The 57,671-nt window shown below is 50.3% G+C and carries 56 protein-coding genes and 2 pseudogenes (2 of these 58 cut by a window edge); 50 read left to right on the top strand and 8 right to left on the bottom strand.

Annotated elements, in window-relative coordinates:
* From EHV15_RS01870 to EHV15_RS38175, 16 genes are all read left to right on the top strand, one after another.
* A protein-coding gene (locus tag EHV15_RS01870) for a YiiG family protein (RefSeq protein WP_178075719.1) crosses the window boundary here: on the top strand, positions 1-836 show its 3' portion. The gene continues 175 nt to the left of window position 1, outside the view; only the last 836 of its 1,011 coding nucleotides appear in the window; the start codon falls outside the window, past its left edge; it ends in the stop codon at positions 834-836.
* 4 nt (positions 837-840) lie between these two features.
* Positions 841-1,872 (top strand): DUF3829 domain-containing protein, encoded by a 1,032-nt coding sequence (locus EHV15_RS01865; RefSeq protein WP_128629782.1) that lies wholly within the window; start codon positions 841-843, stop codon positions 1,870-1,872.
* Positions 1,873-1,901: 29 nt separating this feature from the next.
* Positions 1,902-2,231 (top strand): hypothetical protein, encoded by a 330-nt coding sequence (locus EHV15_RS01860; RefSeq protein ID WP_036619918.1) that lies wholly within the window; start codon positions 1,902-1,904, stop codon positions 2,229-2,231.
* A 291-nt stretch (positions 2,232-2,522) separates the two neighbouring features.
* Positions 2,523-3,224, top strand: coding sequence for a GntR family transcriptional regulator (locus EHV15_RS01855; RefSeq protein WP_128629781.1), 702 nt, complete (start codon positions 2,523-2,525; stop codon positions 3,222-3,224).
* Positions 3,225-3,308: 84 nt separating this feature from the next.
* A complete protein-coding gene (locus EHV15_RS01850) occupies positions 3,309-4,304 on the top strand; it encodes an ADP-ribosylglycohydrolase family protein (RefSeq protein WP_036619921.1) in 996 nt (331 codons plus the stop codon).
* A 3-nt stretch (positions 4,305-4,307) separates the two neighbouring features.
* The gene (locus EHV15_RS01845) at positions 4,308-5,654 is read left to right on the top strand and encodes a purine-cytosine permease family protein (RefSeq protein WP_128629780.1); all 1,347 of its coding nucleotides are present in this window, start codon (positions 4,308-4,310) and stop codon (positions 5,652-5,654) included.
* Positions 5,641-6,543 carry a PfkB family carbohydrate kinase gene (locus tag EHV15_RS01840; protein ID WP_128629779.1) on the top strand — a complete coding sequence of 301 codons (903 nt, stop codon included), beginning with the start codon at positions 5,641-5,643 and terminating at the stop codon, positions 6,541-6,543. Before EHV15_RS01845 ends, EHV15_RS01840 begins: the two co-directional genes overlap by 14 nt.
* Positions 6,544-6,732: 189 nt before the next feature.
* A complete protein-coding gene (locus EHV15_RS01835; RefSeq protein WP_128629778.1) occupies positions 6,733-7,470 on the top strand; it encodes a tRNA(His) guanylyltransferase Thg1 family protein in 738 nt (245 codons plus the stop codon).
* A gap of 2 nt (positions 7,471-7,472) precedes the next feature.
* Complete coding sequence (locus EHV15_RS01830; protein ID WP_128629777.1) at positions 7,473-7,916, top strand: ATP-binding protein; 444 nt, start codon at positions 7,473-7,475, stop codon at positions 7,914-7,916.
* A gap of 114 nt (positions 7,917-8,030) precedes the next feature.
* Complete coding sequence (locus EHV15_RS01825) at positions 8,031-8,975, top strand: WG repeat-containing protein (protein WP_128629776.1); 945 nt, start codon at positions 8,031-8,033, stop codon at positions 8,973-8,975.
* A 28-nt stretch (positions 8,976-9,003) separates the two neighbouring features.
* Positions 9,004-9,651 (top strand): hypothetical protein, encoded by a 648-nt coding sequence (locus tag EHV15_RS01820; protein WP_128629775.1) that lies wholly within the window; start codon positions 9,004-9,006, stop codon positions 9,649-9,651.
* Positions 9,652-9,754: 103 nt separating this feature from the next.
* Positions 9,755-10,729: a hypothetical protein gene (locus EHV15_RS01815; protein WP_128629774.1), complete on the top strand. Its 975-nt coding sequence runs from the start codon at positions 9,755-9,757 to the stop codon at positions 10,727-10,729.
* Positions 10,730-10,771: 42 nt separating this feature from the next.
* Positions 10,772-11,221 carry a DUF6630 family protein gene (locus tag EHV15_RS01810; RefSeq protein ID WP_128629773.1) on the top strand — a complete coding sequence of 150 codons (450 nt, stop codon included), beginning with the start codon at positions 10,772-10,774 and terminating at the stop codon, positions 11,219-11,221.
* Positions 11,218-11,733 (top strand): SUKH-4 family immunity protein, encoded by a 516-nt coding sequence (locus EHV15_RS01805; protein WP_128629772.1) that lies wholly within the window; start codon positions 11,218-11,220, stop codon positions 11,731-11,733. The genes EHV15_RS01810 and EHV15_RS01805 overlap by 4 nt, the downstream gene beginning before the upstream one ends.
* A 188-nt stretch (positions 11,734-11,921) precedes the next feature.
* Entirely contained in the window at positions 11,922-12,287 is a 366-nt protein-coding gene (locus EHV15_RS01800) for a hypothetical protein (RefSeq protein ID WP_128629771.1), read from the top strand.
* A gap of 179 nt (positions 12,288-12,466) precedes the next feature.
* The gene (locus EHV15_RS38175) at positions 12,467-12,904 is read left to right on the top strand and encodes a suppressor of fused domain protein (RefSeq protein ID WP_128635128.1); all 438 of its coding nucleotides are present in this window, start codon (positions 12,467-12,469) and stop codon (positions 12,902-12,904) included.
* Positions 12,905-12,969: 65 nt separating this feature from the next.
* Here the strand turns inward: EHV15_RS38175 and EHV15_RS01790 are convergent, their stop codons facing one another.
* Together EHV15_RS01790 and EHV15_RS01785 are read right to left on the bottom strand one after the other, a co-directional pair.
* Complete coding sequence (locus EHV15_RS01790; protein WP_128635127.1) at positions 12,970-13,968, bottom strand: UDP-N-acetylmuramate dehydrogenase; 999 nt, start codon at positions 13,966-13,968, stop codon at positions 12,970-12,972.
* A 141-nt stretch (positions 13,969-14,109) separates the two neighbouring features.
* Complete coding sequence (locus EHV15_RS01785) at positions 14,110-15,138, bottom strand: hypothetical protein (RefSeq protein WP_128629770.1); 1,029 nt, start codon at positions 15,136-15,138, stop codon at positions 14,110-14,112.
* Between the two features lie 592 nt (positions 15,139-15,730).
* On the opposite strand from EHV15_RS01785, the gene EHV15_RS01780 reads away from it, so the two are divergent.
* The 10 genes from EHV15_RS01780 (at position 15,731) to EHV15_RS01735 (ending at position 25,382) form a co-directional block, all read left to right on the top strand.
* Positions 15,731-17,827, top strand: a complete 2,097-nt coding sequence (locus tag EHV15_RS01780; protein ID WP_128629769.1) for a BglG family transcription antiterminator — start codon at positions 15,731-15,733, stop codon at positions 17,825-17,827.
* 28 nt (positions 17,828-17,855) lie between these two features.
* Complete coding sequence (locus tag EHV15_RS01775) at positions 17,856-18,287, top strand: PTS sugar transporter subunit IIA (RefSeq protein ID WP_128629768.1); 432 nt, start codon at positions 17,856-17,858, stop codon at positions 18,285-18,287.
* Between the two features lie 46 nt (positions 18,288-18,333).
* Positions 18,334-18,597: a PTS sugar transporter subunit IIB gene (locus EHV15_RS01770; protein ID WP_128629767.1), complete on the top strand. Its 264-nt coding sequence runs from the start codon at positions 18,334-18,336 to the stop codon at positions 18,595-18,597.
* 83 nt (positions 18,598-18,680) lie between these two features.
* Positions 18,681-19,979, top strand: a complete 1,299-nt coding sequence (locus EHV15_RS01765) for a PTS ascorbate transporter subunit IIC (RefSeq protein ID WP_128629766.1) — start codon at positions 18,681-18,683, stop codon at positions 19,977-19,979.
* A 26-nt stretch (positions 19,980-20,005) separates the two neighbouring features.
* Entirely contained in the window at positions 20,006-20,998 is a 993-nt protein-coding gene (locus tag EHV15_RS01760) for a phosphotriesterase family protein (protein ID WP_128629765.1), read from the top strand.
* A gap of 14 nt (positions 20,999-21,012) precedes the next feature.
* Positions 21,013-21,759 carry a creatininase family protein gene (locus EHV15_RS01755; protein ID WP_128629764.1) on the top strand — a complete coding sequence of 249 codons (747 nt, stop codon included), beginning with the start codon at positions 21,013-21,015 and terminating at the stop codon, positions 21,757-21,759.
* A 6-nt stretch (positions 21,760-21,765) separates the two neighbouring features.
* A complete protein-coding gene (locus EHV15_RS01750) occupies positions 21,766-22,500 on the top strand; it encodes an SIS domain-containing protein (protein WP_128629763.1) in 735 nt (244 codons plus the stop codon).
* 233 nt (positions 22,501-22,733) lie between these two features.
* Positions 22,734-23,633: a DUF1848 domain-containing protein gene (locus EHV15_RS01745; protein WP_128629762.1), complete on the top strand. Its 900-nt coding sequence runs from the start codon at positions 22,734-22,736 to the stop codon at positions 23,631-23,633.
* Between the two features lie 573 nt (positions 23,634-24,206).
* A complete protein-coding gene (locus EHV15_RS01740) occupies positions 24,207-24,674 on the top strand; it encodes a DUF6985 domain-containing protein (RefSeq protein ID WP_128629761.1) in 468 nt (155 codons plus the stop codon).
* A 36-nt stretch (positions 24,675-24,710) separates the two neighbouring features.
* Positions 24,711-25,382, top strand: a complete 672-nt coding sequence (locus tag EHV15_RS01735; RefSeq protein WP_128629760.1) for a hypothetical protein — start codon at positions 24,711-24,713, stop codon at positions 25,380-25,382.
* Between the two features lie 112 nt (positions 25,383-25,494).
* On the opposite strand, the gene nfi is transcribed toward EHV15_RS01735, so the two are convergent.
* Entirely contained in the window at positions 25,495-26,169 is a 675-nt protein-coding gene (gene nfi, locus EHV15_RS01730; RefSeq protein ID WP_425464423.1) for a deoxyribonuclease V, read from the bottom strand.
* Between the two features lie 109 nt (positions 26,170-26,278).
* On the opposite strand from nfi, the gene EHV15_RS01725 reads away from it, so the two are divergent.
* The 3 genes from EHV15_RS01725 to EHV15_RS01715 are packed head-to-tail and all read left to right on the top strand — an operon-like array spanning position 26,279 to position 28,312.
* The gene (locus EHV15_RS01725; protein ID WP_128629759.1) at positions 26,279-26,752 is read left to right on the top strand and encodes a hypothetical protein; all 474 of its coding nucleotides are present in this window, start codon (positions 26,279-26,281) and stop codon (positions 26,750-26,752) included.
* Positions 26,753-26,785: 33 nt separating this feature from the next.
* Positions 26,786-27,310 (top strand): SMI1/KNR4 family protein, encoded by a 525-nt coding sequence (locus EHV15_RS01720; protein WP_128629758.1) that lies wholly within the window; start codon positions 26,786-26,788, stop codon positions 27,308-27,310.
* A gap of 42 nt (positions 27,311-27,352) precedes the next feature.
* The gene (locus EHV15_RS01715; protein WP_128629757.1) at positions 27,353-28,312 is read left to right on the top strand and encodes a hypothetical protein; all 960 of its coding nucleotides are present in this window, start codon (positions 27,353-27,355) and stop codon (positions 28,310-28,312) included.
* Positions 28,313-28,604: 292 nt separating this feature from the next.
* On the opposite strand, the gene EHV15_RS01710 is transcribed toward EHV15_RS01715, so the two are convergent.
* Entirely contained in the window at positions 28,605-29,375 is a 771-nt protein-coding gene (locus EHV15_RS01710; protein ID WP_128629756.1) for a response regulator transcription factor, read from the bottom strand.
* Positions 29,372-30,610 carry a sensor histidine kinase gene (locus tag EHV15_RS01705; protein ID WP_128629755.1) on the bottom strand — a complete coding sequence of 413 codons (1,239 nt, stop codon included), beginning with the start codon at positions 30,608-30,610 and terminating at the stop codon, positions 29,372-29,374. The genes EHV15_RS01710 and EHV15_RS01705 overlap by 4 nt, the downstream gene beginning before the upstream one ends.
* 1,020 nt (positions 30,611-31,630) lie before the next feature.
* Between EHV15_RS01705 and pduA the strand changes: the two genes are divergently transcribed.
* The 17 genes and pseudogenes from pduA to EHV15_RS01620 form a co-directional block, all read left to right on the top strand.
* Entirely contained in the window at positions 31,631-31,915 is a 285-nt protein-coding gene (gene pduA, locus EHV15_RS01700; protein ID WP_124333160.1) for a propanediol utilization microcompartment protein PduA, read from the top strand.
* Positions 31,916-31,930: 15 nt separating this feature from the next.
* A complete protein-coding gene (pduB, locus tag EHV15_RS01695; RefSeq protein ID WP_128629754.1) occupies positions 31,931-32,773 on the top strand; it encodes a propanediol utilization microcompartment protein PduB in 843 nt (280 codons plus the stop codon).
* 43 nt (positions 32,774-32,816) lie between these two features.
* Positions 32,817-33,452 carry a BMC domain-containing protein gene (locus EHV15_RS36280; RefSeq protein ID WP_178075714.1) on the top strand — a complete coding sequence of 212 codons (636 nt, stop codon included), beginning with the start codon at positions 32,817-32,819 and terminating at the stop codon, positions 33,450-33,452.
* Entirely contained in the window at positions 33,452-34,108 is a 657-nt protein-coding gene (locus tag EHV15_RS01685) for a phosphate propanoyltransferase (RefSeq protein WP_128629752.1), read from the top strand. The genes EHV15_RS36280 and EHV15_RS01685 overlap by 1 nt, the downstream gene beginning before the upstream one ends.
* A 5-nt stretch (positions 34,109-34,113) precedes the next feature.
* Positions 34,114-34,902, top strand: coding sequence for a hypothetical protein (locus EHV15_RS01680; RefSeq protein ID WP_128629751.1), 789 nt, complete (start codon positions 34,114-34,116; stop codon positions 34,900-34,902).
* A 36-nt stretch (positions 34,903-34,938) separates the two neighbouring features.
* Positions 34,939-36,447 (top strand): acetaldehyde dehydrogenase (acetylating), encoded by a 1,509-nt coding sequence (locus EHV15_RS01675; protein ID WP_128629750.1) that lies wholly within the window; start codon positions 34,939-34,941, stop codon positions 36,445-36,447.
* A 15-nt stretch (positions 36,448-36,462) separates the two neighbouring features.
* Positions 36,463-36,726, top strand: a complete 264-nt coding sequence (locus EHV15_RS01670) for a EutN/CcmL family microcompartment protein (protein ID WP_036619984.1) — start codon at positions 36,463-36,465, stop codon at positions 36,724-36,726.
* A 20-nt stretch (positions 36,727-36,746) separates the two neighbouring features.
* On the top strand, positions 36,747-37,880 hold the full coding sequence (locus EHV15_RS01665) for a 1-propanol dehydrogenase PduQ (RefSeq protein ID WP_128629749.1): 1,134 nt from the start codon (positions 36,747-36,749) through the stop codon (positions 37,878-37,880).
* 76 nt (positions 37,881-37,956) lie between these two features.
* Entirely contained in the window at positions 37,957-40,524 is a 2,568-nt protein-coding gene (locus tag EHV15_RS01660) for a glycyl radical protein (protein ID WP_128629748.1), read from the top strand.
* Between the two features lie 32 nt (positions 40,525-40,556).
* Positions 40,557-41,477, top strand: coding sequence for a glycyl-radical enzyme activating protein (locus EHV15_RS01655; RefSeq protein WP_128629747.1), 921 nt, complete (start codon positions 40,557-40,559; stop codon positions 41,475-41,477).
* A 40-nt stretch (positions 41,478-41,517) separates the two neighbouring features.
* The gene (locus tag EHV15_RS01650) at positions 41,518-42,759 is read left to right on the top strand and encodes an acetate/propionate family kinase (RefSeq protein WP_128629746.1); all 1,242 of its coding nucleotides are present in this window, start codon (positions 41,518-41,520) and stop codon (positions 42,757-42,759) included.
* 97 nt (positions 42,760-42,856) lie between these two features.
* The gene (locus EHV15_RS01645; RefSeq protein WP_128629745.1) at positions 42,857-43,672 is read left to right on the top strand and encodes an undecaprenyl-diphosphate phosphatase; all 816 of its coding nucleotides are present in this window, start codon (positions 42,857-42,859) and stop codon (positions 43,670-43,672) included.
* A gap of 370 nt (positions 43,673-44,042) precedes the next feature.
* Positions 44,043-44,402 (top strand): class Ib ribonucleoside-diphosphate reductase assembly flavoprotein NrdI, encoded by a 360-nt coding sequence (nrdI, locus tag EHV15_RS01640; protein ID WP_128629744.1) that lies wholly within the window; start codon positions 44,043-44,045, stop codon positions 44,400-44,402.
* Complete coding sequence (nrdE, locus tag EHV15_RS01635) at positions 44,389-46,473, top strand: class 1b ribonucleoside-diphosphate reductase subunit alpha (RefSeq protein WP_128629743.1); 2,085 nt, start codon at positions 44,389-44,391, stop codon at positions 46,471-46,473. Before nrdI ends, nrdE begins: the two co-directional genes overlap by 14 nt.
* A 30-nt stretch (positions 46,474-46,503) precedes the next feature.
* A complete protein-coding gene (gene nrdF / locus EHV15_RS01630) occupies positions 46,504-47,463 on the top strand; it encodes a class 1b ribonucleoside-diphosphate reductase subunit beta (RefSeq protein ID WP_128629742.1) in 960 nt (319 codons plus the stop codon).
* A 228-nt stretch (positions 47,464-47,691) separates the two neighbouring features.
* Positions 47,692-49,524 (top strand): S8 family peptidase, encoded by a 1,833-nt coding sequence (locus EHV15_RS01625; RefSeq protein WP_128629741.1) that lies wholly within the window; start codon positions 47,692-47,694, stop codon positions 49,522-49,524.
* Positions 49,525-49,603: 79 nt separating this feature from the next.
* A pseudogene (locus tag EHV15_RS01620) lies at positions 49,604-49,903 on the top strand (DNA/RNA non-specific endonuclease); the annotation flags it as partial.
* On the opposite strand, the gene EHV15_RS01615 reads toward EHV15_RS01620, so the two are convergent.
* The 3 genes and pseudogenes from EHV15_RS01615 to EHV15_RS01605 form a co-directional block, all read right to left on the bottom strand.
* Positions 49,862-50,650, bottom strand: a complete 789-nt coding sequence (locus EHV15_RS01615) for an N-acetyltransferase (protein ID WP_128629740.1) — start codon at positions 50,648-50,650, stop codon at positions 49,862-49,864. The pseudogene EHV15_RS01620 and the gene EHV15_RS01615 sit on opposite strands and share 42 nt — an antisense overlap.
* A 137-nt stretch (positions 50,651-50,787) precedes the next feature.
* Positions 50,788-50,868: pseudogene (locus tag EHV15_RS37120) on the bottom strand (sporulation protein YjcZ); the annotation flags it as partial.
* 256 nt (positions 50,869-51,124) lie between these two features.
* The gene (locus EHV15_RS01605; RefSeq protein ID WP_128629738.1) at positions 51,125-52,294 is read right to left on the bottom strand and encodes an MFS transporter; all 1,170 of its coding nucleotides are present in this window, start codon (positions 52,292-52,294) and stop codon (positions 51,125-51,127) included.
* A gap of 846 nt (positions 52,295-53,140) precedes the next feature.
* Here EHV15_RS01605 and EHV15_RS01600 point away from each other — a divergent pair.
* The 4 genes from EHV15_RS01600 to EHV15_RS01585 all read left to right on the top strand — a co-directional run.
* Entirely contained in the window at positions 53,141-53,581 is a 441-nt protein-coding gene (locus tag EHV15_RS01600; protein WP_128635125.1) for a hypothetical protein, read from the top strand.
* Positions 53,582-53,670: 89 nt separating this feature from the next.
* Positions 53,671-54,819, top strand: coding sequence for a transglutaminase domain-containing protein (locus EHV15_RS01595; protein WP_425464422.1), 1,149 nt, complete (start codon positions 53,671-53,673; stop codon positions 54,817-54,819).
* A gap of 151 nt (positions 54,820-54,970) precedes the next feature.
* Positions 54,971-56,983, top strand: coding sequence for a peptidoglycan D,D-transpeptidase FtsI family protein (locus EHV15_RS01590; RefSeq protein ID WP_425464421.1), 2,013 nt, complete (start codon positions 54,971-54,973; stop codon positions 56,981-56,983).
* 111 nt (positions 56,984-57,094) lie between these two features.
* Positions 57,095-57,671 carry the 5' portion of a peptidoglycan D,D-transpeptidase FtsI family protein gene (locus EHV15_RS01585; protein WP_128629737.1) on the top strand. 1,478 nt of this gene lie beyond the right edge of the window, so the window shows 577 of its 2,055 coding nt (coding positions 1-577); the start codon lies at positions 57,095-57,097; its stop codon lies beyond the right edge, outside the window.

Below are 57,671 nucleotides of genomic sequence, written 5' to 3'. Positions count from 1 at the left end.
ATGACTCTGTTTTCAGTAGTTATGTGAATGAGTTTGGAGCGGAGGAGGAAATTTACATCGATGACAGGTTTGACGGATTCAGCACAACGCCGTTTATTCCGACCGTGCTCGAGCACGCCGGCAAAACATTGGATTTTGCCTCCGCCGAACCGTCTTATGGCGCAACGGATGAGAAAGTAAAAGAGTTAATGCCGATTATCATAGATTTGATGAATACGAACAATGACATTCAAAACTACTACACAGCGAAAACCTATGTCGATGATGATTTTAAACAAGGCCGCGAATTACATACGCGTTTTATTTCATTGTTTGAGAAGTACATAGAGGTGGGGCAGCAATTTAACGAAGAATTTTCGAAGATCACAAATGAGCGCAAGTATGCAGATGCGGAGAAGCTGAAGGATGAAGATATGCTGATACGCTACTACGCGATTAGCATAGTATTGCGGGCACAGGAGATTCAGGAAGCTTTTTACAATAAGGGAGTCGGGGACGAAAACGTTTTGGATTTCGATGTTAAGGAATATGAGGAATTGTATCAATTGCTGACCGAGGATATCGAGCATTATTTTGAGTATTCCAAGGATGCCGATCGGCGGAAGAAAGAGGGATGGTCAAATCTCGAAATATTCCCGACAAGCATAGAAGGGGTAAAAGTAACGGCAACCGATATTCTCAGAATTTTGCAGGAACAGGATCCAGAGATTAACAGTGACACGGAAGGCAAAGTGACGACAGGCGGGTCTAATGCGATTTTGTCGACGTTTGACCGCAAGGTCTCATTCCTCGTGGATGCCTACAATACCACCAGCAGTTTAGCGGGCTTGAATTAATTCGATGAGAAGCGTGAGAGTAAGGTGGGGCGTTGTTGTATCTTTAAGCCTTCTGGTTGTACTGCTCTCGTCCTGCCAGGCGCCGCTGGAGCTGGTGAAGATCATCCGGCCGGAAGGAACAAAGCCGGCTGCCTCCACCCAGGAAGAAAAGCCCGGAACGGAAGCGGCGGCACGGAAATACGCCGGCTATAGCGCCCTGGATATTTATATCCATGGCGAAATAGCCGATGTTCTGGAGCGGTACGGAGAACGGTTCGGACATAAGGAAAAATTCGCTCTGCACAAAGAGACTCATCTGGAGTGGGGCGTAAATCTGGAGCTTAAAGAGACCTATAAACTGGCGGAGTATACGGAATTGGCCGCTAAACAGCCTGCTCTGCCCGATGTCGATGAGGCTGTGAAGAAGCTTGCTCCAAAGCTGGAAGATCTGGTCAAGATGCTTGGCGAAATCGATACCTATTACAGGTTCAAATTTTACGTCGATGACAATTTTGCGAAGGGGAAAACGCTGCATGAACAGCTGCAGGTTCTGCTGAAGGAATGGGAGCCGCTTGCGGAAGACTTCACGGTTAATCTCCATCAGTCGCTAATGAAGCAGCGAGAGCTGGATCTCGCCGATTTCAAGGCAAACGATCAGATGATCCGGTACCATGCGCTTGAATCGATCATGGCAGCGGAAGCGATTGAAGACGAACTGAATAGGCAGGGCGTGGCATCGGAGACATTAGACGGCCTCGATGCCGCATCCTACCGGGTTCTGTACGATCGGCTTACAGAAGAAGTAGCCCAGTATATCGCCTTGGCTGACGATCCGGAGCGGGTAAAGCAGGAAGGGCTGGACACCTATAATTCATATGGAAACATGCTGAAACATAAAATCATGCTGGTGAAAGCCTCCGCCACCGATTTGCTGCAGCGGGCCGAGCAATCGCGGACGTTCGATGAACACAACAAGGACGGCACGCCCAAGGACTACAAGAAGAAACTGCAAGAGGCTATTTTGGAATATGATGTGTTTGTCATTGGACCTGAATAAGGGTTGATTCTAAGAAAGGAAGTTTTTGCATGATTATTTGGAAAGGGCTGGGAATATTAAATATCGTTATCCCAGGGGTTTTGTTTTTTATTGTCAATGGTTTAGTGTCCCTTCTGGGGCTTGACATAATAGATGCCCGGCTGCCGCTGGCTTTTGTGTTCATCGTGTCGGGAGTGATTATCTGGTATATAGGAAAAGCGCTTAACGCCGATGCGGGTAAAGTGCTGGTTGATATGGAAACGGGGCAACGCTACCAAATGGGATTCCGGCATAGTCTGTTTTTTATCCCTATGCATTACTGGGGCCCTATCGGCCTCGTGATAGGATTTATTTTGATTGTCGCAACGATATTTACGTAGGGTTAACTTCGCATAACATGAGTCTTTGAACACCACAATTCGAGCCAGATGCTCGTAGTGTGGTGTTTTTCTTTTAACGGCGAGTAGAGTCATTAGAGCGTAAGCAACTTCTAAACTAGGAGTTCGTGTCCCTCTTTCCCAAACTCCGGCTTCCTTGGTCATTGTTGACAGGTTAAAATAATTAAAAAGAACCGTAAAGCGTTGTAATTTTCTGAGAGTCAATAGTTTGGAATATGTTATAATGGTTAAGAAATATTTATGTAACACTATTAATGCTTAGGGGAAAATGAAATGTTAAACAAGTATAATGATATCCCGTTATATGTTCAGTTAAAAAATAAATTACGTGAAAAAATCTTAAATGGCAGTTTAAAAGAGGGTGAAGTGTTGCCTTCGGAAAATCAGTTAATGAGAGACTTCGGTATTACACGCAGTACCATAAGAAGAGCCGTTGAAGAATTGGTGAAAGAAGGACTTGTGGAAAAAGAACAGGGGAAAGGTGCTTTTGTAAGGCTGCGTCAAACCAAACAGAATCTTTGGAACTTTCAAGGGTTTACCGATCTGTCCTTAAAGAAGAACCAACAACCTGTTACTAGAGTGCTGAAAAAAGAAATTGTTATAGAAAACAATATTACCTATTTTAAACTGGAACGTGTACGTGGAACAAAGTTAAATGACAAAACAAGATGGTTGACCATCGATCAATCCATGCTTCCTCTTGAACTATTTAAAGGTATTGATCAGTTTGATTTTAATAGTACTTCTCTATATCAAACCTTACGTAAGGAATATCAAATATTTCCACATCATGTAGTTTTGGATATCAACCCCATTATGTGCAATGATGAAATGTGCGAGAGATTGGAGCTGGACAGTCCAATTCCTTTGCTTGAGGCCAGAGGAACTGTATATAGCAAGGACGGCATGGAGATTGAAAAAATACACATTATTTATGGACCGCATTTTCAGTTTAAATTAAATCAGTATATATAATACGCTTGACAGATCGTCAGGCGTATTATATTATCGCTTTAACTTGTACGAATAACCGAACAAGTTAAAAGAGGGGGGTATTTTATGAAGGTACTAGGTATGTTATATGGTATGGCAATAGGAGACGCGCTTGGGATGCCTTCTGAGCTGTGGAGCCGTAAAAAAGTGAAATCTCATTTTGGTAATATTACTGAATTTTTAGATGGTCCAAAAGAAAATGACGTTGCTTGTAATTTTACTAAAGGACAATTTACAGACGATACGACACAGGCACTGCTTATTTTAGATGCTTTAATTGAAAATGATTTTATTCCTTCAGACACTTTAATTGCTGAAAAACTCCTGAATTGGGCAATCCGAATCGATGCTTTTGAAAATAATATATTAGGTCCAAGTTCAAAAATGGCTCTCCTGGCAATTAAAGAAGGAAAAGATGTAGAAACATTTACGAGCAAGGCGCTTACAAACGGGGCGGCAATGAGGATTGCTCCCATTGGTGCCTTATTCTCGACAGCTCAATCTAAAGAGTTAGCGCAATACGTATATGAAGTGAGTAAAGTAACTCACTCAACTGATGTATCCATCGGCGGTGCGGCCATGATTGCCTATGCTGTAAGCGCTTCAATAGAAGACAAAAACTGGGAGCAAATTATTAAGGGAGCTCTCAATATCTACGAACTGGCTTCAATGAATGGGGCGGAAACCTTTGCGGCCTCCATTCCGGAGCGCTTGAAGCTTGGCATTGAATTTGCTGATAGATACCAGGATGACGAAGAAACTTTCACACAGAAAATTTATAATGTCATTGGTTGCGGTACAATGACAAGTGAATCAGTTCCGGCTGCACTGGCGATTGCCTATTATGCGAAAGACCCGAATCGATGTGCTTTAATCTGTGCAAACCTTGGCGGAGATACCGATACGATCGGCGCGATGGCGACTGCTATTTGCGGAGCAAAATATGGTTACGATGCGATCCGTAAAGATTGGATTGAAACCATTGATCGTGAAAATAATGTAGACTTGAAAAAATATGCTCATTTGTTAGAATCCCATAAGTCACAATTTAAAGGGGTGTAATTCATGGAGAAAGAGCAGACAATTATTCTTCAAGATGGTGAAAAAACGGGTAAACCGCGGGATTTATTTTTTATGTGGTTTGCAGCGAACATCGGAATATTAGGAATTGTATACGGTGCAATAATTGTAAACTTCCAATTAAGCTTTTTTCAGTCGATTTTAGTTGCCCTTCTCGGGCCGTTGTCTTTTGTGTTGGTCGGGTATGCGAGTTTGTCCGGACGTGACAGTGGGGCGCCAACCTTCGTCATGTCCAGAGCAGCATTCGGCTTTAAAGGTAATTTCATACCGGCTTTAGTAGGATGGTTTGGCCAAGTGGGCTGGTTATCGGTGAATGTCACGACCGGCACTTTGGTGCTCCTGTCGATCTTTAATGAATTCGGGTTAAATACAAGCACACCTTTAAAATTTATAGCCTGGTTAATCTTTGCGGGTTTGGTATTGGCGTCCGTATCGTTTAGCCAGGAAACACTGGTTAAAGCCCAAGCTTTCTTTACTTATATTTTTGGCGGCCTGACCATTATCGTACTGGCTTTCCTCATACCGAATACGGATTGGCACCATCTTTTTGGCTTGAAGTCCGGATCATGGATTTCCAGCTTCTTGCCGGCCTTGATGTTTGTCATTATAGGAACAGGACTTACTTGGACGAAGGCGGCATCTGATTACAGTCGCTATCAAAGCAGAAAGAATTCTTCAAGATCAATCATCTTGAATGTGACCGCAGGAGCGTTCATTCCCCTATTTCTAATTATTGGAACGGGTGTTCTATTAGCGTCCAAGGTAGATGGACTAGCGAGTGCTGAAAATCCTATAGAACTAATTGGAAGCGTTTTACCGGGGTGGATGACCATTATCTATTTAATTGCCGCGCTTGGAGGAATAACTCCTATGTGCTTTATTGGACTGAAATCATCAAGACTCATTCTTGCTTCGTTTAATTTAAAGGTTAAAGACTCCACTGCCATTTCTATTCATGCTGTCCTAATCACAATTATCCCACTTTATGTACTTGTTGTTTCCAACAACTTTATGGGAAATTTCCAAACCTTTTTAAGTTATTTAGGTATTGGTTTAGCCGCATGGATAGCTATATATTTAATTGACTATACTTTCTTAAGAAGACGCGCCGGATACAGCAAATCATTGTTGGAGGATTCTTCGTTCAATCCGTTTAATGCTGGTGGTGTAGTCGGCTGGATTTTAGGTGTCAGTTCGGCTTTGATCCTGAAGAATTTTATTGAATCCAGTTATTACATCCCCATTACTCTATTAATCAGTGGAGGTTACTATTACATCTCCATACGAGCGAAAATTAAACAGACGAGTGAGGTTATATATGAGAAAGATTAATCGTAATAGGGTACTGCTTATTGGAGGCGTTTTCATCGATGTGATCGCGAAAGTTCAGCACGTCCCTGAAACGGGACAGGATATTCCGGGCGAAATGATTGACCGTATCGTGGGGGGATGCGCGTATAATGTGGCCAATGTTTTAAAGCAACTGGATGTCGAATATGATCTAATGGTTCCAATCGGCAGAGGAATTCACGCTGATATTATAAAAAAGGCGTTTAACGAAGAAGGGCATAAACTGTTCATTGAAGATTCCAGCAAGGACAATGGTTGGAGCTTATCGCTTGTAGAAGAAAGCGGGGAACGTACCTTTATTACCTTTAATGGAATCGAGGAATATTGGAAAGACGAATGGTTCAGTCAGATCCATTTTGAGGATTATCGTTATATTTATTTGACGGGTTATTCCCTTGAGGGACAAAAAGCCGATGTAATTCTTAATCGATTATCTAAGAACTCATCCGGCGGCAAAATCATCTTTGATCCGTCTCCGCGCATTTCTGCCATTAAAAAGGAGCACTTGGAAAAACTTTTTGCATTAAGGCCTATTGTGCACAGCAATCTAAGTGAAATTCTGGAGCTCACCGGCGAACCGGATCTTGAACAAGCTGTTCGAAGATTACATCAATCCACCCAGAGTGAGGTTGTTGTTACGTTAGGACCCAAGGGCTCATTTTGTTACAATGGTGAACACATGATTACTCTTGATGGGAAAAAGGTGCCTGTGGTTGACACAATAGGAGCTGGAGATGCCCATACAGGCGCATTTATTGCCTCATTGCTTCATGGTCAGTCTTTAGAAAAAGCATGCGAACAAGGGAATGAAGCAGCCGCACAAGCGGTACAGGTGCAAGGCGGAAAATTTAAGCTAAATCCGTTTTGCTAAATTAGATAGGGACGAAATTGTTGAATCATTAAATCCCAATCTCTCATTTATATAACTGAGAGGTTGGGATTTTTAATAATGGAACTACCCAGCGAAAGTTCTTGAACGGTCAACAGTTTGAGGATGTTTCCATAATTATCTATAATGGGCCTTGGATGCATGATTAAAAAGGAGACAAAAGAACAAATAATGAAAAAAGACGACTTTGGCAACCGAATGAAGGGGTATGAGAACATTTTCAGACAAACGCTTCCTCAGCGGCTCCCGGTGATCCTTCGAATCGATGGCTCCCATTTTCACTCCTTTACGCGGGATATGAAAAAACCGTTCGATGAAGCGTTAATCCAAGCGTTTTGGGAGACCTGCAAGTACTTGGCGCAGAATATGATGGGCTGCAAGTTGATTTATCATCAAAGTGACGAGATATCGATTCTTTTGACCAATTATGACAAGCTAACAACCCAATCCTGGTTTGAAAATAATCTGCAAAAGATGGTTTCGGTTTCGGCCTCAATGGCTACTGCAAAGTTCAATGAGGTCATTAAAGAAGCCTACCCGGATAAACCGCTGGCGACTTTTGATAGCCGGGCCTGGGTGCTTCCTCATGATGAAGTCACTAACTATTTCCTCTGGAGACAGCAAGACGCGACTAAAAACAGTATTTCGATGGTGGCCCAGGCCAACTTTCCTCACGAGGAGCTGCAGGGGTTGGACGGGGGAAAACTTCAGGATAAGCTGTTTCTGGAGAAAGGCATCAATTGGAACGACTTGCCCGTTTGGCAGAAACGTGGGGCATGCATTACAAAGCAGTTCTATAAAAAAGGGGAAGCGATACGCAGCAAATGGGATGTTGACCTCAATACGCCGATTTTTAGTCAGGATAGAGAGTACATAAACCAATACGTGTATTTGTCGAAGGATGAATAATTATGGAATGTGTTATTTTCATCGGAATTCAGGCTTCCGGGAAATCAACATTTTACAAAGAGAAATTCTTTAAAACCCATATGAGGATAAACTTGGACATGTTAAAATCCAGGCATCGGGAAAATGTTTTTCTGGAAGCCTCCCTTCGAACCAGCCTGCCCTTTGTGGTGGATAATACGAATCCTACCTTGGAGGACCGAAAAAAATATATCGAATTAGCCAAAAAACATAAATTTAAAATCGTCGGTTATTATTTTGAACCCAATTATGATTTATCGTATGAGCGAAACGAACAGAGGCAAGGGAAAGAAAAGGTCGCAGAGATAGGGATCAAAAGCACATTAAAAAAATTGCAGCCCCCATCATATAGTGAGGGATTTGACGAGCTGTATCTAGTGAAGTCGCATAGCGATGGGTTTGTGATTGAAAAGATGATAAAGGATTGAAGGTAGGAGTATAGGCGACACCGCCATAGAGGCTTGGGATCATTTGATAAGCGGGCATGGGATGAAGCTGTGGGGGATTTTGTAAAAAGGAAATATGTACACGGAGGAGACCGGATGGAGGAGCAACCATTATTTAGAATCCTTGTAGATGGAAAATACGGCTTCATTAACAATACAGGAGAATTCGTGATTCCTCCTATATATAAGATGGCAAGTGATTTCAGTGAGGGATTTGCTTACGTTTGGAGTTTTCATAATAAAAAGGGTTATATCAATTCGAAAAATGAAATGGTGATAGAACTAACGGGAGATCATGGTTATGAAGGGAATTTTGAGAATGGACTTGCCATTGTAGGTACAAATGGTAGATACGGTTGTATAAACAAAACCGGGCAGTATGTAGTGGAACCGATCTTTGACCGTATCGTTGGCGTTAATCCCAACGGGACATTTTCAGCTTTAATTAATGGAAAAGCGGGACTATATGATTTGCAAAGTAATGCAATTATTGAGCCTGGTTATTATGATTTTATTGATGCCTTTTCGGACGGATTAGCTTTTGTATCTGTAGAAGGAAAAGAGGGATATATTGATAAAACTGGAAATATGGTGATTTCTCCGCAGTTTTCGTCGGTTTCCCCGTTTTCCGAAGGGTTGGCCGGCGCCTCGATCGATGGGGACAAATACGGGTTCATCAATAAGCTCGGGGAATTCGTAATCCCGCCCAAATACTACCAAGTTAAAGATTTTAGTGAAGGACTGGCGGGGTTTCGCTTGAAGACAGGAGGGAAGTGGGGGTACTTGAACAGCTTGGGAGAAAAAGTGATCAGACCGAAATTTCAAACCGTGTGGGCCTTTGTCGACGGAATGGCTCCAGTTGAAAATAAAGATAGGTACGGTTATATCGATAAAAAAGGGCGATATGTTTTGAAAAATGTGTTTAATACAGCACACGAATTGAAAAGTGGACTCGGTTTGGTCACTTATGATGGTGAGTGGGGTTACATTGATCGGCACGGCCAATGGGTTTATAAACCTAGCCATTTTGACCTTTGGTGATAAATTGAAATAGAAAGGTTATGCCTCCATGATAATTACGCTTGATATAAGTAATGAAGAATTCGACGGGATTGTAGCGGATGATGGAGAATTTTCACCGGTGATTTTCCTGAACTTTCCGAGCGATCTAAGAGGGATCTATGAATTCGAACTGATGAACACCGTGATCAATATTTATGACTTTAAGGATCAACTGCAGAGTTTGGGGATTGGCACTGAGGAGGATTCACTTTTTGTTTATGGAAAAATATACGTACGAATCGAAGGCGTCAAGGGCGCAGACTTCAAGTTTGTTGAAGGTGACTTCCACACAGGGCGCAGACGGTATCATAGCTGGCCATATACCATTAATGAAGGTGATGTTGTATGTAAATGTGGGGGGAGGTTATCCTTCCTCGAGGATTGCTACGCATCGATCATGATCGTTACGGAGAGCAGGCCTAAAATCACATTAACATTTAACCTTGAAGAAACGGTTCCCTTTGACTTTATGAAAAGCAGGAGTATCGAGCTGGCTCACACCTTAAAAGCAGGGCATACATATACAAATTCTCCGGGGAAAATGTTTAATCACAGCTTTTTTCGTGAGCATTTCGGATCGGGAAGAAAAGCGATTAGAAGCGAGGCAATGGCCATAGTTGTCAGCAAAAAGTCATGTTTGAATCGGAGGTTATGATGATAAACCCGCAATCCTTAGCAAGTTTCCAACTTTATTCCGCGGTTGAGGACATGGATATAAACAAGGTCGAAGCGGAAATGGGAAGAAGGGGACTAGTCGAATGCTCAACCCGAAAAAACTCAATATAGCGTACAAAAGATACAGTAAAAATTTTGTGAATGGGATTAAGTTTGAAGATGTTCAAAAGCGGTATGAACAGAAGAAAAATAAAGTTATTGAAATAGTTGAATCGAATCATACAGAGAAGGATCATATTTTGCTGATCCGTTTAGACTCCATCGCCTCCTTGTATCTGTCCCAATGGAAAAACGACGTATTGATTACCGGCGGGAAGCGGCCGGAAGGTTTAAAGCATATGCAAATGATCGTTTTCTATCAATGCATGGCCCAGGATCTTTATAAAGTCCGGTATCCTAAGATGATGCTGGAGTATACGTTTAGGGAAGTTATCGTCGCGTTAATTCATTTTACAATGTTTGGGTGGGAGAAAGAAGAAAATATACTCTTTGATTTTATAGTAGACCGCCTGGGCGGGAACATTCTGGACGCCGATGATCCGAACAAACACGTGTGGTTTCTGATGGAGTTGTATTTGCAATATAGAAAAAAGACCATCGCGGGAACCGATCAACACGTACATACCGTTATTAAGCAAAAGTTGAAGGAGGCCGGGCTGCCGCAGGGTTCGATACCGGATGACCTCGAGGTGTATCGGCACGTATTGGATCGATGGCCGACGTCTGATCTAACAGAGATCACCCAATTGATCGGCAGCATGTCATTATTCCATTCGGTGCAGGCTTCTGAAATAGGGAATTTTCATGAGTTTGGCGATTATCGATACGGATTTTATCCCTATGAAATTTTGTTCCTGATTCATGTGCGGAGAATGCAGGGCTTGCCGATTCCCGAGCACTTTGAAGATTTTTTAATGAATAACCCGGAAGCCAAAATGGAGATCAGCAACCCTGAACCGTACCCGGAGTGGGACCCGATGCTGCGTCTGATCGATCATTTCTACCGAAAGAACTATCCTGAGTATATCCCTAACGAACATGGGGAGTTGTTTCGATAATAATAGTAATCATCCTATATAACCCACCAGGAGGACTTCAAAATGTCAGAAGAAGCGATCATTCCACTTATTTTCGAAGAAGATCATGAATTATTAAATAATCCCGGGATACTGGATAAGTACTCGGATTTAGTAGATTACGGATTTGCTACAAAGCGATTCCTCTATCTCGATCATCGAGGTGAAGAGAACCAAGAGATTGTGAACTATATTTTGGATTATGAATTCGCTCATAACCTTGAATTGGCTTCTGAGGAGGAATTCGAGAAACTGGGGGAGTTTGAGTACGAATATGTGCCGGAAAAGATCAAAGAAGTGAACAAGCTTATTTCGCCCAAAGGCTACGGCTTATTCTATTATCCAACCGGCGGCGACTTCTGCGCCCTGTTCATCGCCAAACTGGAGCATAAATCCAAATTGCTGGAAGTTGAAATCGTGGACGATGAATGGACGCCTATCCGGGAAAGATATATTCAGTATTTTGAACTATGAATGTACTTTCAAAGGATTTTTGGGACTGTGAGTTTTTCAAGTACAGAAAAGAAGATCTCGACAGATTTGGCTTTATAGAAGAGACAAAAGCCTTACTGTTAGCCCATGGCTTACCTAAGAATCACTCCATTTTTGATAAGCGTGGCATTCAATTTTTTGATTGCGCTGATTTCGCACAAGTTGTCTTTAACAAGGAGGAATTCATTAGAATAGGTCAAAGTCGCGGGGCTTTCATCTCCATCCAAAAAAGAACGCAAGAAGTATATGCCATACCGGAAAGCGGCCTTAGTAACGGGGGTTTCATAAATTCAAACATAAAGTGGTTTTTGTTGTTCCATCAATTATTTTATGCCGAGCTTGGAAAAGTAGATAACATTGATGATGACAAACAATGTGAACGATTTGGAAATATGCTTCGAAGAGAATTTGAAAAAATGGATCCTTGCGCAATGCTGGATAAAGAGAGCACATGGTCTAGAATCGTCGAAGAGTATGAGAATGGCGTGGTCTGATCGGAAAATTTACCTTTACAATATGTGTGAGTCTTTTAAGGAGAAGAGGACCAAATGAAAGAAATTGTCGTGCACGAAGAAAATTTAAATCGTTTTGTGAATATCCCCTGGTTTGTGAACTGTGGTAAGAGATCGAATATTAAATTGAGTGTGCGATTCAACTTGTTGAGAATTGGCAAGAAGCCGAAGTGTTCGATGAAAAAGAAGAATGGGAGGATGTAATCTCCAGCGGTCGGGAGAACCTGGCCGAATTTGTCTGGAAGTTAGGTTATAGTGTGAGGGACTTCAACTATGTCGTTGCTGCGGTAAGAGATTCAGATCAGTATAAATCGGCTGTTTCAGAAATGTATGAAGTCATCGAAGAGCAGAATATCAAAGAAGAGTTCGGCGATACTTTAGGCTGGCTAATGCTTAATGCGGGCATAGAAGAAGTATTTAAGGATTACAAAGGCTGTCCGAAATTTTTCAGTGAAATGCTGGAGGTTCTTAAATATGGACATTGTCCATGTGGATGGAATGGAAGATGGCCGAAAGGCACGCTATATGTGTATTAATCCGGAAGCAGTGAACAACGTCGAAGGCTACTGGTCCACAAAAATAGAGGAATACGAGGAAATGTGGTAAAAATGATGAACCCTACACAATTGAGTTTAGCTGAAATGGAGAGCATCCATAACCATATTGTGAAACATATCGGTGCTCCCAAGCTTGTGAACCATGAAATGACTTCGGAATTGTACATATCGATATTTTTTTGGTGCCTGCAAATAACGCAAGGAGTTACCACACGTTAATTACTTCAGGGATGAACGCGTTACCAGCAAATACGGCTGACGGGGAGGAAGAGTGGAGATATACCGAGCTGCTTATGTACTTACCGTCAACTTGGGATGTATCCCCGGCAGCATTGGAAGAGCCCCAAAATTATTGGCCGCTTGCCTGGCTGAGGAAACTGGGGAGATTTCCACACGAGAATAAGACATGGTTCGGGTTAGGAGATACAATTCCCAACGGAGAGCCTCCAAAACCTATAGGTGATCAAACGCAGTTATCCAACTTTGTACTTTTACCTTTTTTACACCGCTACGGGTTCAATGATTTTCTGGACAAACTGGATACGGCGCATTTCAGTGATGTATTGAATTTAGAGCGAGAAAACATGTGCGGATAGCAAGATTCCCATACCTATGAACAGCTAGAGAATCTTTTAGGCGGAGGCGGGCGATAGCGACGGGATTATACAATCACCACTTCCGGCTCGGGAACAAAATCGTAGTGTTTATAAATTTCCTCCTGCACCAGTTTTATAAGGTCCACTACATCCTGTGCCTTTGCGCCTCCACGGTTTTGAATGACGTTGCCGTGGGTAGGGGAAATGATCGCTTTGCCGCGCTCCGTTCCTTTGAGGCCCAGACTTTCCACGAGTTTGCCGATCGGCTGCCCGATGGTGTAGTTGTTTTTGAAGACCGAACCACAGGATGGAAAAGAAAAGTGATGTTTTCCCGTCCGATCCGCGATGATTCCTTTTAACGCGGCTGAAGCCGTGGCGGAAGGGTTTGATTTCGTTTCAAATTGCCGGATAAAATAAGCCGAGAAATCCGCCAGGCTTGAAATGCTCAGCGGTTGTGCGGCCAGTTGCTTGCGGCAGGCGGCGATGGCATCAGGAGCGACCGGGCGGGACGTTATTAAATCAGCTCCGACAATCACCCAGGGATGACGCTGAAAAATCGATTTTTTGTAGGCAAACTCGCAGTTTTTCCCCGCAATCGCCTGTATTCCCCGGCCGATCGCCGTCAGGTCGATGTAGTACACCGTATCCAGGACATCGCAAATCTGGCGGTCAAAATACTTGGCATTCATGTAGATTCCGCCTCCCAGCGTGCCGGGCAGCAAAAAAGTAAACTCGAAATCCGGAATCCCCGCATATAGTCCGAGCAGCGCCAGCAGTGACATCGGCGTACCGGCGGAGACATACAGCCGTTCTCCTTTCGTATAGAAATCCACCTGCTCCTGCAAGGAAATAAACAACATTTCTTTGCTTGGGTGGTCCGGGAAGAGCAGATTGGAACCCATACCGAACAAAAACGGCAACAAACCGCTGGCCGAAGCTTGCTCTAAAGCGGTCAGCACCTCTTCGGCCGTCTTTGGAGCGGCCAAACAGCGGGCGTCACCGCCGATATGATAAGTCGAGAAGGAAGCCAAATTTATATTTGAAACGAACAGTTCTGATTTCATTTGCACGTGAAGATTTCTCCTTTGGGTCAACAATAAAAGATCGCATACCATTATATTACGATCTGCCGCAGGATTGAAGCATTTAACGAGAAATCTTCCGCTACCAAAGGTTAGAGCAAGGCCAAGTTTTGTGCTCCTTTCTTATTTTAATTTCCAGGATAAAGCGATTCTCTCAAATTCGGCTTCGTTAAGTTCATCAGACCGATCGGCTTCGATAAAAATAACGGTTTGGTCCAAAAAGATGTAGCAGTATTGTTTGATCACAGATTTCTCTGTTTCTGTCTCGATCCCGGAAACATAGGAGAAGTTGGCGGGGTAACCGTCAATCTCAACATCTTTTGAATCTATGACCTCTAATTCCGAATAATAATTTCGTTGCGAGTTCATTCTGTCCAGGAATTTCTGCCGCTCCTCGGCCAGAACGGTTTGCCGAAGGTTTGTGACCCCCAGTGACGGTTCGCCCGCGGGAAGGGGGAACACGCCCCCCTTGTTGTAAAGTTCCATGACGCCAACTTGTTTCGCCAGCTTCCAGCCCGTCGGCAAATCCAGCGAATAGTAGGTATCCGCCTCGGAAGAGTTGCTCGCCCATTGGAACGAGGTCAACATGTTCATTATTTCACTTTCAATGAGATTAAATTGTTCCTCCGGGGCGGCGGCCTGAATTTGTCCTACTTTTTGCCCCTCGCCTTCCAGGATATAAACCCACTGTATGTACGTAACGCCCTCTTTAACGAGACGGCATTTGAGGAGAAGCGCTTGAGGTTTGGGGGCGGTATTTAATTTCTCTTTGGAAATGAACTCCAATCCTCTGCTTTCCAGCAGGTCCGCGGTGTAAAAGTCGTAAAAATAGTCGATAGCCTCGTTTGCATCAGGTACCGGGATTTCCATAGCCATAAGGCTGGTTTGATGCGTAAGGCTCTCATAACCGGCAAAACCGCTGGCTTGTTGAAAATCGGCTTGCGGGACAAAACGCAAGGATGTTCCGGGAATGGTTACATACCCTTCTTCCGTTCCCGATTCCGTCTCTTCCGCTTTCACAGGTTCGGCAGCTTCTTCTGCAGCGGCCAAGCCGGAGGGGCCGGTGTTGTTGCCGACCACGGCGAGAGAAGAGCCGCAGCCTGCGATGAAGAAGACACACAAAGCAATTAGTGTTATTAGCTTGCAATACATAAAACTCCACCTTTTCAACATTTTAGTATCGGATTAGAGAGATACTTCATCAATATCGGAAAGTAGAGATCAAGTTTTGATAGGATTTGATTCTCTGGGCTTACCACCACAAACGATTCCCTGTGCCGGAAATCTAACGGTTGTAGTAGCGGCTATTTTGCGAAAAAAGACCTTTTCTAAATTCTAACGGTTGTAAGCGCCGTTATTTGCCTGAATCTAAGCAAAAACAGCCTAGTTTAAGTGAAATAAGCGCCATGGCAACCGTTACAATTTGAAATCAACGTTTTTGGAACAAATAGCGGTTGTGGCAACCGTTAGAATATTTGTGTGGTGCAGTGGGCTGATATCCGCATCACGCGGCCGATATTCTAGGCTCAATATCCTACCCATTTGCCTAACTCCCGCTTTTCCTTAGTTTCATCTTATGTTAGCAGCCCGCTCACCGTATAATTTTGCAAACAGCCAGGGGACAATAATTGCGCTGTTTTATCCAAAACGCCTTGCGTATAATGATCTGCAAAGAGAGAGACTTTCGATAGCTACCTCTAAAGAAAGCGGGTGGTGAAGCATACTTGACGAGCGCAGTTCTTCGATGCTTGCCTTGCTTCAGAAGACCAAAGCTTATGTGCCGGTTCAAGAATTGATGGATAAATTCCATGTCTCCAAGCGCACCGTTTATTACGATATGGATAAAATCAATGACTGGCTGCGCGAAAGCGGCTTGGCCCCCGTCGAATACGTTCGCGGGACGGGGTTTCTGCTCCCCGACGCATCGCGGACGCAGCTTCCGGCCAAAGCGCAAACCGTGCAGCCGCAGCAATACTATTTGTCCCGCAGCGAACGCAAAGCATTGCTTTGTTTGCAGCTGATTTACCGGAGCGGACCGATGTTTCTGTACGATATGGAAGAATTGCTGAAGGTCAGCCGGGGCACCGCCCATGCCGAACTGAAGCGGCTAAAGGACGAGCTTGCCGGATACGGACTAACCCTCCAATTCGACCGTAAGCAGGGCTATTTTATCCAAGGTAATGAAAAAGACCTGAGAGCCGCGCTGTCTCATTTTCTGTTTGAGCTGCTTCCGTTTGGCGATTGGAATAACTTCTCTGCTACCATCGACGGTTTGATCCACGCGGACCTGTTCAAAAGGCATTTCCCGGCTTTCCGGGAAGAGCAGATGGCTTCCGTATACGACACGATCGTTTCCGGCGAACAACTGATCGGCATGGAGCTGACGGATGAGACGATCCTGCACCTGACGATCCGGCTCTGGCTTTCCGCCACCCGGCTCACGCAAGGCAATGCGGTCAAGATGGACAAAGAAGAAAAAGCGGCTTTGCAGGAAACGCTTCAATACAAAGCTGCTGCGCAAATTGCCGAAAAGCTTGGGGAGCTTTTCCGCATCGACATTCCCAAAGATGAAATTTGCTACATTACCGTGTACCTGCTCGCCGCCAAGGTGAACCGGGTGGAGGTGGAGTCCGATACGCTGGAGGCCAAGCGGCTGCGCCAGGCGACGGAGGAGATGATCGGCCTTTTCGAAAAAAACGGCTGCGTATACTTCCAGGACCGGGAAGCGCTCCAGAAACAATTGTTTCTTCATGTCAAAGCGGTTTTCTACCGGACCAAATACGGCCTCAGTATCGAGAATCCGCTGACGGGTACGATGATGAAAGAGTACCGGGAAGTGTACGAATTAACCAAAAGATCGATTCAGCCGCTGGAGAAGGTGTTCGAAATACCGCTCAATCAACACGAAATAGCTTACTTGTCGATGCACTTCGGCGGTTGGCTGCGGCGGGAGCAGGTGGAGCCGATTCCGCGGAAAAGGGCGGCGGTCGTTTGCGTCAACGGGGTTTCGGCCTCACGGATGCTGAAAAACCAGCTGGAGCAGCTATTTCCTTCCATCGATCTGGCCGCCGTTCTTTCGCTTCGCGAATACGAGAAGTTCAAAGGCAAGGTTGATTTTCTGTTCTCCACCGTGCCGCTTCCCGGGAGCACTGTTCCGGTGTTTATCTTGAACGCGATTATGAGCGATGCGGAAAAAGCGCATTTGCTGGGGCAAGTTGCCCCTTACCTGGAGAACAGAGCCGGGCAGCAGCCGGGGCTTTCCGCGCAAGCGATCGTCGAACTGGTTGGCAAACACGCAAAAATTACCGATAAGGAAGCATTGCTTGAGGATATACAACGTTATTTGACGGCGGCCAAAGGACCGCCGGCGCCGAAGGAATTCAAGCCGGCGCTGGGCGAGCTGTTGACTCCTTCGCGGATCACGATCCGGGAAGAAGTTTCCCACTGGCGGCTGGCGATCCGGGTGGCGGCGAAGCCTTTGCTCCAGGACGGCTCCATCTCCGACAGGTACGTGCAGGCCATGATCGATAAGGTGAATCAATACGGCCCTTATATCGTCGCCGCGCCCGGTGTGGCCATCGCCCATGCCAGGCCGGAGGACGGAGCCGCCAGAGCTTCCATGGCGTTGCTGACCATCCGCAAAGGGGTGGCGTTCAGCAGCCAGGCCAGGCATCTCGTAAACCTGCTGGTCGTCGTTGTCGGGACGGATGGGGAATCCCATCTGAAGGCGCTTTCGCAGCTGGTAAACCTGCTCGTTGATGAACAAAACAGGCAGGTATTAGGGAATACTGATAAAAAAGCGGAAATCACCCGCATGATTTTACAATATTCCGCGACTTGATGGATAACCTAAGGAGGAGTTTTTGAACATGCATTTTATGGAAAAGAGCCTCATATCGCTTGATATCGAGGCAGAGGATGCGGAGCAGGCGATCCGCGCGGCCGGACAGCTGTTGGTTGACAGCGGCGCCGCAGAAGGCAGCTACGTAGAGGCCATGGTGTCGGCATACAAGAACAGCGGACCGTATATCGTCATCGCGCCGCATATCGCTTTGCCGCATGCCAAGGCGGAAAACGGCGTCCGGGAAGCTTCGGTTTCCTTCGTCCGGCTGCGGCATCCGGTTGCGTTCGGGCATCCCGAGAACGATCCGGTGAAGCTCGTGTTCGCGCTTGGCTCTTCTTCCAGCTCGGACCACATTGCCTTGCTGCGCAGACTGACCACCCTGCTGAATGAGCCGGCTAACGTAGAGGCGCTTAAGGAAGCCCAGACCGCCGAGGAGATTGAATCCATCATCCAATGACCGGCAGTCCGGCAGCGGGAAAAACTATATTACGGGAGGAAACGCTATGAAAATTTTATGTGTTTGCGGATTAGGACAAGGAACGAGTTTGATTTTGCGGATGAACGTGGAGTCCGTTTTAAAAGAGATGGGCGTCCAGGCGGATGTGGAGCATACGGACGTCTCCACCGCTTCCGGCATGTCGGCCGATTACATTGTGACCAGCAATGAGCTGGCGCAAAGCCTGCAAGGACACGCGGCCAAAATCGTGATCGTCAACAATTACTTTGACTTGAAGGAAATTGAACAAAATTTGAAAGAAGCCATGTAAAAATGAGCCTATGCTTCCGAAGCGAGTTTTGTTCGAAGCTTGTAAGGAAGTAACGCTCACAAAACTTTTAGGGGGAAGGCTAAATGAACGTTATTTTCTGGATAGCCACCAATATTTTCGGAACGCCGGCGATTCTTCTCGGCTTCATCGTGCTGGTCGGTCTGCTGCTGCAGAAGAAAACGACCAGCCAGGTGATCAGCGGCACGTTTAAAGCGGTCATCGGCTTTCTGATCATTTCTGCCGGTTCCGGCGTTATCGTAGGCGCGCTGAACGTGTTTGAACCGATGTGGAAGGAAGTTTTCGGTCTGCAATCGGTCAGTCTCGGGCAATTTCTCGGCCAGGAGGCGTTTAACGCCAAGTTCGGCAGCTCCGTCACCATGGCCATGCTGCTCGGTTTTCTGATTAACGTGCTGCTGGCCCGGTTCACCAGATTCAAGTACATTTACCTGACCGGGCACATGATGTTCTGGACCGCCACCATTTTTGCGGGGATCGTCGTCCATACAGCGGGAGGAGCAGTCCCTCAATGGAAGCTCGTGCTTTTCCTGGCAATTATCCTGGGTCTCTACTGGACATTCCAGCCGGCGCTGACGCAGCCCTTTATGCGCAAAATCACCGGCAACGACAATATCGCCCTCGGCCACACCTCGGCTTCGGTCGCTTTGCTGGGCGCCTTGTTCGGCAAATGGCTCGGCAACAAAGAGAACGATTCGGAGAAAATCAAAGTGCCGAAAGGGCTTGAATTTCTGCGCGATTCCAACGTCATTACGGCGCTTAGCATGGGGGTTCTGTTCTTCATCGGCGCGATCATCATCTCCATGAAAGGGACGCCGGGAGCGCAGGAATTGATCGCCAGAGCGGGAGAACAAAACTTCATTATGTACTCCATCATTCAGTCGCTTACGTTTGCCGGCGGGATTGCGATCGTGCTGCTGGGCGTGCGGATGTTTATCGGGGAGCTGGTTCCGGCCTTTAACGGGATCGCGACCAAAATCGTCCCCGGCGCCAAACCGGCGCTCGATTCTCCCGTCACCTATCCGTATGCGCCCAACGCGGTCATTCTCGGCTTTATCGGGGCGTTTGCCGGCGCATTGATTTGGCTCATTGTGCTTGGCAATACGGTGGCCTATATTTTCGTACCAACGATGATCGTCTTATTCTTTCACGGCGCCACCGCGGGCGTATTCGGCAACTCGACCGGCGGGGTACGCGGCGCGCTGCTGGCCGGCTTTATTACCGCCACCATCGTCGCCTGGGGCCAGTTCATTATGGTCCGGTTCCTGATCTCTTCGACCGTACCGGATACGGCGATGTGGGCGGCCGATTCCGACATGTTCATTCTCGGTCCGATCATTCGGCTGTTGGCCGGGCTGCTGTTCTAAAGATTACATTTAGGAGGAACATCACCATGACTTTCGTACGAACGCTTGACGCGGACATCGCCCCGGAACAGATGGGGTTCACCTATTCCCACGAGCATATCGTGTGCCGTCCGGCCCACTGGTCGGAGCGCGGCGAGGACGACCTTTTACTGGACGATCCGGAAAAATCCAAACTCGATGTGCTTGATTTTAAAAAACACGGCGGTCAAACCATCGTCGACGCGACGGCGGTCGATTACGGCCGGGATGTGCCGGCGGTCCACAATATTATGAAGGAAACCGGGGTGCGCATCATCGGCACCGCCGGCTTCAACAAAAGTTTTCTCTGGGACGCAAAGGTCAAAGACGAGCTGAAGCCGATGATCGGGGGCTATGAGACCTACTATAAATGGATCGAAGCCAAAAGCATTAACGAGCTTACCGATTTTGTCATCCGCGAGGTGGAGGAAGGGCTGGAGGGTACGCCGTTCAAAGCCGGCCAGGTTAAATTCGGCACAGGTTACAACCGGATTACGCCGCTGGAGGAAAAAACGCTGCGCGCCGTCGCCCGTGCCCATCATGAGACCAAGGCGCCGATCCATTCGCATACCGAGGTCGGGACGATGGGGTTGGAGCAAATCGAGCTTTTGCGCAGCGAAAATGTGAACTTAAGTTATCTTAGCCTGGGCCATATGGACCGCAATCCGGATCCGTACTACCATGAGCAAATTGCCAAAACCGGCGCTTTTCTGTCCTTTGACGGCATCGCCAAAATCAAATACGCTCCCGAAAGCACGCGGATTCAGCTGATTCTCGAACTCGTCAAAAAAGGTTATGAGGATCAGATTCTAGTCAGCGGAGACACGGCCCGCAAAACCTACTACAAGCATTACGACTACGGACCGGGGCTGGAATATATTATCGCCAAGTGGGTGCCGCGGTTTGTGGACGAGGCCGACCGGGCCGGCTTTGACGGGCAGAAGCTGATCCATAAATTTTTCGTGACGAATCCGGCAAGATGTTTTGCCTTTAAGAAGTAGGGAGGCGCAACAGGATGATTTTTCAAGACGAAAACGCCTTTGACATCGCGGAAAAAATCAAGCGCATGTCCTGCGCCATCCTGCCGATCGGAGCGGTGGAGGCGCACGGCCCCCATCTGCCCCTGGGCACGGACAATCTGCTGGCCGAACGGCTGGCCCGCCGGCTGGCGGAGCGTACGGAGAGCTTCGTGCTCCCTACGCTTCCTTACGGCCAGGTTTGGAGCCTGCAAAATTTCCCCGGCAGCATCAACGTCTCCAACGAAGCGCTGATCCGGATGCTGTATGACATCGGGGAAAGCCTTTACCGCCAGGGCCTGCGCATTTACGTGATGCTGAACGGGCACCTCGGCAACGCGGTGGCGCTGAAGGAAGCGGCCCGCCTGCTCTACAAAGATTACCCGGAGCTGAAAGTGTATTACTTCTTTTATCCCGGGTCAAAGCAGGCGATCGAGCGGGTGCGGGAAACCCCGGCTTCGCATGCCTCCTACTTTCACGCCTGCGAGCTGGAAACCTCGTATATGCTCTATTTGGCCGGGGAGTATGTGAACATGGACAAAGCGCTGAACGACATTCCGAACATCGGGATCGAGGCCGACTGCACGCCAACGCCTTGGGAGGAATTCACCGCGACGGCCGTGCTCGGCAACGCGGCGATCGCCACCAAGGAGAAAGGCGAAGCAATCATTGAAGCGACCTTAAACACGATGACGGCCATGATTGAGGGGGCCAAGCAGCGATTATTAAGCGGGAAGGAGCAGTGATTGCCGATGCTGCATACTTATTTTGACCATATCCGCCGTATTTTGCAGCAAGTCGAGGAGCGGGAAGCAGAGCAAATCGGCCAGGCGGCCCGTAAGACCGCGGAAACGATTATGGACGGCGGGATTATCCATCTGTTTGGCTGCGGGCACTCGCATATTTTGACCGAGGAAGTGTTCTACCGGGCCGGCGGATTGGTGCCGATTCGCCCAATTTTCGTGGAAAAGCTGATGCTGCATGAGGGAGCGGTCCGCTCCTCCGAGCTGGAGCGCCAAAACGGGCTGGCCGAGGAGTTCATGAACGGGCAGGATATCCGGCCGGGCGAGGTCATGTTCGTCCTGTCGACCTCCGGCCGCAATCCGGTTCCGGTCGACGCGGCGCAAATTGCCAAGCAAAAGGGCGCGTTCACAATCGGCATCACCTCGCTGGAATATTCGCAAAGCCAGCCGTCCCGGCACGTGAGCGGCAAGCATTTGTTCAATTCCGTCGACCTCGTCATCGACAATTATTCGGTGAGAGGCGACGCCGTGCTGACCCACCCGGACTTGGCGACGCCGTTCACGCCGACCTCGACGGTGATCGGAGCGGCGATCCTCAACGGAATTTTCGCCGAGGCGATTCGCTTTATGATCGAGCGTAGCTACGAGCCGCCCGTTTATTTAAGCGGCAATATCGACGGCGCCGACGACCACAACCGGCGGCTGATCGAGCGCTACCGGGACAGAATCCCGCTGCTTTCTTAAGCGGAGATACACAAGACGCAAAATATCCTTTTACAAAAGGGCTTGTTTCTACTTGATAGTGAAGTAGGCAAGCCTTTTTCTTGTTATGTCTGCATTATTTGGTAAAATTAAAGTGTTCAACCTTCTAGAAGTCAGTGCTTGACGATTGGCTATTGGAACGGCTAACCATCGTCTTTTTCCGCTGTTCCAAAATTTACAGCTTAAAATTTATAGTGAACCGCAGGTGAGCGAAGTTGATTATTAGCGCCAGCAGAAGAACGGATATCCCGGCCTTTTTCGGAGATTGGTTTATGCGCAGAATTACCGAAGGGTATTTTCACCGGGTCAATCCGTTTAATTACAAGCAGGTAACGGCCTTTAGCCTATTGCCCGAAGATGTGGACGGCATGGTGTTTTGGACTAAAAATCCCAAACCGTTCATGAGGCATTTGCCTCTATTGGACGATAAAGGCTACATGTACTATTTTCAATACACACTAAATGATTACCCGGAAATTTTTGAGCCTAATTTGCCTCCCGCTGCGAACCGCGTGGACTATTTCCGCGAGTTAAGCGAGCGGCTTGGGGCAAACCGGGTCATCTGGCGATACGATCCGATCATCATCAGCAATATCACCCCGGTGGAGTACCATCTTGAACGCTTGGAACGTTTAGCTGGCCAACTGGAAGGGTACACCCATCGATTGGTGATAAGTTTTATGGATTATTACGGGAAAACCGTGGCGAGATTCAATAAACTGCAGCAAAACCATGCGGTATTATGCACCGATATTACTTTGCCCGATTACAGAGAACAACTGGACGAATTTGCCGCGAACATAAGCCGTATTGGCGCCGCTCATGGTATTTCCGTAGAAACTTGCTCGGAAGCCGCCGATTTGGAGCACTGCGGAATTCGTCACGGCAGTTGTATTGATGCCCGGCTCCTCTCAAGCATCATCGGGCGGGATCTGGCCTATGCTAAAGATAAAAATCAGCGGGATACTTGTCTTTGCACCGCAGCGGTAGACGTGGGCGCGTACAATACGTGCAAGTTTAACTGTCAGTATTGTTACGCGGTTCAAAGCGAAAACGCCGTGGCCAAAACTTTGCAAAATCATATCATCGACAGCCCATCTCTAATCTATCAATGACTCAAACTAATAATCAGTGCTTGACAGTCAAGCCGGCAGCTAATCGTGGCAAGAAGTGTCGAAAGGGCGTTGAAAGCTTAAGGACAGGGAAGGCCGGCGGGTTGGTCGGCAGATCAACACCCGCTGCCCGGACGCTTTGCACGATTATCCCGTTTGATCATGGAGCAGAGAAGAAGATAACTTCAGGAGAAGCAGATATATTTGGGAGAAGAAGATTTGTTCGAGATCTTTAGAAGGTTTAGGAGAAGGAGGTTTAGGAGAAGTGAAGCAGACTTGACGGGAGGAATGGTGCAAGCTTTTTTCGCCTCTTTGGATTCCTGTACACAGCCTTCCCGCTGCCTTCTGAACGAAAGGGATAATTGTGGAAGGCAGCATGCAATGACACAATGACACAAAGACACAAAGACACAAAGACACGAACGTTATAGACAGCCACCTCATCACGTCCAATAAATGTGATGGAGAAATTGTCACAGCCTTTCCGCTTCCCGTAAGGGGGCGGAAAGGCTGTTATTTTAGTGGAGCCCGTATTGGTGGTATATAATATAGAAATACAGAAAAGGAGGTTTTGAAATGATCATAAATGACCCGATTTTTGGCGAACTCGAATTTAATTACATTTGGTCTAAGGACATGACTATTGATTTTTTGGGGAAACAAACCGAAATAGCACTTATAGTTGATGGTGATGAGGATGGAAAGTTTGGGGAAGAGCAATATGAGGTCTATAACTCGCTTATGCATGACTGGGAGAATATACAACACCGCGTGTTGCAGCCGATTTTGGACTTTTACATAGAAAGAAGGCAAGAGCTTGGTTATGATGTTGGATTTAATGAAAGTTACCCCCTCATCGAAACAACTGATCAACTTCTTGAGAGAATAACTTTAGACGGAATTATTGTGAAATACCCTGAGCTTTTTGAATTCTACGAAATCGGACTAACGTTTAATTGTACATGGGATGTAGAAAATGGGGTAGGTGTTCGGCTTATGAAAGGAAATGTCATTGAAGTGGGATTTCAGGATGTGGTGATGTGAAAGTTAGCATATACTAAGAAAGAGGTTGTAAATCGGATGAAATACAAGTTAATATGCGGTTTGTTTTTGCTAATATTGTTAGTTGCCTGTAATGCTCACCGAAGCAAAGAAAATATGGTTGTTGAGCCCAAAGCTCCCGCAAAAATAGAATTGCAAAATTATCAGGGATCATGGACAGATAAAGATTTTAATCAATACATGTGCAGTGATTGTCTAAATAGCGTAGAGATATCCATGAATGAAAATCGCGAAAATGAAGGGACTATTAGCATATTCTTATATAATCCAGTCAGAGTTACGGATTCAATAGCTGATTTTCAGTTGGTGGATAACAAGGCTGATTTTATATTTGATGATGACGCGGGAAAGGGGAAGGGAACCGTTACTTTTTTAGAAGATGAAATACATATTCGGCTAAGCTTGGAGCAAGCAATTGATGAGTTGAATGAAGTATATTATCAAGAGAGAATACTCGTTAGGGATCCTTATAAGGGATTAAAACGATACGATCCTCTCGAGCTTACTAAAGATTATTTACATTTGAAGGATACAAGTCTTCTAGAGCTTAACAGCAGTGCGGAATACAACGAAGAACTGGAAGCCGGTCCGGAAGTCGAGATTGTGAATAGAAAAGACGAATCGGGTAAGGTAATAGAAATGTACCAAGTGAACACGTTGAATAAAAAAATTGAAGAGCTAGGGATGTGAATTTTTTAAAAGGGAGCCGGTGGCCGCCGGCTCCTTATTTCTATTGTTATCTTAGCATGTCGCACCGCATACCTCAATTATACGAACAAAAATAAGCAGCCCTAATGGAGATTTATTCTGCCATCGTCTTTTTCACCAGTTGATCGGCCAGCCGGGTCGTTTCCGGCAAACGGTATTTGGGCGTCAGGTTTAAGATCCACTCGCAAGCTGTGCTTAAGGATATCCGGTGGCCAACCGATACGAAGATCGGTTTGATATTACGCTGCGTTCTGAGGACATGCCCGATCACTTCACGCCCGTCCGTGAGCGGGGAGAAGGCGCCTCTGTGCAATTCCGGCTCCGTATAATCGCCGCAAAGTCTGGTCTTCCCGCATCCAATGGCGGGGAGATCGTACAGCACGCCTAAATGGCAGGCCAATCCGAACCGTCTGGGGTGGGCCAACCCCTGGCCGTCGCATACGACTAGTTGCGGGGGAGTGGCGATCCGCTCAAATGCCTTAATGATCGGTGGAAGCTCCCGAAAGGAGAACAGCCCCGGCACATAAGGAAAGTGAACGGTATCTTCAACGACCGCGGATTCCACAAGTTTCAGGGTATCTGCTTCCAAAATGACAACCGCGGCGATTAAGCGGTCGTTTTGTTCGCTGTAAGCTACGTCTACGCCGGCAATGTAACGGATCGGCTCAGGAAATGCATCCTGCCTGATCACTTTTTCAGCCAGTTCCCGCTGCAGTTGAATGGCTTCCGCCTCCGTCAAATCCCAGCGATGTTCCCGAAGTATTTTCAATTTCGACTCCCCTATCATTTCTCTTCATATTAAACTTATTGTAGCAGATGGGGGGGAGGAACTTTGTAATATTCCAAATTGATTTTTATCTTTATTCCTGGAGGCGCTTATGGAAATAGACTTAAAACGAGCCAGACTCGAAGAATTAAGCGATATCGCCTATGAGGTTTATTTGGGACAATCTCAAACGTTTAATTATCTTGATATTATGATCTTGAAATTTATAGGGGAATACGGGTACGGGTCCAGCGGCAATACGGATGCCGCGTTTATGCGGGCGATCGGGAAGGCGTGTTTAGCGGCGTGGGAGCCTGCGGCGTTGATTTTTGATTTCAGCGCTTTGACGTACGCTTGGGGGGACAGGCTCATGCAAGTTTTTGACATCGGCGCCGATATATATTTGGACGACCCGTTTCCAATGGCGCTCATCGTTGGGGAGGGCTGTGAAGAAGGCATTAGAACACTGCTGTTAGGTACGGAAAGCCACAAAACGATTGAAGAGACAGGCTGGGTTTTCAAAGAGTTCAGCCATAGCTGGGCATACATTGAGAAGGAGTTGCAACGTTATGAAGGGGCGCTTTAAGCCGCATTCGTATCTGAAAGGGAGGGCTTCGACTTGTTAAAGCAAGCAGAACGGTTATGGAGTTTGATTATCGGTAAGGGGGCGGCTAAGGATACCGGTTTTCAGGAGGCGCTAAGGCTGCGGCCCGGTGCCGGTGAAGCGGAGTTCGAGCACGCCGAGAAGGCGCTTGGGTTGAAGCTTCCCGAGGAAATGAAAGCTTTCTATCAAGTACATAACGGGCAGGACTGGGATCTGGGATCGGAGCCGTTTGTGAGGAATTTGACGCTCAGCCCGCTCGAGGAAATTGTGGAAAATTGGAACTTCCTGCGGGAAGAGTTTGAAGCGGATGAAATGGAGCCGGACATTGGGCAAGAAATCAAGCCGCTGCTATGGAATGACAAGTGGATTCCGATCGCGTCGAACGGCGGCGGGGACTACCTGTGCCTGGACATGGACCCGGCGGAAGCGGGCCAAGTCGGACAGGTGCTCTACTTCTGGCATGATTGGGGGAACCGTTCCGTTGAAGCGGCCAGTCTGTTTTCTTTTATTCAAATATGTCTGGATGAAGAGGACGAATAGAACGGCGGGGCGGTCAACCGCAAATCTGAAAGGAGAACGACGATGTCCAAAGAGAAGCTGATAGAAGGGAAGCTGCAGGCTTTTGCCGCAGCGGGCCAGGAGCAGCGCCAAGAACGGAAAGAGATGCTGGTTGAAGAGATGCTGGCGTCCGGCGAAGCGCAAGGCGCGGTTCTCTGGATCGCGGAACGTTTGGCAGGGGCCGGGCAGATCGATGGAAGTACAGGTTTTATCACCGAATTAAGGGACTCCGAACTTACGGCCGACCTGCTGGAAGTAGCCTATGAAAGCCTGCGGGCGGATAGCGTAAATCCAGAGGCGTATCTCATCCCGGCAGCAAGATTGATGCATATTGAGAAAAAGGCAGCCGACAAAACGGAAACCGAACTTTATGTCCAGTACCGGGCCGCCGCGCTCGTGGATGAAATGCTGTCTCTGGGCGTTGCTTTGCCTGAGGAAGCGCTGAAACTGTTGCTGTCTCAATACTATAGCGATACGCAAACGGAAGAATTGAAGTGCCGCGTCTGGTGGAGATTGGCGGAGCGGGGGATCGATATCTCCGGACGGATCAACGCGCTGCTTACAAATTTTCATAACTATAAAACCCCTGAACTGGCTGGCGACAGTTTACTGGCTTTATGGGCGGCCTTGCGGAAGGGGTTTTTTGACTCTCCGATTCCGGACAGCGAAAAAACCTGCCAGGTTTGGTTGTGGCATTTAGTGACGGACCTTGTTTTCAAGCTAAAACCGAAGTACGACGAGAATACCCGTTTAGGGAGCGTAGGCTGCCTGTTGGAGGCCGCAAGCATGTACCCGCAGACGCAGCGGCTGATCCTGGAGTGCATGGAAAATTGGGGGATCAAGGAGCCGAAACGGCCGCGCGGCGATTTTCAACTGGATCTCAAGGCGCTTTATGACCGCTGCCGCAATCATCCCGGCACTACCTGTCTGCCCGATAATTACGTAATTACGAAAAAAGGGATTATGATGATGGCACGCCAGTAAATAAGTTTGTATAATCCATGGGCCAGCATTTTGCACGCGATGGATCTGACCGCTCGCGGCTAACGGACATGAAAGCCTTTATTTGCCCGAAAAAGCGGCGTTTTAAATTCTAACGGACCGGTATTTGTAAAATAAAGAGCCGATTCCCAAGCCTTATGACCCAAAACTGTATCGCTAGGCGGAGGTTACGTAAGGGTAAGGGGGATCGATCAAGAATGGGAGACATCACCTTTATGCCGGACTGGCGTCCCCCAAAAAGCAGCGGTTCTCCGATCATGGAGGAATCGCTGCTTTATTGTCTTCTTGTGCGCTCGCGCAGGGCCAGCTCGGCCTGCTTCTTGAACTGCAGCGGAGTCTGCTGTTCATATTTGAAGAAGACACGCGAGAAATAGGCCGCGTCCGAGAACCCCAGATCAATCGCCACCCGGTAGACCGGCAGGTTGCTGTGCAGCAGCATATCCTTGGCCCGGCTGATCTTCTGCACGGAGACGTATTCGGTAAAGGTGACCCCGGTGCGGCTTTTGAACAGGCGGCTGAAATATTGCGGATTCAGGTGAATGAAGGCGGCAACCTCAGACAGAGTCAGTTCGCTGGTAATGTGCCGTTCAATATATCGCAGTGCCGTCTCAATCAGATCTTCGTCCGGCTTGGGAACGGCAGGGATGGTCTCTGCGTCCATCGTTTTGCCCTGATTTAAGGACTGGATCGCCTTATCGAGCGCAGATTTAAGCTGGCGGGGCGGCACTGGCTTCAGGAGATAGTCAATGACCCCACACTGCAGTGCTTCGCGGGCATATTGGAATTCACTGTAGGCCGTCAGAATAATCGTCTTCGTCAGCGGGAATCTGCGGATAATCTGCTGCTGAGCCTCCAGTCCGTTCTTCTCGGGCATGCGGATATCCATTAGCAGAATTTGCGGCCCTAACAGCTGTACCTTGTGGACCGCCTCCTCGCCGTTGAGCGCATCCTCCACCACCTCCAGGTCCAGCGGCAGCCTTTGAATGATTTTACGCAGCGCCATTCGCTCCAGTGGCTCATCCTCAACAATCATCAGTTTAATCACAAATGTTCATCCTCCATTCGGATCGGCAGATGTTCCTTCAAGCAGGGCAGGGTGATATGGACCAAGGTGCTAATATCCGGCTCGCTGCGGATGCTAAGGCCGTACGATTTGCCGAAATAGCCGCGCAGCCGTTCATGCGTGTTGAATAGTCCGATCCCCGTATGTGTGCCCTTGCCCTCATCCCCGTTGGCGAACGCACGCAGAATATCCGGCTTAAAGCCTCTGCCGTTATCCGCAACAGTGATGATAACCCGGTTATCCGGCGTTCGGCAGCCGCTGATCCACACGGTGCCGCCGTCCCGCTTCTGCTCCAGTCCGTGTATGAAGGCATTCTCCACCAAGGGCTGCAGCACCATCGACGGGATGCGGTAATCCATAATCTCAGGATCGACTTTGATCTCATATTGAATGCGGTCGCTGTAGCGCAGGGTCTGGATGTAGAGATATTTCTCGATCGACTCGATTTCCGAGCGGATCTTAGGGAATTCCTCCACATTTTTCAGATTGTAGTGCAGAAGGTCGCAGAGGTTATAGATCAGCTCTTCGGTTTCCGGGGCATTTTCGATCAGGGCCATACGGGCGATCGTGTTCAGTGTGTTGAACAGAAAATGGGGATTAATCTGTGCCTGAAGCTGCTTCAGCTCCATCGTTTTGGCTTTCTGCTCCAGCAACAGATTCTCGCGGCTTTCCTTGAGAAATTGCTCCTGCACCATTTTTTTCATACTGATCTCGGCAATATAGTTCGCAACAAAGGTATCGAAATTGACCGAATCCTCCAGGTATTGCCGGCTGACGAGCGGAATCTGCCCAATCGCCTCCAGTACCTTCTGCAGCGGCAGCCCGAATTCAACGGAGATGCGCTCGGCGTCGATTTTCGCACGGTCCGCTTCATCCGTCAGCACTTGCCCGCCCAGCACCGCCCCCAGAAAATAACCTTCGGCAATGATTGGCGCCACACAGTCTTGCAAACCCAGATGACAGCGGTAGATTTGCGGTTTGCGGTGTTTCATCGCCAGCTTCCCTGCCTCATAATCGCAGCTGATGCATCTCCGCTCTCCTTCGCTGGAAGAACGCACCAGCTTGCAGAACGGGGAGAAATTGCTCCACGCGCCCATCGGATTACCTTCTGCATCAATCGTAATAACGGGAAACATCACGATTTTGGCCAGCTTCTCCTGTATGCTCTTGAATGCTTCCACTTCGATAATGTCGGCAAGTTGAATCACTTCGGACATGTTATCGCCATTCCTTTCAGAAGTAGTTCAAAAAGTCGTCTTTTGAAGATATAAGAAAGAAGTAACATCTAAGTGTCGGCTTCCTTATATCGCAAGAATAAATTACCCCGCTATAGGCGGTCTGGCTTCCGAGAAGGTACATCGATAAATATTTTTCTTATCACGAAGCGGGACAGGGAGCGGTTTCGGCGTCGAATCTTGAATTCAGCCGGGTGGGCATATACTTCCGAAGCCGTTTTCTCCGAAAACGTTCAGCTCCGCTACTCAGTCCCTAGTAGAATGATCCGGAAATAATATGGCTTATCTGCGGACAGGGGCCATGGATCACTTTGTTCTATATTAGTCTTGTGCTCAGTATCGTTCCCCATAAAATAGAGGAACTTTAGGGTCTTATTTTCCGAATTTGAGCCTATTCATCACGATAGGGGAACTATTGGGTCTTATTTTTCGATGAACAGGTCGAAAGGCGGCCTTTCGCCACTAAATCGTGAGAATAACGCCATAAAATTCCTCTATTTCACGCAACATGGGGGATATCGCTGAAATAGCGCCCTTTTTTTCCTTTATGTTGTCGCCCGAGATCTTCATAGACTAATTTTGCCGTTTTCTCTTAAGTCTTCATTTGCCATCATGCTAACGTTATTTCCAGAATGGTCTACTAGCTTCATCCGACCTAAAGCGTTTTGAAAAAACGCACTTCGGAAGCATACGCTTCGGTGCTGAGAAACCGACTTTTTGAACACGCACTTTCAGAGGTTTGAACACGCACTTTCACCGAACCCTGCTCCTCCCGCAACAAGGAGACAGCTGTCAAGATAGTGGGATTATGCCACAGCTTATTTGTAAGCGCAATCAATTATTGCATATTAACTACATGTAATTTTTTGCCATGTCATTAAAGTACCAGGCGGCGAGTCGTTATAATCCTATTTCGGGTGGTTAAAGTCAAATATTTGCGGCCCCGTTCTTCGTACAATGGAGATGGAACGCAAGTTCAAATCTATGGAGGTGCGCAAAATTATGCGGCAGGAAGCACTCGGACTTATTGAAACAAAAGGGCTGGTCAGCGCAATCGAAGCAGCGGATTCAATGGTAAAGGCTGCGAATGTGACCTTGATCGGCTATGAAAAAATCGGATCCGGTCTGGTAACCGTTATGGTTAGAGGAGATGTAGGCGCTGTCAAGGCGGCAACGGATGCGGGAGTAGCTTCCGCAAAACGGGTAGGCGAGGTCATTTCGGTACATGTGATTCCAAGACCGCATATGGACGTTGAGAAAATTTTGCCAAAGCTGTCTGAACAATAAAACCGGGGTGAGAGTATGGATGAAGCGATTCTGAAGCAGGTGATTGAAGCGGTCGCCCAGGCAAGCCCCGGGGGTGTGCCTTCCGCCCCGGCAGCCGATGCTGCCGCAGGCCTTCCGCTGAACAACCAACAGTTTACGGAAAAGAGGGAACAAGACGTGACAAGCGATTACAACGCGATAACGGAATATGTCGGCTCAGCCATGGGGGATACCGTGGGCCTGGTGATCGCCAATCTGGACCGCCATCTGCATGAGAGCATGGGCCTGGACCCGAGATACCGTTCTATCGGCATCATCAGCTCGCGCACCGGCGCAGGCCCGCAAATTATGGCTGCCGACGAAGCGGTGAAGGCGACCAACACGGAAGTGGTCTCGATTGAGTTGGCTCGGGACACCAAGGGCGGGGCCGGACACGGCTGCATCATTATTTTTGCCTCCGAGGATGTCTCCGACTCCCGCCGGGCAGTGGAAGTGGCGCTCAAAGAGCTGCCGCGCACCTTCGGCGATGTCTACCCTTGCGATGCCGGACATGTGGAGCTCCATTATACAGCACGTGCGAGTCTGGCGTTGGAGAAAGCTTTTGGCGCACCGGCGGGCAAATCCTTCGGCATTCTGGTGGGTGCTCCGGCTGCGATTGGCCTGCTGATGGCCGACACCGCACTCAAAACAGCCAATGTGGAGATTGTAACCTATGCCAGCCCGGATAAAGGTACAGCCCACTCGAACGAAATTATCGTCACGATTACAGGCGATTCCGGCGCGGTCCGCCAAGCGGTGATCTCCGCCCGCGATGTGGGCGTAAGCGTTCTGAGATCGATGGGCCACAGCCCGGTATCGATGACACAGTCCAATCTGTAGAGCAGCACAAGCATACATGTAAAACGTTGAAGGAGTGGCTACTGTGAATGAGAATGCCCTTGGTCTGATTGAGGTGATTGGTTATCCGGCGGCGCTGGAGGCTGCCGATACCTGTATGAAATCGTCCCATGTCAAGCTGCTAGGGTACGAGAAAGCGCGGGACGGGCGGATCGTGGTCAAAATTACCGGAGATGTGGGTGCGGTCAAAGCTGCGGTAGAGGGAGCAAAGAACAGCGCCGGCAAGCTGGGGACGGTTATAGCGGCGGTTGTCATTGCCCGCCCGGCGGAAGGGATCGGACGGCTGATCCATTCTCCTGAAACCGTATTCACCGAGCCGGGGGCGGAACAGATGCCTGTAGAGCCGCTGGAGGAAACCGCAGGCGGGAAAACGGTAGCGGGTCCGGAAGCGGACCAGGCGCCAGTGGTCGAAGCTGCGGATCAGGAGTTGCAGCAGGAGCCGCAGCAAGAGCCGCAAGTGCTGGAGCAAGAGCCGCAAGTGCTGGAGCAAGAGTCGCAAGTGCCGCAGCAAGAGCCGCAAGTGGAGCAAGTAGAGCGGACAGAGGTCAGCTGCAATCTATGCGGCGATCCGCTGTGTAGGAGGATGAAAGGCCAGCCGGTCACTCACTGTCTGCACCATCGGCAGCACTCAGCCAAAACCAATAAGGATGGTCAATCGTGATGGACATAAATAATCAGCTGGTACAAAGTCTTGCGGCGGAAATCGCGAGCACGCTTAAAGTAAAAGACCGCAGCTATAGCATTCCGGTTGGAATCTCCGCCCGCCATATCCATCTGAACCGCCAGGATATGGAGGTGCTGTTCGGAGCTGGCCATGAGCTGACGGTCAAAAGCAATCTGAAGCAGCCCGGTCAATTCGCCGCTTCGGAAACCGTCTGTATCGCCGGACCCAAAGGTTGCTTTCCGAGCGTCCGTGTGCTGGGGCCGCTGCGGCCGAACAGCCAGATCGAAATTTCGCGCAGCGATGCTTTTGCGCTCGGCATTAACCCTCCCGTTCGCGACTCGGGGGATACGGCAGGCTCCGCGAGCTTGTGTGTGATCGGACCCAAAGGCATGCTGGTGATGAACCATAAGGCGATCTGCGCCAAACGCCATATTCATATGAGTGAAGAGGATGCAACCCGGTTTGGGGTGAAGAACGGCGATTCAGTCACTGTAGAGTCGGCGGACTCTGGCAAGAAAATCATGTTTTATGATGTACGTATCCGTGCAGGCCGCGAGTTCGTGCTGGAGATGCATATCGATACCGATGAGGCGAATGCGGCAGAGGTGAAGAACGGGGACACCGTTCGGATCACTGCAGTGCGGCAAGGGTGAAGCCGATGGGCGCTGTGTTGAACACCGAAGCCTTAATCCGCCAGATGCTGGAGTCGCTGCTGCCCGCACTGAGCAGGCGAGTCGTTGTGTTCCTCAGCGGAGGCACAGTGAACGAAGACAGTGTAGCCAGGGTACTGGCGGATTATCCGCTGTACCGCTACAGTCTCGTCATCGATGACAGCCCCGGCTTGCCCCTGCTGGATGAGAGGCTGCTGTCCCGGTTGTCCGCGCGCAGATTAACCGGGTTGGCCGAGATCGAGCAAGCCTTGCGCGAGGCGGAGCTGGTGTTGATTCCGCTCGCCACCCGGGGCGCATTAAGCAAGATCGCGCTTGGCATCACCGACAGCCCGCTTACCGCTGGCATCGCCGCGGCGATCATGCTGCGCAAGGAGATCATTGCGGTCCGTGACGGCTACGATCCGCTACATACCGTGCATGCCGCCGCCGGGATGGGCGGCAACGCGGCGTACAACAGGATGCTGCTGGGTTATGAGCGTACGTTGCAGGACTTTGGCGTTAAGGTAGTCACACTCGCGGAGTTCCGTGAAACGTTGAGCACGCATGGACTGCTGGCGGAGGGAGATCCTGCAGCCAGCATTTCGCCAGGCAGCGAAAAAGCAGCCGCTCTGAACCCGCCGAACGCCATCCATCTGCCGGATTCGGTCATTACCCTAGCCGATGTGCAACATATTTCAGGGGGGACGCTGAGCGCGCGGGAGGATGCCATCATCACCCCGCTGGCCCGTGAGCTGCTGGAAGCTCGCAGGGTAGAGCTTCGTTTTCTAAAAAAGTAAGTGAGCAACAAGCATAAGAAGCAGGAGGAAACGGCAATGAAGATTCTGGATCATGATCTGCAATCCATACAGGAGGTTCGCGTCATTCTCGCAGCCGCCAAGGAAGCTCAGAAGGTTCTGCAAAGCTACAGCCAGGAGCAAATTGATCACATTGTAGCGCAGGTGGCCGCGGCTGCAGAACAGTCCGCCGTCAAGCTCGCCCAAATGGCCCACGAGGAGACCGGATTTGGCCGCTGGGAAGACAAGGTCATTAAGAATACATTCGCCAGCAGAGAGCTGCACCGGCATATTAAGGACATGAAGACCGTCGGTGTAATCGCCACCCATGAAACCGATCAGATCGTGGAGATCGCCGTACCGGTCGGTGTAATCGCCGGGCTGATTCCTTCAACCAATCCAACCTCGACGGTGATTTACAAAAGCTTGCTGGCGCTGAAGACAGGCAACGCTATCGTCTTTTCGCCTCATCCGTCCGCACGCCGCTGCATTAGTGAGACGGTAGCCATTCTCTCCGCTGCGGCGGTGCAGGCGGGAGCGCCTGAAGGCATTCTGGGCTGCCTGTCTATTCTCAGCATGCCGGGCACCAGCGAGCTGATGAAGCACCGCGACACCTCGCTTATCCTGGCCACCGGCGGGGAAGCGATGGTGAAGGCGGCTTACAGCTCCGGCACACCTGCCATCGGTGTCGGCCCGGGCAATGGCCCGGCCTTCATCGAGCGGTCGGCGGATATTCCGCGCGCGGTCAAGCAGATTATCGACAGCAAGACGTTTGATTACGGGGTGATCTGCGCTTCCGAGCAATCGATTGTGGTGGAGAAGGAGAGCAGACAGCAGGTTGTGCAGGAGCTGCTGCGGCAAGGTGCCTACTTCCTGAGCAGCGAGCAATCGGCTGGGCTGGGCTCCTTCCTGCTGCGGGGCAATGGAACGATTAATCCGCAGTCGGTCGGCAAGTCGCCGGAGAAACTGGCGGCGATGGCCGGCTTCAGCATTCCGGCCGGAAGCCGGGTGCTAATCTCGGAACAGACGACCGTTTCGCACAGCAATCCTTACTCCCGTGAGAAGCTGACGCCTGTGCTGGCTTTTTATGAGGCAGAGGATTGGCAATCGGCCTGTGAGCGCTGCATGGAGCTGCTGGAAGGGGAGGGCAAAGGCCATACCATGACGATCCATTCGCGCAATGAAGCTGTGATCCGGGAGTTTGCGCTCCACAAGCAGGTGTCACGCCTGCTTGTTAATACTCCGGCGGCGCTGGGCGGCATTGGGGCAACCACGAATCTTCCTCCGGCCATGACGTTGGGATGCGGTGCGGTTGGCGGCAGCTCCACATCGGATAACATCGGCCCGATGAACCTGCTGAACATCCGCCGCTTAGCCTATGGTGTGCGCGAGATGGAGGATTTGCGGGAGCCTGTGCCGATGTGTGCGGCAAAACAGGTGACGGCTGAGGCAGCGGCGGCATCGGCAGCACCGGCGGCGCCGGCAGCAATGAATGAGGCCCAACTGGAAGCGATCGTACAGCAGCTGCTGCGGCAACTAATGGGATAAGGGAGGAATCACAGCATGCATCTGGCTACAGTCATCGGCAAGGTCGTCTCTACCCAGAAATGTGAGAAGCTGATCGGCGCCAAGCTGCTTATGATCAAATCAGTGGACGAGAAGCGCAGAATGACCGGTGATGATGTGTTCGTTGCCATTGATATGGTTGGCGCGGGAATCGGTGACCTGGTGCTGATTGACTGGGGCAGTTCCATGTATGAGGACATCCGCTTATCCGCAGATATGTCCATTGTCGGGATTGTGGACGATTTGCAGACCGACGAATGACGTGGAACGGAGGCAGAGGAATGAAACGTTTTTGTGTAAAGACGGAGGTCTATTTTGATTCAGGCGCGCTTGAATATTTAACACTGCTCGATAACCGCCGGGCACTGGTCATTACCGATCCTTTTATGGTGCAGGCCGGGTTCGCGGATACATTAATTCATATTCTGAAAACCAGTGTGGAGGATTACCGGCTCTTCACCGGCGTACAGCCTGATCCGCCTGTTGAGGCGGTGGCCGCCGGAGTGAAGGAGTACCTGGCTTTCCGTCCCGATCTGATCATTGCCCTGGGCGGAGGATCTACCATTGACGCGGCCAAAAGCATTCTGCTGTTCGCCCGCCAGCATGCCGGTAATGCGGATGACGGCGGCAAGCCGCTGTTCATCGCCATTCCGACGACAAGCGGCACTGGATCGGAAGTGACCTCCTATTCGGTCATGACGCTGGGCGACACGAAGATTCCGCTCGTCTCACAGGACATCATCCCGGATGTGGCGATCCTGGACGCCGCCTTTCTGAGAACCGTGCCGCCGCAGATTACCGCCGATACCGCCATTGATGCGCTAACGCATGCCATCGAAGCTTATGTGTCGAGCGAGCATTCCGATTATACGGATGCGCTTTGCGAGAAGACCGTCGAGCTGATCTTTGATTATCTGCTGCGCGCCTATCACAGCGGCGATGATCTGGAGGCGCGGGAGCGCCTGCACAATGCCTCCTGTCTGGCAGGCATGGCGTTTACGAACGCGGCGCTGGGCATTACCCACAGCATGGCACATACGCTGGGCGGGCATTTTCATCTACCGCATGGACGGGCGAACGCCATACTGCTGCCCCACATTATCGAATACAACGCTGACCTGGAGAGCGGCGGTGAGAGCCAGGCGGCGACGCGCTATTGCAAGCTGGCCCGTCGCCTGCATCTTCCGGCGTCAACGGTAGCGGAGGGCGTGGCCAGCCTCGTTTCGGCGGTGCGGGCGCTGCAGAAGCTCACCGGCACACCGGCATCGCTGGAGGCGGCCGGCATCGACCGGGAGGCTTATGAAGCACTGCTGTCCGCGATGAGCCAGGCGGCGCTGAAGGACAAATGCACCGCGGCCAATCCGCGCGAGGTCAATGTTCAGCAACTGGAACAGCTGTTTCGCAGCGTGTATTAGCGCTTACGAAGCAAGTTTTGCCGAAGTATGTTCAATAAGAGCATTATGAAAGCAAACTGAAGGGGGAAGCTTTACGATGACAAAAGTGTACGATATGCCCAAATCAGCAGCAGTAACCGGCCGGATCGGCCACTTGATCGACAATCTGATGTCCGGCACGCCGGAGATCGAAGCCGAAAGAGCGGTGCTGATTACGGAATCTTTTAAGCAAACCGAGCATCTTCCGATGATTATCCGCCGCGCCAAAGCGCTGGAGCATATTCTGCGGAACATGACGCTGGTGATCCGGGACAAAGAGCTGATCGTGGGCAATTTGACTGCCAAGCCAAGAGGCTGCCAGATCTTTCCCGAGTTCTCGAACCGTTGGCTGCTGAGCGAATTCGATACGGTGGCCCGCAGAACGGGCGACGTGTTTACGATCTCGGACGATGCGGTCAGCAAGCTGAAGCATGCCTTTGAATATTGGAACGGCCGCACGGTGCAGGAGCTGGCAACCTCCTTCATGTCTCCCGAAGCGCTGGCGGCGATCGATGCGGAAGTTTTTACGGTAGGCAATTATTATAATAACGGCGTTGGCCATATTTCTGTGGATTATGGAAAGGTGCTGTCCAAGGGCTTCAAGGGTATTATCGAGGAGGCGCAGCAGGCCAAAGCGGAGGCGGATCGTTCGTTGCCGGATTATATCAAAAAAGAACAGTTTCTGAACGCGGTGATCATCTCTGCGGAAGCAGCCATCCAGTTCGGCAAACGGTTCGCGGAGCTGGCCAAGAGTCAGGCCGCAGCCTGCAGCGACGGTGTCCGCCAGCGGGAGCTGCTGCAGATTGCCCGCAATTGTGAGCAGGTTCCGGCGAATCCGGCATCCAGCTTCAGCGAAGCGGTGCAGTGCTTCTGGTTCGTGCACATGCTGATTCAGGTGGAATCCAACGGGCACTCCGTGTCTCCGATGCGTTTTGACCAATACATGTATCCGTATTACAAACATGATATCGAGCGCGGCACCCTTCGCCATGAAGAAGCCCAGGAACTGCTGGACTGCCTGTGGGTGAAGCTGAACGAGATTAACAAAATCCGCGACGAAGCCTCCAGCAAAGCTTTTGGCGGATATCCGATGTTTCAAAATCTGGTGGTCGGCGGTCAGAATGAGGAGGGGCTGGACGCCACCAACGAGCTGTCCTTCGCCTGCCTGGAGGCGACGGCCCATGTGAAGCTGCCGCAGCCTTCCGTCTCGATCCGCGTCTGGAACCGCACGCCGGATGAGCTGCTGCTGAAGGCAGCGGAAGTCAGCCGTTTGGGTCTTGGACTCCCGGCTTATTACAATGATGAGGTCATCATCCCCGCGCTGGTCAGCCGTTCCGTAAGTTTGGCGGATGCGCGCGACTACGGCCTTATCGGCTGCGTCGAGCCGCAAAAGGGCGGGAAAACCGAAGGCTGGCATGACGCCGCATTCTTCAATTTGCCGAAGGTGATGGAGTTTGTCATCGGCAACGGCACCGTCAATGGCAAAAAAGCCGGGATCACCACCGGAGACTTCGCCTCCTTCACCTCCCTGGATGAGATTATGGAGGCTTACCGCAAGCAGATGGAACATTTCGTCAATCTATTGGCTCAAGCGGATAACTCGGTGGATTATGCCCATGCGGAAAGAGCACCGCTGCCATTCCTGTCCTCCATGGTGTATGACTGCATCGGCAGAGGCAAATCGCTGCAGGAAGGCGGCGCCTTCTATAACTTCACCGGACCGCAGGGCGTCGGTATTGCCAATGTAGCGGATGCCATGTACGCGATCCAGAAGGTGGTTTTCGAAGAGCGGAAAACAACGTTGTCAGAGCTGAAGGCAGCGCTTGAACGCAATTTTGGCCTGGCCCAGCCGGCTGCTGCTGCAGCCCCCGCTCCCGTCTCGCTGGATACGTTGACTCAGGAGCATATTGTTGAACTGATCAAAAAGGTTCTCCTGGAAGGCAACCAGATTTCGTTAGCCCAGTTGGGCGCTCCGGCAAATGTGAAGATGGATCTGGGCAACAGCCGGAGCCAGGGCCAAGGCAATGACGCCCGCCTGCGCGAGTGGCTGATCGCCGCGCCGAAATACGGCAACGACATCGCAGAGGTCGATGAATTGGCACGACAGGTAGGACTTGTCTACTGCCGTGAAGTGCAGAAGCATGTCAATCCGCGCGGCGGCACCTTCCAGCCCGGACTGTATCCGGCTTCGGCCAATGTGCCGCTCGGAGCCGCCACCGGTGCAACAGCGGACGGGCGGCTGGCGGGCGAACCGCTCGCTGATGGTGTGTCGCCGGTATCCGGCCGGGATACCAGTGGACCTACGGCTTCGGCCAACTCGGTCGCGAAGTTGGATCATCATATCGCCTCCAACGGTACGCTGTTCAATCAGAAGTTCCATCCGTCCGCGCTGAGCGGACCGGCGGGTCTGGAGAAGCTGGCGGCGTTGGTCAGAGGTTTTTTTGACCAGAAGGGGATGCATGTGCAGTTTAATGTAATCAGCCGTGACACGCTGCTGGAGGCCCAGCGCAATCCTGAGAAATACAAGAACCTCGTCGTCCGTGTGGCGGGCTACAGCGCCCATTTCACCACACTCGACAAGAAACTGCAGGATGACATTATTAACCGGACGGAGCAGACGATGTAACTATAGCACGGAAGGGAGGAGAGGAGCAGACCATGAATGAAGTCATTTGGGAAGCCAGGGGGATGGTCAGCGATATCCAGCGCTTCTCGCTCCATGACGGTCCGGGTATCCGCACAATCGTATTCCTGAAGGGCTGTCCGCTGCGCTGCAGCTGGTGCAGCAATCCCGAAACCCAGGCCCCCGGCAGCCAGCTGATGGTCCAGGAGGACAACTGCGTCAGCTGCGGACGCTGCGCAAAGGTCTGTCCGGTGGGGGCCATCAGCTATCGGCCGAAGGTGACGGTTAACCGCCTTAGCTGCGTATCCTGCGGACTTTGCAGCGCCGAATGCGGCAGCGGGGCGCTGACCATGAACGGCAAAGAGATGGGCACCTCTGAGATTGTGTCCATTCTGCGCAAGGATGAGGCTTATTACCGGCGTTCCGGCGGGGGGATTACCCTCTCCGGAGGTGAGCCGCTCTATCAGAGCGACTTCGCTCAGAACCTGCTGCGTGCCTGCAAGGATCAAGGCTGGAACACCGCGATTGAAACCACGGCCTTCTGTAATCCGGCCATGCTGGATAACGTGCTGCCGCTGCTCGATACGGTTTTGCTGGACATCAAGCACATGGAGGACAGTAAGCACTATGAATATGTGAAGCAGTCCAACTCGCTGATTCTGGAGAACGCCCGGCGAATTGCCGGGCAGGGGGCGCGGGTGATCATTCGCGTGCCCGTCGTTCCGGGCTTCAACGACACGATTCATGAGATCGCCGCCATCGCCTCGTTCGCCGCGGAATTGCCGGGGGTGCGGGAGCTGCATCTGCTGCCTTTTCACCGGCTGGGCGAGAATAAATACGCCTATCTGGGCACGGAATACCATATGAAGCAACAGACTCCACCGCCAAGCGACGAGATGGAGTGCCTGCGCCATGTGGTGGAAGGTTATGGCTTGCGCTGCCAAATCGGCGGTTGAATTTAACAAGAAGTAGGTATGGAAGAGGAGGAGCCGTTTTATGAAGGTGCTGGTCATTAACAGCGGCAGCTCATCCTTGAAATATCAGCTGTTTGATATGAAGGATGAATCGGTGCTTGCGAAGGGAATTATTGAAGAGATTGGAACGGAGCAGGCGATTCATCGCCAGGAATGTACGCCACCGCTGCCTCCGCAGACCGGTCTGCGGATCCTGGAGCATAAGGAGGCCATCACCCATATGCTTGCGGCGCTGACGGATCCGGGCAGCGGATCCATCGCCTCGGTGCGGGAAATCGCGGCAGTAGGGCACCGGATTGCCCATGGCGGCGAATTCTTTTCGGATGCGGCACTGGTGGACGATGAGGTGCTGCAGGCGGTAAGACGCAATATCGAGCTGGCGCCGCTGCACAATCCGGCCAATCTGAAGGGGATCGAATCGTTCCGCCAGCTGCTGGGCGAGGAGACGCCGATGGTGTGTGTGTTCGATACCGCTTTTCACCAGACGATGCCGCAGGAGAGCTACATGTATCCGCTGCCCAGAGTTTTGTATGACCGCCATAAAATCAGAAGATACGGGTTCCATGGAACCTCGCATAAATATGTCAGCGTGCGCCTTGGCGAAATTACCGGCCACCCCCTCCAGGGAACCCGTGTAATCTCCTGCCATATCGGCAACGGAGCCAGCATTACCGCCATTCGGGACGGGAAGTCTGTAGATACCAGCATGGGCATGACCCCGCTGGAAGGCCTGATGATGGGAACCCGCTGCGGCGATATCGACCCGGCGATCATTCCCTTTGTGATGGCCAAAGAGAATCTGAGTCTTGGCGAGATCAACTCGCTGCTGAACAAGCATAGCGGGCTGGCCGGCATCTCCGGCCAGGGCTCCGATTTGCGCGAGATCATCCGCTGTGCCGATGAAGGCCATGAGGGCGCAAGGCTGGCGCTGAATATGTATGTACAGCGCATTCGCAAATACATCGGTTCTTACTGCGCCGTGCTGAACGGTCTGGATACGCTGGTCTTTACCGGCGGGGTCGGAGAGAATTCCGACTATATCCGCGCCAAGGTCTGCGAGAGTCTGTCCTATCTGGGGCTGGAGCTGGACCCGGAGTTGAACCGGAGCCGCTCGCCTGGCGAGCGCAAGATCAGCACTCCCGCCTCCCGTGTGGCGGTACACATTATCCCTACCAACGAAGAGCTGATGATTGCCCGCGATACCCAGCGGCTCATCCAACAGCGTGCTGCTTCCGCGGCGGTGCACCAGTCTGTCCCACTGTGATGCGGCCATTGTCAATAACCCCTGACTTTTTCATATCTTCGCATTCTTCGCTATAATCTATTATGGAAACAAAACTAGAATAGGAAGTTGGGGAATTGTGGAAGATTTCATCTTGTGGTTGAAGTACTTGATTCTGGGATTTGTTCAGGGGGCTACCGAGCCCATTCCGGTTTCGTCGAGCGGACATGTCATCATCGCCAAAAAACTGTTGGGCGTCGTCGAGGAGGGCCTTTCATTTGAGATTTTGACCAATACGGCGTCTTTGCTGGCCATCATGTTCATTTACCGCAAGGATATCCTAAGGCTGATCGTCAACGGCATAGGATATCTCCGAACGCGGAGATCCGAGTACAGAGCGGATTTTATGTTCATCATTTATATCATTATCGGCACTATTCCCGCCATGGTCATCGGCCTCTTGTTCAAGGATGAGATTGAAGCCGTGTTCTCTTCTGTCCATACCGTGGCCATCGCTCTGTTGTTTACCGGGGGCGCGTTATGGCTGATCCGCAATCTGCGGGGGAGAAAACGCGAAGGCGATTTGTCGGCTAAAGATGCGCTGATCGTCGGCCTCGGTCAGGCGGTTGCGCTTATACCCGGGATCAGCCGTTCCGGCGCTACGCTCATATCCTCGATCGCGGTCGGCATGAAACAGGATACCGCCCTGCGTTTTTCGTTCATGCTGTATATTCCCGTCAGTTTGGGCGGCCTCGTGCTCGGCGTGTCCGATATTGCCGGCGATCCGAATCGTTCGGCCTTGTTCGTGCCGTATTTGATCGCCTTTTTGACCACGCTGGTCGTAACCTATTTCTCGATGAAATGGTTCATGAACATTATGGCTAAAGGCAATCTGAAATATTTTGCTTACTACTGTTTCATCGCCGGCATACTGCTGCTTATTTTTCGGCTGTAGTTCTCGGGTACGGTTATTCGGGCGAAGAACACACTTCTCGGTTCGGGGAGTGTGTTTTTGTTTTGCCGTTTCGGGACATTTTTCTTCCCTGCGAGGTAATCTATCTTTTTTTGATAGAAAAATTTTTAAAAATTTTTTATCAACAACTTGTCCCCCGGCGGACCCTGGTATGATGCGGGATTGCATCGATTTTCCACATTATCCACAGGGGATTTGGGCACGTTTGGGCGGTTTGCCAGGATTGACAACACAATATATAGGTATTAAATTAAACAAGTGCACCAATATGTTGTTGTGAAGTGAATTTTGGTGTGTATCTCATCTATATCATATACTTACCGCGTAATAGAAGAAAAGTGGGGGAGTAACGATGCTGATTGCCTATGATTCCAAAACCGGAAACGTGAAACGGTTCATCCAGAAGCTCGATTTGCCGGCCGTGCAAATTGACGAGAATATGACGCTGGAGGAGCCGTTTGTGCTGATTACATATACAACGGGGTTTGGACAGGTGCCGGCAAAGGTCTCCGCTTTTCTCGAGCATAACCATCAGCGGCTGCTAGGTGTGGCGGCCAGCGGAAACCGCAACTGGGGCGAGCGCTTTGCCCTGAGCGCGGATTTGATTGCGCAGCGCTATCAAGTTCCCGTTGTGGGCAAATTCGAGCTGTCGGGCACGAAACAGGATGCGGAAAGATTTAAGCAGGAGGTGAGCCGGGTTGCGGCATATTGAACTAAACAACATGTTGATGAAGCGGGACGAGAGCGGGTTCTTCCAATTGGAGAAGGACCGGGAAGCCGTCGCCGAATTTATGCAAGAAGTCGAACAAAAAAGCGTGACCTTTTTGAGCACGACCGATAAAGTGCGGTACATGATCGAAAATGATTATTACGAGAACGTGTACGAGCAGTATACGGAAGACGAGGTCGAACGCGTATATGCCATTACCCACGGCTATCATTTTGAATTTCCGTCTTATATGGCGGCGTCGAAGTTTTATACCGACTACGCGCTGAAGACGAACGATAAGTCCAAGTATCTGGAGCATTACCCTGACCGGGTAGCGGTGGTGGCGCTGCATCTCGGCCGCGGCAACGCGGAGACCGCCGGGCTGCTGGCCCGTTCGATGATGGAGCAGCGGCTGCAGCCGGCCACCCCGACGTTCCTGAACGCGGGCAAAAGCCGGCGCGGCGAGATGGTCTCTTGCTTCCTGCTGGAAATGGACGACTCGCTGAACTCGATCAACTACGTGCTGAACACCTGCATGCAGCTGTCCAAAATCGGCGGCGGCGTGGCGGTAAACCTGTCGAAGCTGCGCGGACGCGGCGAGCCGATCAAAGGCGTGGAAGGCGCAGCCAAAGGGATTATGCCGGTGCTGAAGCTGATGGAGGACGCTTTTTCCTATGCCGACCAGATGGGTCAGCGCAAAGGATCGGGCGCGGGATATTACAACATTTTCGGCTGGGATGTCTCGGAGTTTCTGGACAGCAAAAAAATCAACGCCGACGAACGGATTCGCCTGAAAACCTTGTCGATCGGGCTGATTGTGCCAAACCGGTTCTATCAACTGGCTAAGGACAACGAGCCGCTGTATGTGTTCGGTCCTTACAGTGTATATAAAGCTTACGGGACTCATTTGGACGACTTGGATATGGACGTGATGTACGACAAGCTGCTCGCCGACGAGCGGGTTAAGAAAAGAAAGCTGATGAGCGCGCGCGACATGCTGACCAAAATCGCTACGGTTCAGCTGGAATCCGGTTATCCTTACATCATGAATAAGAGCAACGCCAACAACCAGCATGCCCTGAACAAGGTCGGGAAGATCAAAATGTCCAACCTGTGCACGGAAATCTTCCAGCTGCAGGAGACGTCGGAAATCGCCGATTACGGGCAAACGGATGCGATCCGCCGCGACATCAGCTGCAACCTGGCTTCCCTGAACATCGTGAACGTGATGGACCGGAAGAAGATCCGCGAGTCCGTGCACGAAGGCATGGTCGCACTCACGTCCGTCAGCGACATGACGCATATTTCCAACGCTCCCGGCGTCGCCAAAGCGAATCGGGAAATGCATTCCGTCGGGCTTGGCGTGATGAATCTGCACGGATTTTTCGCGAAGAACAAGATCGCTTACGAGAGCGAAGAGGCGCGCGATTTTGCCCGCACGTTCTTTATGATGATGAATTATTATTCCCTGGAAAAGAGCATGGAGATCGCTGTTCAAACCGGAGAAACCTTCGCCGGATTCGAACAATCGGACTACGCTACAGGGGAGTATTTTGAACGATATCTGAATACGGACTACCGTCCGCGCACCGGCAAAGTGGCCGCTTTGTTCGAAGGCATGCACATCCCGTCTCCGCAGGACTGGACTGAGCTGAAGCAGCAGGTGATGAAAAACGGCTTGTACCATGCTTACCGTCTGGCGATTGCGCCGACCGCCAGCATTTCGTACATTCAGAACGCTACCTCGAGCGTCATGCCGGTGGTGGAGCAAATCGAAACCCGGACCTACGCGAACTCGACGACGTATTATCCGATGCCGTATCTGAGCCGGGAAAATATTTTCTTCTATAAATCGGCTTATCAGATGGACCAGTTCAAGGTGATCGACCTGATCGCGGAAATCGTGCCGCATGTCGACCAAGGCATCTCGTCGATCCTACACGTCAACAGCAACGTGACGACCCGTCAGTTGGCGCGTTACTATTTGTATGCTGCGCATAAAGGGCTGAAGTCGCTGTATTATACCCGGACGAAGAAGCTGTCCGTGGAAGAATGCCTCACTTGTTCGGTATAACGGAGAATTAGAAAGGATGAACGAACGGCGATGTGCGCATTACGAGCTGTAAACTGGAACCGTCCGGACGACGATTTTACGATGATGTTCTGGAACCAGAACATCATGCAGTTCTGGACGGATGACGAAATCCCGTTGTCCGACGACAAAATGTCCTGGATGACGTTAAACGATGATGAAAAAGACGCATATATGAAGGTTCTCGGCGGTCTGACGCTGCTTGATACGGTACAGGGCGGCGTCGGCATGCCGCAGATCATGGAGCATGTGGAAGGCCTGCAGCGCAAAGCCGTGCTTGGATTTATGGGCATGATGGAGCAGATCCACGCCAAATCGTACAGCAGCATTTTCACCACCTTGGCTTCCAATGAGGAGATTGACGAGATTTTCCGCTGGGTGGAACAAAACCCGATGCTGCAGACGAAGGCGGAGACGATCCGCCAGTACTACACCAACATCCGCTCCCCGAGAGAGCTGTATTTGGCGATGGCGGCCTCCGTCCTGCTGGAGAGCTATTTGTTCTATAGCGGCTTTTTCTACCCGCTGTATTTGGCCGGCCAGGGCAAAATGACCTGCAGCGGCGAAATCATCGACCTGATTTTGCGCGACGAAAGCATTCACGGCGTGTACGTGGGCGTGCTGGCCCAGGAAATCTACGCGCAAATGAGCGAAGACGAGCAAAAGGAAGTGTACGAAACACTGGAAGGGCTGCTGCATTACCTGCACGCCAACGAAGAACGGTATACGGAGCAGATTTACACGAAAATCGGGCTGGTGGACGAAGTGAAAGTCTTCCTGCGGTACAACGCCAATAAAGCGTTTATGAACCTCGGCTTTGAGCCGCCGTTCGAGGAGGAAGAGGTCAATCCGATCGTGTTCAACGGGATCCGCACCGATACGAAGCAGCACGACTTTTTCTCTAAAAAAGGCAACGGCTATGTACGGGCGCTGAATGTCGAGCCGCTGACCGACGAAGATTTCAATTTCTAAGTAAAATTCCGTTCCACCATGGACTTCACATAAAACAGGATGTTTACTCACGGGTCAGGCTGTGAGGGACATCCTGTTTTTTTGTGGGGAAGGGCAGGGCACAGTGAAGTTCATGTCGCTATCACACGGCCGAATAACGCCGGGTGGATATCCCAGGAACACCCATACATAAAAGCTGTAAAAGGTAAGAATACTTTATCTGTTGAAATGAAAGAAAGGAGAATAACATTGCGTTTAGAGAAGACAACAGAACAAATCCCTACCAATATTGATCCACGGCTGCAAAGAATTATTGAAAAAAGCCGGCAAGAAACGGATCACCATGAGTTCGGTACGACAGTTACCAAGGAGATCTCAGTTATCGCCAAAGTTAAGGACCTTGATACTTGGACCACCATTCAAGGTGTACTTGAAACTAATGAGATATCCACGGCACCAGATGGAACTGGACGGATTGTGACGGCCAAAGTGTCTGTCGATGAATTGGAGAATATACGGCAGTCACCTGGAGTGTTGAGCTTGAAAGCTACTCGCCCGATAAAACCGGCACTGCGCAAAACGATTGAAGAGATAAAGGCAAGAAGTGATCTTCTGCCTCCAGGTGGAGCAAACGGCGGTGAAGGAGTCGTGGTAGGAATCGTTGATTTCGGTTGTGATTTTGTTCATAAAAATTTCCGCAATCCGGATTTATCAACACGGCTTCTTGCCATCTGGGATCAGGCCGCTGAAGCAGTGGATGGTCAATCAGTCACATATGGCAGAGTTTTCAAAAAAGATGAGATAAACAGAGCTTTGAATTCCTCCCAGCCATATCAAACTCTAGGTTATCCCAGCACTCTCTTTAATCCCCGGAATCCGGAGCATGGTACGCACGTCATGGATATCGCTACTGGCAATGGCAGCGGGACAAACACACCTGGTGTGGCGCCAAAAGCTGATATCGTATTTGTCGAATTGTCCGCAAGCGATATTTCGTGGGGAGGAGAAGAAGCTGTAGATTCCACGTTTGGAGACTCCAAGCAGCTTCTTGATGCCGTTAAGTTCATTTTTGATACCGCTGGAGAACATCCCTGTGTGGTTAATTTGAGTTTAGGAACGAATGGTGGACCTCATGATGGAACATCTTTAGTGGAACAGGGGATTGATGGCCTTGTTATGGCAAAACCCGACCGCGCCGTAGTTATTGCGGCCAGTAATTCCTTCAATGACGGAATTCATGCCAAAGGAACCGTCCCCCAAGGAGGCTCTTTCGACCTCCATTGGCAAATTAAAAATCATGATTTCACCTCCAATGAACTTGAAATATGGTACAGTGGTCAGGATAAGTTCCTTTTGGAGATCATCCAGCCTAATGGAGAAAGCATCGGCCAAATCCAACTTGGAGAGAACGGCAGAGTCACGGATGATACGGGAAGAACCATAGTTTTTGCGGCAAACCGAAAAAGTGATTCAAACAATGGTGATAATGAAATCGGAGTTTTTCTGGAGAAAGGACTTCCTACAGGCACCTGGACTATCCGACTTCACGGCACTAACATCCATGATGGTGTTTTTCATGCTTGGATTGAACGGGATGATCGGGGTCAATCGCAGTTTATGCCACCTCTTGATAATACTCATACATTGGGTTCAATCTCATGTGGACACAATAGTATTGTTGTGGGATCGTATAATGCCTACCTCCCCAATGCTCCTATCTCATTTTTTTCCAGTGCCGGGCCAACTCGAGATGGAAGACAAAAGCCTGAGATTAGCGCACCAGGCCATGCGGTGAAAGCAGCAGCTTCCGGAACAATAAATGGAGTAACAGAGATGTCTGGAACAAGTATGGCAGCACCAGCAGTTACGGGAGTAATCGCTCTGGTTCTCGCAGAGGCTAAAGCAAACGGCATTCACCTCACAATTAACCAGATCCGTGACAATTTAGCTCAGGCAGCAAGGAAAAACCCTCCAGCAAATCAAAACTGGGATAAGCAATATGGTCTTGGAAGAATTGATGCAAGTCAAGCAGTAAAAGCCGTCAGAAGGGTAACCATCGCCGAACCAGTCCCCGCTCCTTAAGGGAAGATTTCCATCTCCAACGCAGACTTACCTCTTCGTATGTCTGCTTCCTTTTCATAATGTGCTGTAAAAAAAACGACCTATTTTTCGAAGCGATGACATCATTTACCGAGGTGCTCAAATCCCCGCCGAATTCTGGAAAGTCGTTGTCATGGTGAAGGAAGAAGGTGGCCTATCCGCAGCTGCCTATTTACAGTCCCAGAAAAATCTAATTGACAATCTAGAATTTGCTTACGGGGAGTACAAAACATACCAAGTTCAAGTTTCCAAAATTGAAGCTCTAACAGGCTTGGATTTCGGCAATTTAAGAGATCATGATCCATTAGCGCAATTAGAATCAACTATTGGTCGAGTGAGCCGGCTTATAAGCCGGCTTTAATCGCTCCAGCAGCTTATCGAATTTATTGACGCTCATGATTTCATGCGTGACGAATTTCCCGTCATAATACAAGGCAAAGGTCGTCCAAACCGCAGGGGCTTGTTGCGCCTGTTCTTTGGACGTAATGCGGCAGGCTCGAAACGGGACGCCTTTGAGGCGAGCTGCACTCTGAAGCTCTTCAAGCATGCCGACCGCAAACGGGCATTGGGCCGTATAATAGATCGAGATTCCTTTTTCCGGTGAGAAAACCTGCTTGACGTGCGGTTTGAACGTAGGAGAAGCAGCGGTTTCGTTCCAGGTTAAAGCCATCAATTGAAAATAAGGTTCGGCCTCATCCACGACTTTAAACCCCATATGCTCAAAAAAAGCCTTGTCGCTCAAGTAAGGCAGCTTTTTGTTTCCGACGATATGCACAATGCCGTCCATGCCCAGGGCCGCCGCGTCTTCCTTGCACCGCTCCAGCAGCTTTGCGGCATGCCCCTGCCCCTTATGCCTGCCTGACACCCAAAGACAATTGACAAACATATAGTTGGGGGCATCGATAGGGGCCCAGGCCTGATTGGCCGGTAAATATTCAATAAAAACTTTGGCCCGGTCGTCCAGACGGTAAAATACGAGGCCCTCCTCCATTCGTTCCTTTAGCCAGCGCTTTTTCTCGTTTACGGCCAATTCATACTGCTTGGCGCCTAAAGCGCAGCAAATGTGCTGCTCGTCAATGTTTTGCTTTGTAATTTGCAAATATGCCAACTGGACAGCCGCCTTTCCGAAGATTTCTTTTCTAGTATTTTCCTATCCAGTATAAGCTTTGCGGTTTGTCAAATCCATAAAAAAGAAACAGCCTGCCGCACGGCAGACTGTTTGGCTTGCGGTTATTGCATAGCCCATTAGAAAACAGTAGAGCGAAGAATAATCACCAGCAAAATGTACAATACGAGAATCGTGCCTGTTGACGTCCAGAAGCCGTGAAATCTGTGAACAGGTGCGACATAAACAGGTGCAACATGGACAGGAGCAACATTGACAGGTGCAACATTGACGGGCCCAACATTGGCGGGTCCAACATTGGCGGGTCCAACAGCGCCGGGCCAAACATTGTTTAAGGAGCTCATTTTGGTTCACCTCGTTATAATTGGTTATCAGCTGATTTCACCTTATCTTATGTAGGGCGTTCGTCTCTGTCCTGTGCGGCGGCCTAGAGGGCGAAAAAACTATAAAATGGGCTTACGGCCGGCCGGTTTCGGCGCCGATCGGCGGCGTCAATACACCGGCATGCTTTTTTGGCGGCACCAAAATGAGCGTCAGCATCAGCAGGAAAAAGGCCAGGAAGTAGGGGGAATACAACCCGTGCATCGCCCCGGCGGCGATCGGGCCGATAAAGGAGCCAAGCGACGTCGCGATCGACTGCAGGGAAAATACGGTGCCAAGCCTTTGTCCTCCGCTCAGGTCGATAAACAGGGAAGAGAGCGCCGGAAAGACGACGCCTTTGGCCATTCCAAGAACGAACAGGATCGCCGGAAGCGGGAGGAAATCAAGCGCAGCCATAGCAAAAAAACAGAGCGCCACGCCCAGGATGCCGAAACTCGCCCGCTTGTAGGGCGACAGTTTGCTAAGGAACAGCATCGAAAGGGTGACAAGCGCCCCCAGGCTGATGATCGAAAAATAGAGGCCGGTGTGCATGATTCCGGAAGCCCCGCCGGTTTGCAGCGGCAGTTCGAAAAAAAGAATGCCCTGAGAGCAGGCGATGGCCAGCGACAGAAGGTAGTAGCGGAGCGGAATGACGTTGAGCTTGAGCGGGATACCGGAGGGTACCGTTTTCGGCTCCAGAGCGGCTGGCTTGACCGTTTTTGCGGGCTCGTGAATGGTGATCATGGCGATGACGCTTGTCGTGATAAGCAGCCAGCCCAGCATTTGAAACGCGAGCGAGAAGCCCGACTGGGCGACAAGGAACGCGCCGACCGCCGGCGATACGACGGAGGCGATCGTATGCATCACTCCGTGGCCGGCCATCAGTTTTCCCTGCTGCACCGGGTTATTGGACAATGAAGCAAGCATCGCCAGACAGGCCGGCGACAAAAAGGCCAGCACAAAGCCGCTGATCGAGCGTATGACGAGCAGTTGCCACGGCTCCGTCACATGCGCCTGAAGCAGCAAAAGCACGCCGGCGGTAAGCAGGCTGAAAATCATGTATCTGCGGCTGCCGTGCCGGTCCACGCCTTGGCCGGCGATCAGATTGCCCGGCAAATGCGTCAAGGAGTAGATCCCCATCATCCAGCCGATAAACGTCGGCGCCGCGCCGAGGGACAACGCAAACGGAGTCAGAATCGGATACTGGGCGTGCAGGTCGAAGAAAGCGAGAAACATAAAGAAATACAGCCAGAAAGCGATTTTCATGCGTTAGCCCTCCTCTCTTGGATAGTAACGATGTTCTACTTGTACTTGTACGCCTGCCGGGACGAACTTATGTCTAAATTTGCTGGCCTTCACTAACCGGATCGGCCGGTGAAGGCCGCCGATCTTTCTGAAGATTATAGAATTTATAGTTTTCAGCGGAGCTGAGTAATTCTATAATCGCAAAAAAACCACCTTATAAACGCGGTCTGGCTTCCTTAAAAATACGTCTATAAATGTTTTTCTTAAGATACTAGAGTTTATAAATTTTCCGGCGGGGTAGAGGACGATGCGCAGGTAGAAAGGGGAGGAGAAGAGGAATCTGGAGGCTAAGGGACACCAGAGCCGTTATCTGCGGAAAATCGAAGGTTAGAAAAATGTAACGGACACAGATGACCTTATTTACCTCAAATCGGCCCGGATGAACTGGTTTTGAGTCAGATAGAGTCATGTGGGTCCGTTAGGCTGGGAAATACCCGGGAAATGGGCGGATAAGGTCGCTGGTGTCCGTTAGAGAAGCGTCCACAGATTTGAAAGAGCCGGAGTCCTCGGTGCTTCGGTTCATGAAATAAGGGAAAGGGTTCTCGGCCTGTTTCGAGGAATTTCGACGAAAACCGCCTGCACTTTTGCATTTCGTGGGATTTCCCCCGCTTCCTTATATCGCAACGTGGCCGGAGTGGCATATAAGGCACGTCTCTTCAACCCCTGTATTATGATGGCAAAGGGGTTAAGCTGACACCGGCCTGGGCCATCATGTATAATGGAAAGGCAACCGTGTTGTTGCCGAATATAATGGAGCCGGTTAGGGAAAACTCCGCCGGCAAAAACGTGTAGGAGTGTTTGCAAATGATGGACGTTCAAGTATGGACTGAATTTCTGAAAGAGAACTGGCTGGTCATCGTCGTGGCTCTGGTCATTCTTTTTCTGGTGTTGAATTTCGTTAGAACCGTCGTCAAATGGGCGCTTGTATTGGTCATCGCGGCTTTTATCATTATTTACAGCGGTATTTCGCTTAAGGATATCGGCGATGCGGTGGCCACCGTGAAGGAACAGGCCCTAGATATCAGCCAAAGCGAAGTTTTGAACATGATGAAAAACGAAGCGAAGGATGCCAAACTGACGCAAAATTCGGACGGAACGTATACGATTTCCACGCCGAATCTGGAAGTGACCGGCACCGCAGGGAGCGATAAAGTAAAGGTTTCGTTCCGCGGGGTATCCCTGGGAGAATGGTCGATGAACGATACGCTGGAGGCGTTTATTCAAGAGGCGCAGCGCAACTCCAAGTAAGCGGAGGTTCAAATTGCACCTGCATTTTTCGGAAAATTTGGCGTTAATATATATGCCGCGCCGGCAAATCATCGGGATCGGGGGGTGACATGATGGAGGATTTGCTGCAAAGTGTGCGGGAATACAACTTGATATCTTTGCTGCTGCTGTTCATCCTGCTGGGCTCGATGCTTCAGGGCTTGCTGCGCGGGGCATCGCGGTCGGCGGGCCGCTTGTTTTCGCTGCTCAGCGGAGGCGTGCTGTCGCTGCTCGGGATTGCCGCGGCCATTCCGCTTACGCTGTGGATTTCTCCCAAAGTGCAGGAGTGGCTGTCTATGCTGGCAATTCCGCAGCGCGAGCTGGCGCTTTGGGAGCAGGTCTTTTATACGTTCATTATGGCGGTAAGGGACTTTCCGCTGATGCGCTTTGCCGTCGTGTTTATCCTGATGTATTGGCTGATCCGGACGGTTGCGGGCCTAGTTGCCGTGTTCTTTGGCGGCGGCTCCTGGTTCGGACGGCTGTTCTCGGGCGGAGACCGCCCGGCTTCGCTGCTAAGCCGCCTGGCCGGAGCTTGCATCGGCGGCGTGATCGGGGCGGCGCGCTGCCTGATGGTCATCGTCGTGCTTTTTATCGCGGTGACTTTGTTTCCGAACAGCAGCTTCAGCCGTTATGTCGAGGCGTCCCCGGTATACCAGCAGGGAGCCCGCACCATCATCGAACCGCTGACCGGCAACCTGATCAAGGAGAAGCTGCCGGTATTCACCCGCAGCGTGGAGGCGGAGCTCAGCGGTATTTTGCAGCAAAAATACGAGCTGATCGACGCCCATATTCCGCAGGATATCGAGCTGGCGGCGGCCGAGATTACGAAAGGCGCGGACAGCGGCGAGGAGAAAGCCCGCCGGCTGTACGACTGGATCGGCACGAGAGTCAGCTACGATTACGATAAAGTGAAGGATTATGAGGAGAAGGGCATCTGGCACGAGCAGACGCCGCAAATGACGTTTGAGACGAAAAAAGGCGTCTGCATCGACTACGCCCGGCTGTACGCGATGATGGCGAGATCGCAGGGCCTGGACGTCAAGGTCATCACCGGGCTTGGTTATGACGGGCAGGGCGGATACGGCCCGCATGCCTGGAACGAAGTGTTTTTGCCTGCGCAAAACACCTGGATTCCGCTCGACGCGACCTGGGCCCAAAGCGGTGACTGGTTCAACCCCCCGGCATTCAGCGAAACCCACATCCCTGACAAGTTGATTTAAAGAGGTCACACGCATCAAAAGTTTTTTCAAGAGGCGGGCGAAAAATGTTGGCACCGGGCCGTAACTTCGCTGCGTCTTCTTTCGTTATGTTAATATATAGAAGATTACATGTCTTCTGACTTTTTAAAGGGAAAGAGGTAGGGGAATCGCAGTGAAAAGTGTCTACATGGACGATCCGCGCGAGCAAGAAGCGGTGATGCAGAGACATTTTAATATCCGGCTAAATATGTTTTTCTTTAGCGCTTTTGCGATTTTTACCGTGATTATCGTTCGCCTGGCGATTTTGCAGTTTGTGGAAGGCCCGACGCTGTCCAGGCAGGAAAGCAATCTGCGGGTAAAGGATGTGCCAATGCCTCCGATGAGAGGTTCTATATTGGCTGCCGGAGGCGAAAAGCTGGCTTATTCGACACCGGTTCAATCTTTGTATTTGACTTTGCAAAAGAGCAGCTACAGCCAGGACAGTGAATCGGGAAAAAAGAATTATGAGGAAGCGGTGGCTTTAGCCCAAAAATTGAAAGATGCGTTTGACCGTTATGGAGATCCTGACAAGGCCATGTCCGAAGAGGATATCCTCAAAGCAATGGACCTTAATTTCCAGACCAATAACGGCTTTGTTCCAAGGCGAATCAAAGCGGATCTAACTTCAGAAGAAATAGCGTACTTTATTGAACGCAAAAGTGAGTTTTTGGGGATTGATATCGTTGAGGAGAGCATCCGGCATTATGACAAAGATGGGGTAGCCGTTCAGACGATCGGTTATCTTAAAAAGTTTAAATCGACAAACGATTTGGATCGGTATGACCCGATCAGAGAAGCGAAAAATGAAGATCCTTCCCTGCAGTATACGGAAGAGGAGCTTGTCGGTTTCGACGGTTTGGAATTGTATTATCAAAATGAATTGCGGGGCAAAAACGGATTTAAGAGCGTCCCCATCGATCCGCGCAATATGGCAAACGGGATTCCGGAGATGACACCGCCGGAAAAAGGCTATGATTTGCATACAACGATCAATAAAAATGTGCAGCTTGTCGCCCAGCAAGCCATTATGGACCAAATCAAATGGGTACATACGCACCCGGTGTCCGGAAAAGTACATCCCCATGCCAAAACCGGCTATGCCGTCGCGATGGAAGTGGATACCGGTAATGTGGTGGCGATGGCCAGCATGCCGGATTACGATACGAATGTATGGCAGTCGGGCGGGATCTCGCCGGACGACTGGAACAAAATTATAAATAACTACCAAAACGGGACGATCACCCCGATCAGTTCGGGACGTTCGGGACATAATTTCGAATCCACCGTTTACCTCGGTTCGACGATCAAACCGTTGTCCGTGTTAATCGGCTTTAACGAAGGACTGTTTACGACGAGTGATCGATACAACGATACGGGGATTGCCTATTTCGGGAGAAATGATTCATCAAGTGTGCGAAATTCCTCAAGACATGTGTACGGCCGAATTAGCCCTAGAGAGGCGATCACTTACTCCTCCAATACCTTTATGGTCAATATGGTGGGAGAAAAGCTATGGAAGAAGTACAATGACAAAGGGATTGATGTTTGGGACGGCTACATGAAGCAGTTTGGCCTTGGTGTATCCACGGGCGTGGATCTCCCTAGAGAATTCCTGGGTAGTTTGGACTATACCGACGAGTCGGAAACTTCCTTGGCCCGACTGGTGTACTCTTCCTTTGGGCAGACGGGGAAATATACCGCGCTGCAGCTTGCCCAGTATGCGACAACGCTTGCGACCCGGGGCAAGCGGATGGAGCCGCATCTGGTAAGTAAAATCACCGATTCCGAAGGAAATGTCATCAAAGAGTTTAAACCGAAGGTGCTGAACAAGGTTAAATTTAATGATGTGTATTGGAGAGAAGTCATTAAGGGCATGAGTACCGAGGTGAGCGCATTCAACGGTTTTCCGTATGACTTTGCACGGAAGACGGGGACGTCGGAGCAGGATTACCGGGGGCGGCTTATGGAAAACGGTGTATTCATCGCCTTTGCGCCGCGCGAGAACCCGAAGCTTGCCGTCGCTGTCGTGATCCCGGAAGGGGGCTTTGGCGCGCACAGTGCCGCACCGGTGGCCCGCAAAATTTTCGACGCCTATGATCAGGAATATGGCCTCGATGGAGTGCCGAAAAAAACGAAAAAGAAATAACGCTGTAACTTCGCTTCGTTTCCTTAAGTTATGTTAATATAGATAAGGCTGACGGTTGCCTCGATCATGCCGATAAACGAATCATCAGGGGAAGAAAGTAGGGGAATCGCAGTGAAAAGTGTCTACAGTGAAGATCCGCGCGAGCAAGAAGCGTCGATGCAGAGACATTTTAATATACGGCTGAACATGTTCTTCTTCAGCGCATTTGCCATTTTTACCGTCATTATCGTTCGGCTGGCGATTTTGCAGTTTGTGGAAGGGCCGACCCTGTCCAAACAGGAAAGCAGCCTGCGGGTGAAGGATGTGCCGCTGGCGCCCACGCGGGGCACGATTTATGCGGCCGGCGGAGAGAAACTGGCGTATTCCACGCCCGTACAGTCCCTCTATATTACTTTGCAGAAGGATTACAGCAGCACGACGGACAAGGGAAAAAAGAACCGGCCGGAAGCGCTGGCTTTGGCGGATAAATTAAAAGAAGTGTTCGACAAATACGGCAGTGCGGATTCCAAGATGACGAAAGAGGACATCATCGAAGCGATGGACCTGGATTACCGGAAGCAAAACGGATTTTCGCCGCGCCGGATCAAAATGGATTTGACCAAGGAAGAGGTTGCTTATTTTCTGGAGCGGAAGGACCAGTTCCCGGGGATCGATATCGTCGAGGAAAGCATCCGGCATTATGATCCGG

The sequence above is a fragment of the Paenibacillus oralis genome, from assembly GCF_003863965.1.
Classification (GTDB): Bacteria; Bacillota; Bacilli; order Paenibacillales; family Paenibacillaceae; genus Fontibacillus; species Fontibacillus oralis.
Note: the sequence above shows the minus strand (reverse complement) of the source record. Positions and strands in the feature narration are given on the sequence as shown.

Bases quoted from the DNA above. Each gene is read 5' to 3' on its own strand.
- EHV15_RS01865 (WP_128629782.1), top strand. From the start codon at position 841: ATGAGAAGCGTGAGAGTAAGGTGGGGCGTTGTTGTATCTTTAAGCCTT.
- EHV15_RS01860 (WP_036619918.1), top strand. From the start codon at position 1,902: ATGATTATTTGGAAAGGGCTGGGAATATTAAATATCGTTATCCCAGGG.
- EHV15_RS01855 (WP_128629781.1), top strand. From the start codon at position 2,523: ATGTTAAACAAGTATAATGATATCCCGTTATATGTTCAGTTAAAAAAT.
- EHV15_RS01850 (WP_036619921.1), top strand. From the start codon at position 3,309: ATGAAGGTACTAGGTATGTTATATGGTATGGCAATAGGAGACGCGCTT.
- EHV15_RS01845 (WP_128629780.1), top strand. From the start codon at position 4,308: ATGGAGAAAGAGCAGACAATTATTCTTCAAGATGGTGAAAAAACGGGT.
- EHV15_RS01840 (WP_128629779.1), top strand. From the start codon at position 5,641: ATGAGAAAGATTAATCGTAATAGGGTACTGCTTATTGGAGGCGTTTTC.
- EHV15_RS01835 (WP_128629778.1), top strand. From the start codon at position 6,733: ATGAAAAAAGACGACTTTGGCAACCGAATGAAGGGGTATGAGAACATT.
- EHV15_RS01830 (WP_128629777.1), top strand. From the start codon at position 7,473: ATGGAATGTGTTATTTTCATCGGAATTCAGGCTTCCGGGAAATCAACA.
- EHV15_RS01825 (WP_128629776.1), top strand. From the start codon at position 8,031: ATGGAGGAGCAACCATTATTTAGAATCCTTGTAGATGGAAAATACGGC.
- EHV15_RS01820 (WP_128629775.1), top strand. From the start codon at position 9,004: ATGATAATTACGCTTGATATAAGTAATGAAGAATTCGACGGGATTGTA.
- EHV15_RS01815 (WP_128629774.1), top strand. From the start codon at position 9,755: ATGCTCAACCCGAAAAAACTCAATATAGCGTACAAAAGATACAGTAAA.
- EHV15_RS01810 (WP_128629773.1), top strand. From the start codon at position 10,772: ATGTCAGAAGAAGCGATCATTCCACTTATTTTCGAAGAAGATCATGAA.
- EHV15_RS01805 (WP_128629772.1), top strand. From the start codon at position 11,218: ATGAATGTACTTTCAAAGGATTTTTGGGACTGTGAGTTTTTCAAGTAC.
- EHV15_RS01790 (WP_128635127.1), bottom strand. From the start codon at position 13,968: ATGAAATCAGAACTGTTCGTTTCAAATATAAATTTGGCTTCCTTCTCG.
- EHV15_RS01785 (WP_128629770.1), bottom strand. From the start codon at position 15,138: ATGTATTGCAAGCTAATAACACTAATTGCTTTGTGTGTCTTCTTCATC.
- EHV15_RS01780 (WP_128629769.1), top strand. From the start codon at position 15,731: ATGCTTGCCTTGCTTCAGAAGACCAAAGCTTATGTGCCGGTTCAAGAA.
- EHV15_RS01775 (WP_128629768.1), top strand. From the start codon at position 17,856: ATGCATTTTATGGAAAAGAGCCTCATATCGCTTGATATCGAGGCAGAG.
- EHV15_RS01770 (WP_128629767.1), top strand. From the start codon at position 18,334: ATGAAAATTTTATGTGTTTGCGGATTAGGACAAGGAACGAGTTTGATT.
- EHV15_RS01765 (WP_128629766.1), top strand. From the start codon at position 18,681: ATGAACGTTATTTTCTGGATAGCCACCAATATTTTCGGAACGCCGGCG.
- EHV15_RS01760 (WP_128629765.1), top strand. From the start codon at position 20,006: ATGACTTTCGTACGAACGCTTGACGCGGACATCGCCCCGGAACAGATG.
- EHV15_RS01755 (WP_128629764.1), top strand. From the start codon at position 21,013: ATGATTTTTCAAGACGAAAACGCCTTTGACATCGCGGAAAAAATCAAG.
- EHV15_RS01750 (WP_128629763.1), top strand. From the start codon at position 21,766: ATGCTGCATACTTATTTTGACCATATCCGCCGTATTTTGCAGCAAGTC.
- EHV15_RS01740 (WP_128629761.1), top strand. From the start codon at position 24,207: ATGATCATAAATGACCCGATTTTTGGCGAACTCGAATTTAATTACATT.
- EHV15_RS01735 (WP_128629760.1), top strand. From the start codon at position 24,711: ATGAAATACAAGTTAATATGCGGTTTGTTTTTGCTAATATTGTTAGTT.
- EHV15_RS01725 (WP_128629759.1), top strand. From the start codon at position 26,279: ATGGAAATAGACTTAAAACGAGCCAGACTCGAAGAATTAAGCGATATC.
- EHV15_RS01715 (WP_128629757.1), top strand. From the start codon at position 27,353: ATGTCCAAAGAGAAGCTGATAGAAGGGAAGCTGCAGGCTTTTGCCGCA.
- EHV15_RS01705 (WP_128629755.1), bottom strand. From the start codon at position 30,610: ATGTCCGAAGTGATTCAACTTGCCGACATTATCGAAGTGGAAGCATTC.
- pduA (WP_124333160.1), top strand. From the start codon at position 31,631: ATGCGGCAGGAAGCACTCGGACTTATTGAAACAAAAGGGCTGGTCAGC.
- pduB (WP_128629754.1), top strand. From the start codon at position 31,931: ATGGATGAAGCGATTCTGAAGCAGGTGATTGAAGCGGTCGCCCAGGCA.
- EHV15_RS01685 (WP_128629752.1), top strand. From the start codon at position 33,452: ATGGACATAAATAATCAGCTGGTACAAAGTCTTGCGGCGGAAATCGCG.
- EHV15_RS01680 (WP_128629751.1), top strand. From the start codon at position 34,114: ATGGGCGCTGTGTTGAACACCGAAGCCTTAATCCGCCAGATGCTGGAG.
- EHV15_RS01675 (WP_128629750.1), top strand. From the start codon at position 34,939: ATGAAGATTCTGGATCATGATCTGCAATCCATACAGGAGGTTCGCGTC.
- EHV15_RS01670 (WP_036619984.1), top strand. From the start codon at position 36,463: ATGCATCTGGCTACAGTCATCGGCAAGGTCGTCTCTACCCAGAAATGT.
- EHV15_RS01665 (WP_128629749.1), top strand. From the start codon at position 36,747: ATGAAACGTTTTTGTGTAAAGACGGAGGTCTATTTTGATTCAGGCGCG.
- EHV15_RS01660 (WP_128629748.1), top strand. From the start codon at position 37,957: ATGACAAAAGTGTACGATATGCCCAAATCAGCAGCAGTAACCGGCCGG.
- EHV15_RS01655 (WP_128629747.1), top strand. From the start codon at position 40,557: ATGAATGAAGTCATTTGGGAAGCCAGGGGGATGGTCAGCGATATCCAG.
- EHV15_RS01650 (WP_128629746.1), top strand. From the start codon at position 41,518: ATGAAGGTGCTGGTCATTAACAGCGGCAGCTCATCCTTGAAATATCAG.
- nrdI (WP_128629744.1), top strand. From the start codon at position 44,043: ATGCTGATTGCCTATGATTCCAAAACCGGAAACGTGAAACGGTTCATC.
- nrdF (WP_128629742.1), top strand. From the start codon at position 46,504: ATGTGCGCATTACGAGCTGTAAACTGGAACCGTCCGGACGACGATTTT.
- EHV15_RS01605 (WP_128629738.1), bottom strand. From the start codon at position 52,294: ATGAAAATCGCTTTCTGGCTGTATTTCTTTATGTTTCTCGCTTTCTTC.
- EHV15_RS01600 (WP_128635125.1), top strand. From the start codon at position 53,141: ATGGACGTTCAAGTATGGACTGAATTTCTGAAAGAGAACTGGCTGGTC.
- EHV15_RS01595 (WP_425464422.1), top strand. From the start codon at position 53,671: ATGATGGAGGATTTGCTGCAAAGTGTGCGGGAATACAACTTGATATCT.